Source organism: Alkalihalobacillus alcalophilus ATCC 27647 = CGMCC 1.3604 (genome assembly GCF_000292245.2).
In the GTDB taxonomy this organism is placed as follows: domain Bacteria; phylum Bacillota; class Bacilli; order Bacillales; family Bacillaceae_D; genus Alkalihalobacillus; species Alkalihalobacillus alcalophilus.
In genome coordinates this window covers 1-48,840 of record NZ_ALPT02000033.1, presented here as the reverse complement: position 1 = coordinate 48,840, position 48,840 = coordinate 1, and the positions used below count along the sequence as shown (strand labels likewise).

The 48,840-nt window shown below is 36.8% G+C and carries 51 protein-coding genes, 3 pseudogenes and 1 riboswitch; of the genes and pseudogenes, 42 read left to right on the top strand and 12 right to left on the bottom strand.

The annotated features are described in order from the left end of the window. Window positions 1-96: 96 nt before the first annotated feature. Window positions 97-726, bottom strand: a complete 630-nt coding sequence (lexA, locus tag BALCAV_RS10635; protein WP_040323880.1) for a transcriptional repressor LexA — start codon at window positions 724-726, stop codon at window positions 97-99. A 164-nt stretch (window positions 727-890) separates the two neighbouring features. Between lexA and BALCAV_RS10630 the strand changes: the two genes are divergently transcribed. From BALCAV_RS10630 to BALCAV_RS10595, 8 genes are all read left to right on the top strand, one after another. After that, window positions 891-1,139 carry a hypothetical protein gene (locus BALCAV_RS10630; RefSeq protein WP_003324724.1) on the top strand — a complete coding sequence of 83 codons (249 nt, stop codon included), beginning with the start codon at window positions 891-893 and terminating at the stop codon, window positions 1,137-1,139. Next, entirely contained in the window at window positions 1,126-1,791 is a 666-nt protein-coding gene (locus tag BALCAV_RS10625; protein ID WP_003324723.1) for a YneB family resolvase-like protein, read from the top strand. The genes BALCAV_RS10630 and BALCAV_RS10625 overlap by 14 nt, the downstream gene beginning before the upstream one ends. Window positions 1,792-1,923: 132 nt before the next feature. Next, entirely contained in the window at window positions 1,924-2,163 is a 240-nt protein-coding gene (locus BALCAV_RS10620; protein ID WP_003324722.1) for a DUF896 domain-containing protein, read from the top strand. Window positions 2,164-2,363: 200 nt separating this feature from the next. Beyond that, window positions 2,364-3,497, top strand: a complete 1,134-nt coding sequence (gene tnpB, locus BALCAV_RS10615; protein ID WP_040323879.1) for an IS200/IS605 family element RNA-guided endonuclease TnpB — start codon at window positions 2,364-2,366, stop codon at window positions 3,495-3,497. 350 nt (window positions 3,498-3,847) lie between these two features. Next, window positions 3,848-5,842, top strand: coding sequence for a transketolase (gene tkt / locus BALCAV_RS10610; RefSeq protein WP_003324499.1), 1,995 nt, complete (start codon window positions 3,848-3,850; stop codon window positions 5,840-5,842). A gap of 388 nt (window positions 5,843-6,230) precedes the next feature. Further along, window positions 6,231-6,689, top strand: coding sequence for a sporulation inhibitor of replication protein SirA (sirA, locus tag BALCAV_RS10605; RefSeq protein ID WP_003324500.1), 459 nt, complete (start codon window positions 6,231-6,233; stop codon window positions 6,687-6,689). Window positions 6,690-6,883: 194 nt separating this feature from the next. Next, window positions 6,884-7,099, top strand: coding sequence for a YneF family protein (locus BALCAV_RS10600; RefSeq protein WP_003324501.1), 216 nt, complete (start codon window positions 6,884-6,886; stop codon window positions 7,097-7,099). Window positions 7,100-7,362: 263 nt separating this feature from the next. Further along, window positions 7,363-7,869, top strand: coding sequence for a CcdC family protein (locus BALCAV_RS10595; RefSeq protein ID WP_003324502.1), 507 nt, complete (start codon window positions 7,363-7,365; stop codon window positions 7,867-7,869). Between the two features lie 142 nt (window positions 7,870-8,011). Here the strand turns inward: BALCAV_RS10595 and BALCAV_RS10590 are convergent, their stop codons facing one another. Further along, window positions 8,012-8,446, bottom strand: coding sequence for a DUF2621 domain-containing protein (locus BALCAV_RS10590; RefSeq protein WP_003324503.1), 435 nt, complete (start codon window positions 8,444-8,446; stop codon window positions 8,012-8,014). A gap of 356 nt (window positions 8,447-8,802) precedes the next feature. Here BALCAV_RS10590 and BALCAV_RS10585 point away from each other — a divergent pair, with 356 nt between their 5' ends. Further along, window positions 8,803-9,228, top strand: coding sequence for a hypothetical protein (locus tag BALCAV_RS10585; protein WP_003324504.1), 426 nt, complete (start codon window positions 8,803-8,805; stop codon window positions 9,226-9,228). 43 nt (window positions 9,229-9,271) lie between these two features. Then, window positions 9,272-9,466, top strand: coding sequence for a hypothetical protein (locus BALCAV_RS10580; protein ID WP_003324505.1), 195 nt, complete (start codon window positions 9,272-9,274; stop codon window positions 9,464-9,466). A gap of 84 nt (window positions 9,467-9,550) precedes the next feature. Here BALCAV_RS10580 and BALCAV_RS23255 read toward each other — a convergent pair whose 3' ends face one another. Continuing rightward, window positions 9,551-10,486: a peptidoglycan-binding protein gene (locus BALCAV_RS23255; RefSeq protein ID WP_040323872.1), complete on the bottom strand. Its 936-nt coding sequence runs from the start codon at window positions 10,484-10,486 to the stop codon at window positions 9,551-9,553. 363 nt (window positions 10,487-10,849) lie between these two features. Beyond that, window positions 10,850-10,951, top strand: a riboswitch (SAM riboswitch). Between the two features lie 130 nt (window positions 10,952-11,081). Between BALCAV_RS23255 and BALCAV_RS10570 the strand changes: the two genes are divergently transcribed. From BALCAV_RS10570 to BALCAV_RS10560, 3 genes are all read left to right on the top strand, one after another. Then, entirely contained in the window at window positions 11,082-12,185 is a 1,104-nt protein-coding gene (locus BALCAV_RS10570; protein WP_003324051.1) for a 5-methyltetrahydropteroyltriglutamate--homocysteine S-methyltransferase, read from the top strand. A 198-nt stretch (window positions 12,186-12,383) separates the two neighbouring features. Beyond that, entirely contained in the window at window positions 12,384-13,382 is a 999-nt protein-coding gene (locus BALCAV_RS10565; RefSeq protein WP_003324050.1) for a daunorubicin resistance protein DrrA family ABC transporter ATP-binding protein, read from the top strand. Continuing rightward, entirely contained in the window at window positions 13,379-14,230 is an 852-nt protein-coding gene (locus BALCAV_RS10560; RefSeq protein ID WP_040323871.1) for an ABC transporter permease, read from the top strand. The genes BALCAV_RS10565 and BALCAV_RS10560 overlap by 4 nt, the downstream gene beginning before the upstream one ends. 328 nt (window positions 14,231-14,558) lie before the next feature. Here the strand turns inward: BALCAV_RS10560 and BALCAV_RS23090 are convergent, their stop codons facing one another. Then, window positions 14,559-14,684: a hypothetical protein gene (locus BALCAV_RS23090; protein WP_268746803.1), complete on the bottom strand. Its 126-nt coding sequence runs from the start codon at window positions 14,682-14,684 to the stop codon at window positions 14,559-14,561. 24 nt (window positions 14,685-14,708) lie between these two features. After that, complete coding sequence (locus BALCAV_RS10555) at window positions 14,709-15,041, bottom strand: hypothetical protein (RefSeq protein WP_040323870.1); 333 nt, start codon at window positions 15,039-15,041, stop codon at window positions 14,709-14,711. A 208-nt stretch (window positions 15,042-15,249) separates the two neighbouring features. On the opposite strand from BALCAV_RS10555, the gene BALCAV_RS10550 reads away from it, so the two are divergent. Beyond that, window positions 15,250-15,750: an acyl-CoA thioesterase gene (locus tag BALCAV_RS10550; protein ID WP_003324047.1), complete on the top strand. Its 501-nt coding sequence runs from the start codon at window positions 15,250-15,252 to the stop codon at window positions 15,748-15,750. A gap of 68 nt (window positions 15,751-15,818) precedes the next feature. Here the strand turns inward: BALCAV_RS10550 and BALCAV_RS10545 are convergent, their stop codons facing one another. Then, a complete protein-coding gene (locus BALCAV_RS10545) occupies window positions 15,819-15,959 on the bottom strand; it encodes a small acid-soluble spore protein P (protein ID WP_003324046.1) in 141 nt (46 codons plus the stop codon). Window positions 15,960-15,979: 20 nt separating this feature from the next. Continuing rightward, complete coding sequence (gene sspO / locus BALCAV_RS10540) at window positions 15,980-16,195, bottom strand: small acid-soluble spore protein O (RefSeq protein ID WP_235213105.1); 216 nt, start codon at window positions 16,193-16,195, stop codon at window positions 15,980-15,982. 286 nt (window positions 16,196-16,481) lie between these two features. Between sspO and acnA the strand changes: the two genes are divergently transcribed. From acnA to BALCAV_RS10475, 14 genes are all read left to right on the top strand, one after another. Further along, window positions 16,482-19,196, top strand: a complete 2,715-nt coding sequence (acnA, locus tag BALCAV_RS10535) for an aconitate hydratase AcnA (protein WP_003324044.1) — start codon at window positions 16,482-16,484, stop codon at window positions 19,194-19,196. A 789-nt stretch (window positions 19,197-19,985) separates the two neighbouring features. Next, window positions 19,986-20,438: a MarR family winged helix-turn-helix transcriptional regulator gene (locus BALCAV_RS10525; protein ID WP_003324041.1), complete on the top strand. Its 453-nt coding sequence runs from the start codon at window positions 19,986-19,988 to the stop codon at window positions 20,436-20,438. Between the two features lie 203 nt (window positions 20,439-20,641). Then, the gene (locus BALCAV_RS10520; protein ID WP_003324040.1) at window positions 20,642-23,956 is read left to right on the top strand and encodes an efflux RND transporter permease subunit; all 3,315 of its coding nucleotides are present in this window, start codon (window positions 20,642-20,644) and stop codon (window positions 23,954-23,956) included. A gap of 165 nt (window positions 23,957-24,121) precedes the next feature. Next, window positions 24,122-24,283 carry a hypothetical protein gene (locus BALCAV_RS22305; RefSeq protein WP_160173407.1) on the top strand — a complete coding sequence of 54 codons (162 nt, stop codon included), beginning with the start codon at window positions 24,122-24,124 and terminating at the stop codon, window positions 24,281-24,283. Window positions 24,284-24,331: 48 nt separating this feature from the next. Next, a complete protein-coding gene (locus BALCAV_RS10515) occupies window positions 24,332-25,045 on the top strand; it encodes a DUF421 domain-containing protein (protein ID WP_003324039.1) in 714 nt (237 codons plus the stop codon). A 59-nt stretch (window positions 25,046-25,104) separates the two neighbouring features. Next, window positions 25,105-25,236, top strand: a complete 132-nt coding sequence (locus BALCAV_RS21625) for an FbpB family small basic protein (protein WP_003324038.1) — start codon at window positions 25,105-25,107, stop codon at window positions 25,234-25,236. Between the two features lie 50 nt (window positions 25,237-25,286). Then, window positions 25,287-25,427, top strand: coding sequence for an acid-soluble spore protein N (locus BALCAV_RS10510; RefSeq protein WP_003324037.1), 141 nt, complete (start codon window positions 25,287-25,289; stop codon window positions 25,425-25,427). A 197-nt stretch (window positions 25,428-25,624) separates the two neighbouring features. Further along, entirely contained in the window at window positions 25,625-26,089 is a 465-nt protein-coding gene (locus BALCAV_RS10505; RefSeq protein ID WP_004427353.1) for a VanZ family protein, read from the top strand. Window positions 26,090-26,281: 192 nt separating this feature from the next. Then, window positions 26,282-28,648, top strand: a complete 2,367-nt coding sequence (locus tag BALCAV_RS10500; RefSeq protein ID WP_004427355.1) for an AAA family ATPase — start codon at window positions 26,282-26,284, stop codon at window positions 28,646-28,648. 2 nt (window positions 28,649-28,650) lie between these two features. Continuing rightward, entirely contained in the window at window positions 28,651-29,070 is a 420-nt protein-coding gene (locus BALCAV_RS10495) for an acyl-CoA thioesterase (protein WP_004427356.1), read from the top strand. A 234-nt stretch (window positions 29,071-29,304) separates the two neighbouring features. Beyond that, window positions 29,305-29,616, top strand: a complete 312-nt coding sequence (locus BALCAV_RS10490) for a hypothetical protein (RefSeq protein WP_004427358.1) — start codon at window positions 29,305-29,307, stop codon at window positions 29,614-29,616. 25 nt (window positions 29,617-29,641) lie between these two features. Further along, entirely contained in the window at window positions 29,642-30,472 is an 831-nt protein-coding gene (gene nadE / locus BALCAV_RS10485; RefSeq protein ID WP_004427360.1) for an ammonia-dependent NAD(+) synthetase, read from the top strand. Between the two features lie 98 nt (window positions 30,473-30,570). Beyond that, window positions 30,571-31,056 (top strand): DUF4352 domain-containing protein, encoded by a 486-nt coding sequence (locus BALCAV_RS10480; protein ID WP_004427361.1) that lies wholly within the window; start codon window positions 30,571-30,573, stop codon window positions 31,054-31,056. A gap of 33 nt (window positions 31,057-31,089) precedes the next feature. Further along, window positions 31,090-31,950, top strand: a complete 861-nt coding sequence (locus BALCAV_RS10475; protein WP_004427363.1) for a PHP domain-containing protein — start codon at window positions 31,090-31,092, stop codon at window positions 31,948-31,950. A gap of 323 nt (window positions 31,951-32,273) precedes the next feature. On the opposite strand, the gene BALCAV_RS10470 is transcribed toward BALCAV_RS10475, so the two are convergent. After that, on the bottom strand, window positions 32,274-32,942 hold the full coding sequence (locus BALCAV_RS10470; RefSeq protein ID WP_003324791.1) for a reverse transcriptase-like protein: 669 nt from the start codon (window positions 32,940-32,942) through the stop codon (window positions 32,274-32,276). A gap of 206 nt (window positions 32,943-33,148) precedes the next feature. On the opposite strand from BALCAV_RS10470, the gene tnpB (BALCAV_RS10465) reads away from it, so the two are divergent. The 5 genes from tnpB (BALCAV_RS10465) to BALCAV_RS10445 all read left to right on the top strand — a co-directional run bounded on the left by tnpB (BALCAV_RS10465) (window position 33,149) and on the right by BALCAV_RS10445 (window position 39,054). After that, entirely contained in the window at window positions 33,149-34,282 is a 1,134-nt protein-coding gene (gene tnpB / locus BALCAV_RS10465) for an IS200/IS605 family element RNA-guided endonuclease TnpB (protein WP_040323869.1), read from the top strand. Window positions 34,283-34,537: 255 nt separating this feature from the next. Further along, window positions 34,538-35,449 (top strand): homoserine O-acetyltransferase MetA, encoded by a 912-nt coding sequence (gene metA / locus BALCAV_RS10460; RefSeq protein ID WP_003324399.1) that lies wholly within the window; start codon window positions 34,538-34,540, stop codon window positions 35,447-35,449. A gap of 162 nt (window positions 35,450-35,611) precedes the next feature. Next, a complete protein-coding gene (locus BALCAV_RS10455; protein WP_003324400.1) occupies window positions 35,612-36,460 on the top strand; it encodes an alpha/beta fold hydrolase in 849 nt (282 codons plus the stop codon). A gap of 110 nt (window positions 36,461-36,570) precedes the next feature. Further along, a complete protein-coding gene (locus tag BALCAV_RS10450) occupies window positions 36,571-37,788 on the top strand; it encodes an EAL domain-containing protein (protein ID WP_003324401.1) in 1,218 nt (405 codons plus the stop codon). A gap of 75 nt (window positions 37,789-37,863) precedes the next feature. Further along, on the top strand, window positions 37,864-39,054 hold the full coding sequence (locus BALCAV_RS10445; protein WP_003324402.1) for an MFS transporter: 1,191 nt from the start codon (window positions 37,864-37,866) through the stop codon (window positions 39,052-39,054). Window positions 39,055-39,078: 24 nt separating this feature from the next. Here the strand turns inward: BALCAV_RS10445 and BALCAV_RS10440 are convergent, their stop codons facing one another. Together BALCAV_RS10440 and BALCAV_RS10435 are read right to left on the bottom strand one after the other, a co-directional pair. Further along, window positions 39,079-39,558 carry a hypothetical protein gene (locus BALCAV_RS10440; protein ID WP_003324403.1) on the bottom strand — a complete coding sequence of 160 codons (480 nt, stop codon included), beginning with the start codon at window positions 39,556-39,558 and terminating at the stop codon, window positions 39,079-39,081. A gap of 14 nt (window positions 39,559-39,572) precedes the next feature. Beyond that, window positions 39,573-40,004, bottom strand: a complete 432-nt coding sequence (locus BALCAV_RS10435; RefSeq protein ID WP_003324404.1) for an Hsp20/alpha crystallin family protein — start codon at window positions 40,002-40,004, stop codon at window positions 39,573-39,575. Window positions 40,005-40,102: 98 nt separating this feature from the next. On the opposite strand from BALCAV_RS10435, the gene BALCAV_RS10430 reads away from it, so the two are divergent. From BALCAV_RS10430 to BALCAV_RS10390, 9 genes and pseudogenes are all read left to right on the top strand, one after another. Further along, the gene (locus BALCAV_RS10430) at window positions 40,103-41,038 is read left to right on the top strand and encodes a dipeptidase (protein ID WP_040323874.1); all 936 of its coding nucleotides are present in this window, start codon (window positions 40,103-40,105) and stop codon (window positions 41,036-41,038) included. Between the two features lie 203 nt (window positions 41,039-41,241). Next, window positions 41,242-41,967 (top strand): SurA N-terminal domain-containing protein, encoded by a 726-nt coding sequence (locus BALCAV_RS10425; protein ID WP_003324406.1) that lies wholly within the window; start codon window positions 41,242-41,244, stop codon window positions 41,965-41,967. 199 nt (window positions 41,968-42,166) lie between these two features. Next, window positions 42,167-43,083, top strand: a pseudogene (locus BALCAV_RS10420) (chemotaxis protein). Window positions 43,084-43,163: 80 nt separating this feature from the next. After that, window positions 43,164-43,502: a hypothetical protein gene (locus tag BALCAV_RS10415; RefSeq protein ID WP_040323867.1), complete on the top strand. Its 339-nt coding sequence runs from the start codon at window positions 43,164-43,166 to the stop codon at window positions 43,500-43,502. A gap of 122 nt (window positions 43,503-43,624) precedes the next feature. Then, entirely contained in the window at window positions 43,625-43,831 is a 207-nt protein-coding gene (locus BALCAV_RS10410) for a hypothetical protein (RefSeq protein ID WP_003324453.1), read from the top strand. Window positions 43,832-44,187: 356 nt separating this feature from the next. Beyond that, on the top strand, window positions 44,188-44,499 hold the full coding sequence (locus BALCAV_RS10405) for a HesB/YadR/YfhF family protein (RefSeq protein ID WP_003324452.1): 312 nt from the start codon (window positions 44,188-44,190) through the stop codon (window positions 44,497-44,499). Window positions 44,500-44,580: 81 nt separating this feature from the next. After that, a complete protein-coding gene (gene uvsE, locus BALCAV_RS10400) occupies window positions 44,581-45,462 on the top strand; it encodes a UV DNA damage repair endonuclease UvsE (RefSeq protein WP_003324451.1) in 882 nt (293 codons plus the stop codon). 63 nt (window positions 45,463-45,525) lie between these two features. After that, window positions 45,526-46,066 (top strand): annotated as a pseudogene (gene msrA / locus BALCAV_RS10395) (peptide-methionine (S)-S-oxide reductase MsrA). Window positions 46,067-46,354: 288 nt separating this feature from the next. Continuing rightward, entirely contained in the window at window positions 46,355-47,518 is a 1,164-nt protein-coding gene (locus tag BALCAV_RS10390) for an alpha/beta hydrolase (protein WP_235213104.1), read from the top strand. A 194-nt stretch (window positions 47,519-47,712) separates the two neighbouring features. On the opposite strand, the gene BALCAV_RS10385 is transcribed toward BALCAV_RS10390, so the two are convergent. Continuing rightward, window positions 47,713-47,952, bottom strand: coding sequence for a hypothetical protein (locus tag BALCAV_RS10385; protein ID WP_003323540.1), 240 nt, complete (start codon window positions 47,950-47,952; stop codon window positions 47,713-47,715). A 490-nt stretch (window positions 47,953-48,442) separates the two neighbouring features. After that, window positions 48,443-48,840, bottom strand: a pseudogene (locus BALCAV_RS10380) (RNA-guided endonuclease InsQ/TnpB family protein); the annotation flags it as partial.

The following is a 48,840-nucleotide window of genomic DNA, read 5'->3' as shown; positions in this document are numbered from 1 at the left end:
GATGAACGTTATTGAGTGAGGCATTAATATACAGGAAAATGAGTAACTACTTTCTTTATTATAAAAAAAGCCGCCGAATAGGCAGCTCCTAAAAAATTAATGGATGGTCCGAAAGACTCCAATTACTTTCCCTAAAATGGTCACTTCTTTTAACAAAATTGGATCCATTGTTGAATTCTCAGGCTGTAAACGAATATAATCCTTTTCTTTAAAGAAACGTTTAACCGTCGCTTCTTCATCCTCTGTCATGGCGACAATAATATCACCATTATTAGCTGTTTGCTGTTGTTTAACAATGACCATATCACCGTTAAAAATTCCAGCTTCTATCATACTGTCTCCTTCAATAACGAGAACATATGTCTGTTCATTGGCTGCAAGATGTTCAGGTAAAGGCAGATAACCTTCGACGTTTTCAATCGCGGTAATAGGAACGCCGGCTGTTACTTTCCCGATAATCGGAATGTAGTTAGCTTTTCTTTCTAACTGTTCGGCTTCAACCATATTATCCTCTAAATTTAAAATTTCAATCGCTCTTGGTTTAGTTGGATCTCTTCGAATATAGCCCTTTTTCTCCAGCCTTGATAGATGACCGTGGACGGTTGAGCTTGAAGCAAGTCCAACTGCTTCCCCAATTTCTCTAACGGAAGGTGGATAGCCTTTTTTTCTTACTTCTACTTTAATATAATCTAAGATTTCTTGCTGTCTTTTTGATAGTTTTGTAATCGTCAACGCTCGTCACCTCGCTTTATATTTCCTATATGACTAAATTGTACCATGCGAACATATGTAATGCAAACATAAGTTCTAAAAAACTATTGACACAAACGAATGTTCTCATTTATAGTGGAGGGGAACGTACATTCTATATCGATAAGGTGGAGATATACATGATTAAAAAACTAACAGGGCAAGAGAAATTTATTCTTTTATGTGGTGTTTTAACTTTTGCATTTATGTCATTTACGTTATTATTACCTAATGATAAAGATAGTTTGGATCCAATTGTTTACGAAGAGGATACTAATGAGATCGAACTTGTTATATCAAAGACAGAATTTGAAGAGAGAATGGATCAAGATAATCAGCTAACTTTTAATAATGAAAAGGTGGAAGCGAGCGAGAATGTTAACAGATGAAGTGATTATTTATTGTCGAGTTAGTACAAAAAAAGATACCCAGCAAACTTCTCTTGAAAGACAGAAAAGAGAATTAGTGGAAATGGCTAAAGCTCAAAATTGGTCTATTTTTGCTATTTATGAGGAAGTAGAGAGTGGTTATTCCATCGAACGTGATGAACTTTTGCAAATGCTTGAGGACTGCAAAAGTCAAACGATTACCAAAGTGCTTGTACAGGATGATACGAGATTAGGTCGGGGTCATGCCAAAATGGCGATTTTACATGAGTTAAGGAAACATCAAACAGCAGTGTACACATTACAGCAACAAGGGGAGTTACTGCTTTCAGAGGCAGATAGTATGGTACTCGAAATCGTATCTATTGTGGAAGAATATCAACGGAAACTTCATAATTTAAAAATAAGTAGAGGGATGAAATCAGCTGTCAAAAAAGGATATCAACCTGAACGTAACCTCTCAAACCATCATGCAGGCGGCCGAAATAAACTAGATGTTCCAATTGAAGAAATTGTTCGTTTAAGAAGTCGGAAATTAACGTTTCATGATATTGCGGCAACGTTACGTGGTTTTGGTTATGATGTTTCAAAAGCGACTGTACATAGAAGATATCAACAATATATCACTCAATTAGAGGGAAATGAAGAAAGTTAACCGTTTTCTTTTTTGATAACCTATTATGAATCAAGCCAAAAGCTTGCATCTAGAAAAATAAGCATGCTACACTCTTATAGAAATAAAAGTAAAATGGAATCATCTTTGCTTTTGAGAAAGTGAGTGGATAATATGTTATCGAAGGATAAAATTGAACGCATAAATGAACTGTCAAAGCGTGCGAAAACGGTTGGATTAACGAAGGAAGAAGAAAAAGAACAACAAAAGCTTCGTAAAGAGTATTTACAAACATTTCGAGGTGCTTTTAAGAACCAATTACACAGCGTCAAAGTGGTTGATGAAAAAGGCGATGACGTTACACCAACAGCTTTAAAGGAAAGTAAAAAAAATTACAAAGGCTTTTCACATTAAAATCTAAAACTACTATCATTTGAACAGACGAATAATTGATAGTAGTTTTTTTATCATTTCCCGACAGAAGACTCCCTCTACAATCGTGTGAAGGGAGAAGCCCAACGATATGGGGGAGATGAATGGCGGTTGGCGGTAGCCAAAGAGATTCTTGTTAGGGTATAATAAGAACATACATTCCTATTGGGGGGGTGAAAACACTGCTCATCAACAAAGCGTACAAATTTCGTCTCTATCCAAGCAAAGAACAGGAAATCTTCATTGCTAAAACCATCGGCTGTTCTCGTTTTGTCTTTAATCGCTTTTTAGGGCAATGGAACGATACCTACCAAGAAACAGGCAAAGGATTAACTTACAATGCTTGTTCGGCTGAATTAACCCAACTAAAAAAGGAATTCGTATGGCTAAAAGAAGTGGACAGCATTGCCCTTCAATCCTCCCTGAAAAACCTTGCTGATTCCTTTACTCGATTCTTCAAGAAACAAAATAAAGCGCCACGCTTCAAATCAAAAAAAAATCAGGTACAATCCTACACCACGAAAGAAACCAATAGCAACATGGCCATAGTAGACAACAAAATCAAATTGCCGAAACTAGGGTATGTTCGCTTGGCCAAAAGTCGTGAGGTTGAAGGACGTATTCTGAGCGCTACAGTCAGACGAAATCCAAGCGGAAAGTTCTTTGTATCCATTGTAGTCGAAACAGACGTACAGCCCTTGAAGAAAACGGAATCATCTATCGGTATAGATTTAGGCATCACGGACTTTGCAGTTCTTTCTGATGGTCGCAAGATTGACAATAATAAATTCACATCAAAAATGGAAAAGAAACTAAAACGTGAACAGCGAAAACTTTCAAGACGTGCGTTACATGCTAAAAATAAGGGTATTCATCTATTTGATGCCAAAAACTATCAGAAACAAAAACGTAGAGTTGCTAGATTACACGAAAGAGTAATGAACCAACGTGACGATTTCCTTCACAAGTTAAGTACAGACATCATCAAAAACCACGATGTGATCTGTATCGAAGATTTGAACACCAAAGGAATGTTGCGTAATCATAAGTTAGCCAAATCGATCTCGGATGTATCCTGGTCTGCCTTTGTATCGAAATTAGAATACAAAGCAAAATGGTACGGGAAAACCATCGTGAAAATAAGCAGGTGGTATCCATCTAGTCAAATCTGTTCCGAATGTGGACATCAAGACGGCAAGAAATCTCTTGAAATAAGGGATTGGACGTGTCCTATTTTCGATAAACATCACGATCGAGATATCAATGCCAGCCAAAATATTCTAGCTGAAGGGTTAAGAACCTTCCACACGGCTTAAAACAACATCCAGAACCGTAGGAATCGACGGGGATAGCTTGGTCCATAAGAGAAACCTCTGTCGGCAAAGAAATGCACTGGCAAGTACGCTCTGTTCCCAAGAATCTCCCACTTCAAGCGTTAGCTAAGTGGCGAGTAGTTCAAATTATAAAAATTATCGACATATATTGTTTGAAAATTCAGGTTATGGAGGTGGTTTTAAAAGCCAGGAAACCTAAATAACCATAGGGACGCTAATAATTGAAAGAATATTCTTATAAAAGTTTCGTGCTCTTATGCTTGTGATTTAGAGCAATAAAGGATATGATTAAAACGTAAAAATGCACTTTGAGGAAAGGATGAAAATGATTTATGACAACTAATATCGAACAAGTTGCAATCAATACGATTCGAACGCTTTCTATTGACTCAGTTGAAAAAGCTAATTCTGGTCATCCGGGTATGCCAATGGGGGCAGCGCCAATGGCGTTTAGTTTATGGACAAAGTTTATGAACCATAATCCTGAAAATCCTAATTGGCAAAATCGTGATCGCTTTGTATTATCAGCTGGTCATGGTTCAATGCTCTTATATAGTTTATTACATTTAACAGGCTATGATCTTTCATTGGATGATTTAAAGGAATTTAGACAATGGGGAAGTAAAACACCAGGGCATCCTGAGTTCGGTCATACACCGGGGGTTGAGGCAACAACAGGGCCTTTAGGGCAAGGGGTTGCGATGGCAGTTGGAATGGCGATGGCGGAAAGACATTTAGCTGCGACTTATAATAAAGAAGACTATGCGATAGTCGATCATTATACATATAGTATTTGTGGTGATGGGGACTTAATGGAAGGCGTTTCGGCTGAAGCAGCTTCATTAGCAGGTCACTTGAAATTAGGGCGTTTAATCGTCTTATATGATTCAAATGATATTTCATTAGATGGCGATCTTCATATTTCATTTTCTGAAAGTGTAGAGGATCGTTATAAAGCATATGGCTGGCAAGTTATCCGTGTGGAAGATGGAACAGACTTAGATGAAATTGGACAAGCTATTCAAGCTGCTCAGGCAGATGACCGTCCAACTTTAATCGAAGTAAAGACAGTGATTGGGTTTGGTTCACCTAATAAATCAGGTAAATCAGCATCTCATGGTGCTCCACTTGGGCCGGATGAAATCAAATTAACGAAAGAATCTTACCAATGGGTGCATGAAGAAGAGTTTCATGTCCCAGAAGAAGTCGCTCAATTTTTTGCTGAGAATAAAGAATTAGGAAAGAAAAAAGAGCAAGAATGGAATGAATTATTTGCTTCTTATAAAGAGGCTTATCCTGAATTAGCGGCTCAATATGAACGAGCTGTAAAAGGTGAGTTACCGCAGGGGTGGGATGCAGAAGCTCCGGTTTATGAAGCTGGTTCTAGCATTGCTACACGTTCATCTTCAGGTGAAACATTAAATGTATTTGCAAAAACAATTCCACAAATCTTTGGTGGTTCAGCTGACTTAGCTGGCTCAAATAAAACATACATGAAAGATCTAGGTGATTTTTCTCGTGATCATTACGAAGGACAAAACATTTGGTTTGGTGTTCGTGAATTTGCGATGGGAGCAGCTATAAATGGAATGGCCTTACATGGCGGTCTTAAAGTGTTTGGAGCTACTTTCTTTGTTTTTTCTGACTATTTACGTCCAGCTATTCGTTTAGCAGCTTTAATGAAGTTACCTGTCATTTATGTCTTTACACATGACAGTATTGCAGTAGGGGAGGACGGCCCAACCCATGAACCGGTTGAGCAATTAGCTGCCTTAAGAGCAATGCCAGGGCTTTCTGTTATTCGCCCAGGAGATAGTAATGAAACGGTTGCTGCTTGGAAACTTGCTTTAGAAAGCGAAGATACTCCGACAGCTCTTGTCTTAACTCGTCAAAACTTAACGACGCTTGAAAACACAGCAGAATTGGCCTATGAAGGGGTTAAAAAAGGTGCTTATGTTGTTTCAAAAGCAAGTGGAGAAGCTAATGTATTACTCCTTGCTTCTGGTTCAGAAGTGCCATTAGCTGTTGAAGCTCAAAAAGCACTTGAAAAAGAAGGCATTTATGCAAATGTTATTAGTATGCCAAGTTGGGATCGTTTTGAAAAGCAGCCTCAAAGCTACAAAGATGAAGTATTACCACCAGACGTTACAGCTCGTCTAGGAATTGAGATGGGCTCATCATTAGGTTGGGGTAAATATGTTGGCTTTAAAGGAGATGTCCTTGCTATCGATACATTTGGTGCCTCTGCACCTGCTGACAAAATTTTAGCTGAGTATGGCTTTACGACAGACAATGTTGTCGCAAAAGCAAAAGCATTGATTCAATAAATGAATGAGGTTGTTTCAAAAGCCCTTAAAGTGAAAAAGATTCGAGAAGTTTTAGCTTCTCGAATCTTTTTTAGGTGAATCTAACTATAAATTTGTTTTCGAGCGAGGGGAGATAAGTCTGAGTGCAACGGAAAGGGAGCGAATGAAATCCAGGATTTCTCTTTCTTCATTAGATAGAAAAAGGAGTTGAACATTAAAGGAGCTATTTTTAAGACCCCTTTTGGAGCGCAACCTTTCTTATAATATGAGATTCGTATGGAGATGTAAGATAAATAAAGGCATTTGATCTTTTTCGACAAAAATAGTGATTTTCTTCTCCAGCTTCAGACAGTAATTTTATACAAGCTTCTTTATAATAAGAGCAAATCTTGTCTGAGGAGAGATGGTGATGAGACATTATCAAATCTATTTATTACAGGAAAAAGTAGCCAGTCATTTTTTTGGACAGGAAACTAAGTTGTTTCAATTATTTTCTGACCGCGAAAATGCTCCGATTGCTGACCGGTGTATTTTTGATAAACAAATTGAATTCATCTCTAAGCCGTTACCAACTTTACTTTTACAGAAAAAGATAAAGTTATCGTTAAAAGGGTACCCTAGTTATTCTGAAATAGACTTAAAACACCGAATAAAGATTCAAAAGCCGAATAGTTGTGCAGAACTACTAATAAAAGGTCAGTATTTGTCATTAACTTCTGAAGGCGGCCCTGAGGCAGAAACGATTTTTTTTGAGATTTTACGAAAGGTGGATCCGTGTTTTTTTGCCGTAGATGTTACACATAACCATTACGGTTGGTTAAATCCAATTCGTCAAGTTAAATATTTTTCAAGCAGTTATTGGAATTAACAAGATTGAAGAGTAAAGCACCTTATTCCTCCTTTTATTCAGAATCTTAATGTCCTATGTTTATTCTTCCAAAAATGATAGGAGAAGAGACTTTTAAAACAGAGGTTGTTAAGATATAATAAAAAAGGTTGATTCAAGCAAATGCAAAAAGAGTGCTTGAACTTTTTAAAAGGCTGAAGGAGGAAGTTGGACTTATGTGGATTCATATCCTAGGGTATACTATAGCCGTTCTAGCAGGAGCTGCTATCGGATTTTTTATCGCGAGAAAAACAATGATGTCTTACTTAAAGAAAAATCCACCAATTAACGAGCAAATGTTAAGAGTAATGATGATGCAAATGGGGCAAAAACCATCGCAAAAGAAAATCAATCAAATGATGCAAGCGATGCAAAAGCAACAAGGGAAGTAAGCGTCGATTCGATTTTGATTTAGGACAGGCTAAATGAACTTTATTCAATTGAACCTTCCTTATTAAGAACGTATTCCTATACAGACGATAAATCACTTTTTCCGTTAAAGAAGCGGAGGGAGTGGTTTTTAATTTATTCATCAAAACAATGACTGAGACTGTTTTAACCAAAAGATCTTCGCGAAGAATTGTAACTTTTTCTGAATTCCTGTATCTTAAATATATACATATTGTTTTTGTGAACAATGGAAGGGTTGAATACATTGGAGAGTTTTTATTTAATCATAACGTCGGTTGGTGCTGTTTGTATGGCGATCTTGGCGATCTTTGTTCGATTGAAATCTCAAAAAAAACCAGCGTCGATTAAAAAAATTGTTTTACCACCTCTATTTATGTCTAGTGGATTTTTGATGTTTTTATATGAACCAACATACCTTTCGATACTTCAAGTGTTAGAGGCTGTTGCGGTTGGACTGCTTTTTTCGATTTTATTAATCAAGTCATCTAAATTTGAAATTAAACAGAATGAAATCTATATGAAACGCTCGAAGTTATTTGCTTTTATTTTAGTTGGGCTTTTAGCCTTTCGAATTGTTTTACGAATCGTTTTAGGGCAGTCGATTGAGATGGAGCAAATTGCGGGTATGTTTTTTATATTGGCATATTCGATGATTATCCCTTGGCGTGTCTCTATGTATTTTTCGTTTCGGAAAATCGAGAAAGAGCGTGATGAGGCAATAGATGAATTGAATATTCCTGTCCAATCTTAACATTCGCTTTTGAATAAGTCGGTTTAGTCGACCATTGGCATAAAAATGGCTTACGGGAATCCTTGTTTGTTGCACGCGAATTTTTAATCAAGAAAAAGGCTAAACCTAGATCAAGTTTAGCCTTTCTCATCGAGAGCCTCCATTAACTCGTTTGTTCAAATAAGTTTTCATAAGGTTGCACGTCAATTTTTAGCTCGTCCAATTTTTTACGTAAAAATTTATGATCACGTTTTGGTGTGGCGATAATGTAACCGCGAATAATATAATCAAGCGTTATTTTATCAGCTTTTTCTTCATAAACAAGTTCGCTAATTTTACCAGCAATTTTGCCTTTTGCTACATCTCTAAAAAGTTCAGGTACTGGTTCGACTAATTCATTTAACAATTTTTTATTGGCGTCATCCCATAAATGGAGTGTTTTTTCAATATAAAACTCCTGCCAGTCTAAAATTGACTTACCATCATCTTTTGGTAAACGTTTAAGAAATTTACGGAACATAAAGTAGCCACCAATAAACATGACTGTGATTAAAAAGATCGTCCAAAAAACGATAAACCACATAAACCAATCATTCATATCTGTCACCTCATTTTGTATCGTCTTAATCCTACCACATTTTAATAAAAAAAGTGAAATAAGAATTACTAAAAGATGGACTTATTAAGGCGTTTTAAAGGTTGCTGAAAAAGTCTTATTCTCGCCTTTAACGAGGACGAATCTGAAAGCATTAGGTTATTCATTGGAGAATGAATAATGGCTTTAGCTTTTTTCTTTAATCAAATTGGAGCCAGCGGAGTAATCCAAATCATCCACACTGATTTTAACTAACAGAATTTTTTCACTGACCTTAGCATTTTGGAGGGTGTGGTTATAAACTTTTCTTTTGATCTTTTATTCTGTTTTGCTATGATGGATGAGGGGTGAATCAGATCATGGCTTATATTATTAGTTACGGTATTCATGTATTAATTTCGGTTATCTTTTTTATTTTAATCCCTCTGCCTATTCTTTTAAAAGGAATTCGTTTAACAGAGGTACATAAACTGCAAATCGTTTTAAGAATTTATCAAAGCATTATTAAAGTAGCTCATGGTGCGATTGTGGTTTCAGTTGTGACAGGGGTTATAATGATTTCGAATTGGTTATCTTTATGGACTTGGGCGGTTTTGATATTATGGCTCATTATTGGTGCGTTGTTAGGAATAACGGCGAAGAAAATAAGAGAAATGTTCGGTTATTTACGCGAGGAGCGAGAGTTGCATGATGAAATAGCCTCTTTGTTTTTATCGACATTATGGCTTACATTGGCTGTAATTGCTATGTTTGCTTTAAAAATATTACCGTATTTTTATACTTAATTAGGGAATGACCTCTTACTTGAGAGCGAAAGGGGGGGAAATAATGACAAATGAAGAAGCAGCCTCTTTAATCCAAAAATTACGTGAGCGGGAATTGGAAAGTTACCGAGTTTCTAAAGATGATTTTTTACTCTTTCGTGCTGTTTTGACAAAGCAAGAGGATTTTTTAAGCTTTAGAGGTAATGCCCAACATCGTGGGGATGTGATTTATACATATGAACCTGGATGGACAAAATGATGGATAGGTTTCAATAATGGTTGTCAGTTTTAAAAAGAACGGTTCTAAAGGGACTTCCCTCTAGAACCGTTCTTTTCTCTATCATTAATCTAAAATCGTTACATTCACTTGCTGGCGTCCGAATTGGATCGCTTCTTCTTTAGTTGGAACATGTAAATCAATTTTATTTCCTTGAATGGCTCCACCTGTATCTCCAGCAATCGCTTCTCCGTAACCTTCTACGTAAACGCGGCTACCTAATGGAATGACTTCTGGATCAACAGCGATTACTTTTTTATCGCGGTCATTTCTTAAATCAATTCCTGTTGCCGTAATACCTGAACAGCCGTTACATTCAGCTGTATAAGCTGTTGCTTCTACAGATAAAGTTTGACCTTGTTCTTCAGCTGGTTCTTGCTCTGCTGCTGGCGTTGTGTTTGTTTCACTTGCTGTTTCTTCTGTATCTGCAATTTCGTTTGAAGTTTGAATGACTTCTTTTTCAGAGTCTTGCTCTTCTTGGTTCGGGTAAATAGAATTGTATAAAGCACTAAATGTTTGTGGTCCAGCAATTCCATCAACGGAAATTTCAAAATCTTTCTGAGCCTTAAGGACAGCTTTTTCTGTTTCCTCTGTGAACTCCCCGTTTATTTCACCCTCATAATAATCTAGTTGCGTTAATATTTCTTGTAAGGCTTCTACTAGAAAGCCCTTATCTTCTATTCTAAGTACGGCAATCGCCCCTAATGTTTGAGGACCGGCGACGCCATCAACAAATAGGTTATGTTCTTTTTGAAACTTTTTGATTGCTTCTTTTGTATTTTGACCGAAGACACCCTTTTCGGAAACCGTGTCAATGAATCCGCGTTCTTCTAGTTTTTCTTGTAATTCTTCTACTTGGGAGCCTTCCATTCCTTTTGACAGCAAGCTTTCTTTTTCTCCAGCCGCCTCTGAATGACTTGGGGCGAATAGAATAAACATTCCTGCTGCTGCAAGCGGTAAACCAAACCGTTGCATGACTCTTGATGTTGATTTTGTTTTCATCAAAAGAAACCCTCCTTATAATTTTCAAGCTGTGAGCGTAAAATAGATGTACGCTTTTGCTCTCATTTATTCAATATGAATGAATGGAATCTTCTCATATTGAATATTTGTTGTCCGATAAGACTCGGTCCAACGATTGCAATGCTAACAGCTGAAAAGAAAAGAGGCAAGCGAATCTCCCTCTATTTAATTGAAATGAAATCTGTTTGTAACCTTTCCTTGAGGAACGTTTCAATCGTCATCATTTTGTTATCATTCATCCATTTATTTCTAGTTGATAAAATAATGAACTAGAATAATTAAGGTTGACAAGTTGCTTACTTAAGTTTATAGTTAGTTTCATAATTATATATTTTCAAAATTTTCTTATCAAGAGAGGTGGAGGGACTGGCCCTTTGAAACCTCGGCAGCGGACTTTTTTAAGTACTGTGCCAATTCCAGTAGCATCGTGCTACAAGATAAGAAGGGTAGGACATTTGTTTGTGTAAATCAACCCTCTCTTCTTATTTGATAGAAGAGGGGGGTTTTATTTTTAAAATGATGAAGGAGAATGCTTTACTTAAAAACAATTAAATTAAAGAGAGGATTTTATAATATGACAAAAACATTAGTTAAAGCACCATTTAGAGCCGATCATGTAGGAAGTTTATTACGACCAGAAAGAATTCATCAAGCGAGAAAACAGTTTCAAGCTGGGGATATTACTGCCGAGGAACTACATAAAATTGAAACAGAAGAAATTACAAATATTGTGGATAAACAAATCGAAGTTGGGCTTCAAGCTGTGACAGATGGAGAATTTCGTCGCAGGTTTTGGCATACTGATTTCTTAGAACATTTAAATGGGGTTGAGGGTTATGTTCCAGAACACGGGTTTAAATTCAAAGGGGAAGAGACAGAGAGATACGATATTCGTGTAAATGGGAAAATCTCATTTAATCCAGAGCATCCTCATATTAAAGATTTTATTGAATTTAAAGAAATTGTTGGAGACCGTGCAGTTGCTAAACAAACGATTCCAAGTCCAAATCAATTATTTAACGCAGGCATCCGTAATCTTGAAATCTATCCTGACATTGAAGAATATACGGCAGATGTAATCCAAACGTATCGTGAGGCACTTAAAGCGTTTTATAATGCTGGATGCCGTTACATACAATTAGATGATGTATATATTGCAGGTCTTAATGCTCCGGAGATCCCATTTAATGATAGTGGTTATTCACGTGAAGAATTGATTGATTTAGCTCTACGGGTCATTAATGGTGTCTTAGAAGATAAACCAGAAGATTTAATCGTAACGACTCACCTTTGCCGTGGCAACTATCGTTCAAAATGGGCTTTTGAAGGTAGTTATGCTAAAATCGCCCCAACGTTATTTGCCAAAGAAAAAGTAAATGGATTTTTCTTAGAGTATGATGATGACCGTTCTGGAGACTTTAACCCATTGGAACATATTCCAAATGAAGGCCCGCAAGTCGTTTTAGGTTTATTTACTTCAAAGCACGGTGAGTTAGAGGATAAAGAAAACATTAAAGCTCGTGTAAAAGAAGCGACTCGATATGTCCCATTAGAACAATTGTGCATTAGTCCACAATGTGGTTTTGCTTCGACACATCATGGAAATATATTAACAGAAGAACAGCAATGGGCTAAGTTAAAATACATTGTAGATATTTCAAAAGAGATTTGGGGATAAGATAACAACAAAGTGTCAAGTGCGGTGGTCCAAAAGGATTGCCGCTCTTTTTTGGGAAATAATATAAAGGAATGGAGATAGATTAAATGTTTCCCTTTATTGAGATTCAAGCAAATAATTAATGAATGTATGGAACAAACCAACAGTAATAATAAAATAGCTTTTATAAAATTAAAACTTACTTTAGGAGGAAATGGCTTGAAAATAAGTGTAAAAAAGAAGCGACAATTGGATCTGGCTGTTGAAACGAAAGGGTTGGTTAAAGTTTTTGGTGATCATACGGCCGTAGATGGTGTTGATTTAAAAATCGAAAAGGGAACCGTTTATGGTTTTTTAGGTCCTAATGGTGCTGGAAAAACGACAACTATTCGAATGCTGGCGACTTTACTTAAACCTGATGCTGGTTATGCACGAATCTTTGGACATGATTTGGAAACTGAAACGAAGGAAGTTAGAAAAAGGATCAGTCTTACTGGCCAATATGCGTCAATTGATGAAGATTTAACAGGACTAGAAAACCTTATTATGATTGCCAAACTTAGTGGCTTTAAGAGCAAAGAAGCGAAAGCACGAGCACTAGAACTTTTGAGTGCCTTTCAATTAGAGGAAGCGACAAAGAAACAAGTCAAAAAATATTCTGGAGGAATGAGAAGGCGTATTGATATTGCGGCAAGTATTGTGGTTACACCAGATTTACTTTTTCTTGATGAACCGACAACAGGGTTAGATCCTAGAAGTCGAAATCAAGTGTGGGACATCGTCCGTGCCTTAACGAGTGTCGGTACGACAGTGTTATTAACCACTCAATATTTAGAAGAAGCTGACAAATTAGCCGACCGAATTGCCGTTATTGATAAAGGGAAAATTATTGCTGAGGGAACAAGTCAAGAATTAAAGGCTTCGGTAGGGAAAGGGACTTTGAGCGTGACTATTTCTAATCCTGAAGATAGTGAGAGTGTCTTAAATATTTTAACAAGATATTTAGATTCTCAAATAAAGATCTCTGAAGAAAGAACTGTTTTGATAGCTCAAGTAAATGACCCATCTAGAGTTGCTGAAGCTATGGGAGAATTAGTTCGTTCAAATATAGAACTTCTTGATTTTTCACTCGGGCAACCGAGTTTGGATGAGGTGTTTCTGACGTTAACAAATGAATCGGCAGGACGATACAAACAAAAAGAAGGAGCTACGACATGAACGATCATTCTGAAAATCAACAAGGACCGAATGAACAATTACTGCAGGCGATTGTTTCTGGAAAGCGACCGGAGCGACCAAGTGCTTTCTCTTCTACTCTAACATTTTCACAACGAGCTTTACTGAGAATAAAACATGTGCCTGAACAACTTTTTGATGTAACTGTATTTCCTGTAATTTTTTTACTTATGTTTACGTTTTTATTTGGTGGGGCGATCGCTGGTTCAACGGGTGAATACTTACAATTTCTATTACCAGGAATTCTTGTCATGACGGTTGTGCAGATTACGATGTATACAGGACTTGATTTAAATAAGGATATTCAAAATGGAATTTTTGACCGCTTTAGAACGATGCCACTCTGGTTACCGTCGGCTCTTGTTGGAGGACTTCTAATTGATGTCTTTCGTTATACGATTGCATCTGTGATTATGATTATCCTTGGTTACATATTAGGGTTTCGTCCTGAAGGCGGCTTATCTGGAGTGAGCATGTCGATTTTACTGATCTTGTTATTCTGTTTTAGTGTATCGTGGATATGGACAACGCTTGGGTTAATTATGCGTTCAGAAAAATCACTTATGTTAGTGAGTATGATGGTTCTTTTCCCTCTTACTTTTATAAGCAATGTGTTCGTCGCGCCCGAAACACTCCCTAATTGGCTTCAAGCTTTTGTTGATGTAAATCCTATTTCCCTCCTTGTAAATGCGGTACGTGGATTTATGCATGGAACGATAACAACGGAAGCCATCATGTGGGTCTTCTTAACTTCCGGTATTATCTTTATCATTTTTGCTCCAATTACAATGTATTTATATCGTAATAAAAATAAAAAATATTGTTTTTAGGTATAGGTGTTGTTCAATCTGTTAAGTGAATAACAAAAAGCCAGTAACTTAGCGTTAAGTTGCTGGTTTTTTTATTGGTAATGAAAAATCAGCAGAGCCAGGATTAAGGTGCGAATTAATCGAAATAGGGAATGAAAACTAAGCAGATCTGGGATTAGGGTGCGTATCATCAGTAATAAGGAATAAAAAATCCGCAAAGCCAAGATTAAGGGGCGTATCATCAGTAATAGATAGTAAAACTACGCAAAGCCGAATTTTTCGTTTATTAGCACATAAAAATAGGACTCCCGCTATTGTCACTATGACGTTAGCAGAAGCCCTTTGTTTATTAATGACTTTTTGTTGTCTTGATAATTTCTAAAAAAGCTTTAACTCCTTCGATTCCTTGGAAAGTAAAGAGGCTTAAAGCAGTTAGTGAGAAAAAAACGACCATAATTAAACGAAACATCATCATTGGCGGTTCCTCCTTTTTGACTTTTTATTTGTCAGAAAAAGCAAGGAATCCCTTTAAATAATTCGATTGATAAAGTTTCGGGTAAAGCAACAATTTGTTATTATGGATCAAATGAAACTGACCAAATAGAAACAAAATCATACTAATCATGACCATACTGAGGTAATAAATATTCGTTTCTTGGTCATCACCACCGTTAAACAGATTGTGATGAGTGGGATCCTCAGCAAATACTGACAGATTGGGTGAAGACCAGTCATAGCCATGTTCATTCCCACTATTAAAATTAAAGAGATAAAAAGCTAGTAATAAGAGATAGATTGATAGAATAAACGGAAAGTTGAGTCTTTTTATCAATGCTATCACCCCTTTAATTAAAAAATGATTAACCTTTATTATATACGCTCTGACCTTTTTGGAGAAGGGGAAATTCTGTCGAGACCGTTTCAAAACTTTTTAGGCTCTTTCACATCTCTAAAACGAAGAAACGTGCATTGTCTTATTTTCCAAAGTATAATGAAATGATGATAAAAGGATTTAAGAGAAAAAAGGGGTTAATTCAAACATGAATAGCAAAGTAGCAAGTGAATCAAAAACGGTTTTAACCGATCTTGTTTTACCTCCAGATACCAATTTTCATGGCACTATGTTTGGTGGGAATGTGATGGCGAATGCCGATAAAGTAGCAAGTATTGCCGCAATGAGACATGCCCGGGCAACGGTCGTAACGGCTTCAAGTGACAGTATGGATTTTATTGCACCTATTCACACAGGGGAAGCGATTTGTATTGAGGCGTATGTAACGTATGCAAGAAGAACCTCCATGGAAGTGTATGTGAAGGTCGAAGCGGAAAATTTAATTACCGGCGAGAAACGGTTGACAGCAACAGCTTATATGACTTTTGTTGCCTTAGATAACATGGGGAAACCAACGGCCGTCCCAAAACTCATTCCTGAAACTGAAGAAGAGAAATGGCAATATGAAGGAGCTGAACAACGTTTTAGCATTCGAAAACGCCGAACAGACGAACGAAAAAAAAGACAGGCACAAAAGGAGAAGCAATAGCCTGTCTCTTTGTCAAACACCGTAAGGAAAAGGTCTAAATAGAGTGGTGAAATCAATAGCTTCCGCTCTTACGCTTCTCCATTTGTTTGACTTACATGGTTTTTGTTTTTTGTTTTTTTAGAACCGCTTAATGGTGCGGGTTGTCCGGCATTGCGACGTGGATCCTTTGCTGAATGTCGTTCTTTTTTTGTCATTCGATGATGGTCCATTTTGAATGTTGTCCTCCTTTTCAATTGCAAGAATGAACGCTTTTAAATGAGTGACGTATTAGGGTAACGTTAGAGTTGTCATTGGCGTTTTTTCGTTTTTTATTGTTTTGTTTTTCTAATTCACTCAAAGGTTCTTGGGCGGTTTCTTCGGCGTATATAGAATTATAACCAGCCCCATTTCCTTGTGATTTAGCGTGATTCATATTTGGAATGATATGATTGGACTTTTTCTTCATTTTAATGACACCTCCATTTATAGTTTGCCCGAAAGGAAGCGTCTCATTTTAGCAATTAATTCCTCGCCTTAAAACAGTTTATTCTTATATTTTCTGCTCAAAAGATTTAGTTAAATTTGAAAAATTATATTTATTCTTTTAATAAGTTTTGCTATTCTATAGAAGGGGTACCGTACGAAAATCAATTAAAGCGTTTTCTTTCGTGTTGTATAGATTTTTATATAAGTTCGAAATTTAGACAAATTTAATTGTATACGGTATTATTGATTTGGAGGAGGGAATACATATGTCAAAGAATTTAGATGTTTATCAGTCACAGAAAACATTTAGTGTTGGTGACAAGTCGTACAAGTATTATTCCTTAGACGCTTTAGAGCAAGCGGGGATTGGTGAAGTTTCAAAATTGCCTTATTCAATTAAGGTCCTTTTGGAATCGGTGCTTCGTCAATATGATGATTATTTTATTAAAAAAGAGCATGTTGAAAACTTAGCGAAATGGGGAACAGACGGTCAAAACGAAGATATTTCCGTTCCGTTTAAACCATCTCGTGTTATTCTACAAGACTTTACAGGTGTGCCAACAGTCGTGGACTTAGCAGCACTTCGTAAAGCAATGGCTGATTTAGGTGGAGATGCAAGCCAAATCAATCCAGAAATTCCGGTTGATTTAGTCATCGACCACTCTGTACAAGTTGATAAAGCAGGTACAAGTGATTCTTTAATTTATAATATGAATTTAGAATTTAAACGTAATGCAGAGCGTTATGAGTTCCTTAGCTGGGCGAAAAAAGCATTTGATAACTACCGTGCTGTACCGCCAGCAACTGGTATCGTTCACCAAGTTAACTTAGAGTATTTAGCAAATGTTGTGCACGCTGTTGAAAAAGACGGTGACACGATCACATTCCCAGATACATTAGTTGGTACGGATTCACATACAACGATGATTAATGGTATCGGTGTTCTTGGATGGGGTGTTGGAGGAATTGAAGCAGAAGCAGGAATGCTAGGACAACCTTCATATTTCCCAGTTCCTGAAGTAATCGGGGTTAAATTTACTGGAGAACTTCCAAGTGGTACAACAGCGACAGACGTAGCCCTTAAAGTAACACAAGTCCTACGTGAGAAAAAAGTAGTTGGTAAATTTGTTGAATTCTTCGGTCCTGGACTTGAGTTTATGCCACTTGCCGATCGTGCAACGATCTCAAACATGGCACCTGAGTATGGAGCTACCTGTGGATTTTTCCCAGTAGATGCGGAGTCTCTTAACTACCTACGTTTAACGGGCCGTTCTGAAGCACAAATTGCCTTAGTTGAACAGTATAGCAAAGAGAACGGTTTATTCTATGTACCTGGTGAAACTCCTGACCCAACTTATACAGATGTTGTGGAAATTGAGTTATCAGAAATTGAAGCGAATCTTTCAGGTCCTAAACGTCCGCAAGATTTAGTTCCACTTTCTGATATGCAATCTTCATTCCGTAATGCCGTTGTTGCTCCACAAGGAACACAAGGTTTAGGATTAACAGAAGATGAATTTAATAAAGAAGTTGAAGTGAAGTTTAACGACGGTCGCGAAACAACAATGAAAACAGGTTCAATTGCAATCGCAGCGATTACGAGCTGTACAAACACGTCTAATCCGTATGTTTTAATCGGTGCTGGTTTAGTCGCGAAAAAAGCGGTTGAATTTGGTCTAGAAGTGCCTGAGTATGTGAAAACCTCTTTAGCACCTGGCTCAAAAGTTGTTACGGGTTATTTAACGGATTCTGGTTTACTTCCTTATATGGAGAAGTTAGGCTATAACATCGTTGGTTATGGCTGTACGACATGTATTGGGAACTCTGGTCCATTAGAAGATGAAATTGAAGCAGCGATCGCTGACAGTGACTTAACCGTTACATCTGTTCTTTCTGGTAATCGTAACTTTGAAGGTCGTATTCATCCACTAGTGAAAGCCAATTACTTAGCTTCACCACCATTAGTTGTGGCTTATTCTTTAGCTGGAACAGTGGATATTGATTTGAAAAACGATCCGATTGGTACTAGTAAAGATGGAAAAGCTGTCTACTTTAGTGACATCTGGCCAACGGCTGAAGAAATTAGAAAAGTTGTCAAAGAAACGGTTACACCTGAATTATTCCGTCGTGAATATGAAGATGTATTCTCAAGCAACGAACGTTGGAACGAGATTGATACAACAGATGATTCTCTTTACAAGTGGGATGATGATTCTACTTATATTGCCAACCCACCGTTCTTTGAAGGTCTTTCTAAAGAGCCTGAAGAAATCAAACCATTAACTGGTTTACGTGTTATCGGTAAATTTGGTGATACGGTTACAACGGATCATATTTCTCCAGCTGGTGCGATCGGAAAAGATACACCTGCAGGAAAATATCTACTATCTAAAGGTGTCGAGCAAGCGGACTTTAACTCGTACGGTTCTCGTCGTGGACACCATGAAGTGATGATGCGTGGTACGTTTGCAAACATCCGTATCCGAAATCAAATTGCTCCAGGCACAGAAGGTGGATACACAACTTTCTGGCCAACAGGTGAAGTAATGTCTATCTATGATGCAGCGATGAAATACAAAGAGTCTGATACAGGCTTAACGATTCTTGCTGGAAAAGATTATGGAATGGGAAGTTCGCGTGACTGGGCTGCTAAAGGAACAAACCTTCTAGGAATTAAAACGGTAATCGCGGAAAGCTATGAGCGTATTCACCGTAGTAACCTCGTATTAATGGGCGTTCTTCCTCTTCAATTCAAAGATGGAGAAAGTGCTGAAAGCTTAGGTTTAACTGGTAAAGAGACAATCGAAGTTCAATTACCAGCAGATGTAAAACCTCGTCAACACGTTACAGTTGTGGCAGTTGATGAAGCTGGAAACAAAACAGAATTTGAAGCATTAGTACGATTTGATAGTGAAGTCGATGTAGATTACTACAAACACGGCGGAATCCTTCAAATGGTATTACGTCAAAAGCTAGCTTAATAAAGTAAAAATAATTAAAATTGGGCCAAGTAAAAAAGCCCTTTTAAAGTAAAAAGTCATGAGAAGAGCTAATCTTCCATGGCTTTTTTCATTTTGAATGTTTTTTCCATTTATTGTGGAAAAAGCAGTTGGAAGATGTATCCGCACATAAACTTTATAAAACAAGTGATCCATGAAAAAAGAGAGTCCACAAAATGTTTAGGTCTGAATTGAATGAATATACGTTCTTAATTAAAAGCCAAGCAAAAAAGAAATCACCAAACGGAGGAGTGTAATATCTGAAGACAAGGCCTACTTTGGCTGTCGTTCTAGAAATGACCCGGGATATACGGTTACATCAACTTAACTTATTATTGTTGTTAATGTCAGAGCGTATTTTTGCTTCACCATGTTGGTTATGTAGAGACCACTGAAAAGTCTTAAGATCATCTTTATCTTAGAAAAACCTTAAGGTATTAGATTTCCAAGTAAATGTTTGTTCATGGCTTCAAACTGTTTTTCATGAACTAAAACGGAGCGAGCGGAATGCGTAGGGCATGCAGCTCGCGGAGTACTCTAACTAATGTAACCCTATTTTAGACGAGTAGACCTTTTTTCAGTGGTCTTGTGACTAGTCGCGAGGAGGATTCTAGATTCACCGCGATTGCTGCGGGCCATCAGCAATCGGAGTAGAGCAGATGGGGCATAACCAAAATAACATATAGTTTGCTATTTTTTTCGTTGTTTGATTAACTGAATAAAAGTGTTTCGTTTCATAAGGAGTAATTTTTAGGGAGTGGGGTAACGAACATGATGGAAGAATATCGCGAAATATTATTGAAAATCGAAACAGCCATACATAGTATTGGAAAATATGTTTTACCGCAAATTAGTCATTTAAGTCAAGTCCAACTTACTAAAAAACAAGAAGCTATCTTATTTTTATATTTAAGAAATCCAAAGATTACTTTAAAAGAAATGGCCGACTATTTAGAAGTGAGTAAAAGTGCGGTCACACAATTAGTGAATAAACTTGAAGAAGATGATTTGCTCATTCGTACGATCAAAAAAGAAAATCGCCGTGAAGTGCAATTAGAACTTGGAGAAAAAGGGCAAAAGATTAAAGAGGAATTAGATAAGTTTGAAAAAAAAGTTTTAGATGAATATTTCACAAAAATTCCAATGGATGATTTAAAGCAGGTTTCCAAAACAGTAGAGATGTTTGAAAAAATAGTAAGGGAAGAAGCACGAAGAACAAAATAAAATAGGGATATATTACCAGGCGCGATTTTTTTATGAAGAATGTGACGGATTTGTTACATGATTTTGTGAAGTTAATGGAACAGTCATTTAAATCGGTATATTCATTGACATATGAGAATAACAAATTTAACATGTAATTTAATTAAGTAATTTAACTGTTAAGAAACTTAACTATGTAAATAGAGAAGGAGTAGGAGCTTAGTATGACAAATTTTTCAATAAGGCGACCGAAGTTTACGATCGTCGCGATGTTGTTCTTTTTAATATTTGGATTTGTGTCGTTAACTAATTTACCATTGCAGTTATTTCCAAATATTAATCCGCCCATTGCTGCGGTTGTAACAAATTATAATGGAGCAAGTCCTGAAGAAGTATTAGATAGGGTGACTGTCCCTCTAGAGAGCAGACTCTCCACTACTTCTGGTTTAAAAAGAATGACCTCGCAAACATCTGAAGGAACGTCCTTAATTTTGTTGGAATTCGATTGGGCAGCTTCCATTGATGATGTTGAATTAGACATTATTAATACGATTCGACAAATCCCTTTACCTGATGGTGCGAACGAACCAAGTTTTTTAAAGTTTGACCCATCTATGATGCCAACTCTCCAATTGGCGATAACCTCGCATGAACCTGTCGCAGACTTCCAAGATGTTGTGTTTGATTTACAAAGTGAAGTGACTAAAATTCCTGGTGTTGCTAGTGTTAACGAATCTGGTTCGATTATCGAAGAGGTTCAAGTGTACTTAGATCAAGATGAGCTTGTCAATTCAGGTGTGACTCAGGCAGATGTTGTGAGCCTTATCCAGTCCCATAATGTGGCGATGCCAGGTGGTACGGTTATTACCGATGAACTTAATTTAACGACTCGTGTCATTAGTGAATTAACAAGTGTAGAAGATATTGAACAATTAGTGGTTACTGTAAACCAAGAAACCGGAGAAGAAATTCAGCTTGCTGATATTGCCTCCGTTGAAATTGGTGCAGAGGATCGTCAAGTGATTACACGCGCTGATCAAGAAGAAGCGATTCAGTTTACCGTCATGAAGGAATCAGAAGCGAATACAGTCGCTGTATCTAATGCTGTCAATGACCGCTTATCTGAAATGCTCAATGAATCAAAGTACGAGGATTTAGAAGTAGTCTCTTTGTATGATGAAGGGGAATTTATCAACTTGTCGATTAACAGTGTGACAAATGCCCTAATCTTTGGTGGAATCCTAGCGATGCTCATTCTATTTTTCTTTTTAAGAAATATGAAGACACCATTAATTATTGGAATAGCGATACCATTTTCCGTTATTACCACTTTTGCGTTTATGTATTTTACCGATATCGGCCTGAACTTAATGAGTCTTGGTGGCTTAGCTTTAGGAATCGGGATGTTAATAGATAATGCGATAGTCGTAATTGAAAATATTTATCGCCATTTATCGATGCAAAAGGATCCAAAACAAGCAGCACTTGATGGAACAAAAGAGGTTGCCTCAGCGATTACCGCTTCTACATTAACGACAATATCGGTTTTCTTACCAATCGTTTTTATAAGTGGACTAATTGGGAATTTATTCGCTGAATTTGCTTTAACGGTATCCTTTAGTTTAATTGCTTCCTTAATTGTAGCTGTTACTGTTATTCCAATGATTGCAAGTAGATGGTTAAAAACCCCTACTGAAAATTTAGAAGAAAAGCGAATTCAGTCTAAATCGATGCAAATGTTGAAATCGGCAGCGGAGTGGGTGCTTAACCATCGTATAACAGTCTTGATGATTACGGCTATCTCTCTTGTTGTCGGTGGTCTTGGTTTAACAACTGTTGGAGTCGAATTTTTACCAGACAGTGACCAAGGTTCCTTTACGATTGATATTGAAATGGAAAATGGAACTTCTTTAGCTCGTACTCAAGAAGCCGTTGAAGCCGTTGAAGAGATTTTGAACGACCATAATGAAGTGGCTAATTACGTCAGTACAACAGGAGCAACAGCAGAAAGTATGGGTGGAGGAAGCAGTCACCAAGCACAAATTCAAGTATCGATGGTTGCTCTTGACCAACGTTCTGTAAGTACAAGTGAATTTATAGAATCCATAGAGAGGGATTTAGCTCGTGCTGATAGTGACGCTGATATTTCTGCTTCAACCTTAACGGCACTTGGTGCGGACGCTAATACAATTACATTTACGATTAGTGATGCAAATCCAGACCGTCTTTATGACCACGCTGAGGAGTTACAACTGGAGTTAGAAGATTTAAACATCGTTCGTACGGTGGAAATGAGTATTGAGGAACTTGTTCCAGAAATTGCGATTGAGGTTGATCCGGAAGCGGCTCGTGCAAACGGTCTTGCTCCAGCTCAAATTGCTAATGAAGTCAATAGACTCACGACAGGACAAACAGCTTCTAGTATACAAACAGAAGAACATGATATTTATGACATTGTTGTTTCACTACATCCAGATTTTATTGAGGATATTGACGCATTAGAAAATATCCAAATTAGAAATTCAGCGAATGAGTTTATTGCCTTAAGTGACGTCGCTGAAATTGTTGAAGGAGAAAGTACAGCAACCATTAATCGCCTTGAACAAGAAGAAGCGGTTGAATTTACGGTTTACTATACAACAGATACGACATTAAATAAGATTACGAATGAAATTAACACGATTGTTGATGATTTAGACTTTGGTGATACAACAAGTTTATTTTATGGTGGAGAACGTGAATTATTGGATGATTCAATTGGCAGTATGATACTGGCTCTTGTGCTTGGGATTATTTTCATTTACCTAGTGATGGCTGCACAATTTGAATCCTTTAAAGCACCATTTATTATTATGTTTACAGTGCCACTTGTTGTCATTGGAGTTGCTTTTATTTTAACGATTACGCAAACACCAATTGGCATTACAGTCTTTATAGGGGGCATGGTCTTAATAGGAATTGTCGTGAATAACGCGATCGTATTAGTTGATTATGTGAACCAGTTAAAAGCACGAGGGATGGCTTCCTATGATGCGTTAGTACAAGGCGTTCAAGATCGTACTCGACCAATCGTCTTAACTTCTTTAACGGCGATTTTAGGAATGGTTCCTCTTGCCCTTGGTATTGGAGAAGGGGCAGAAATGCAACAACCGATGGCACTTGTTGTTATTGGAGGTTTGATCAGTAGTACATTCCTATCCTTATTTGTAATACCAGTTGTTTACAGTTTATTAGATAGTGAAATGCGTAAAAAGAAAAAACGTTATGTGACAGTGGAAGGTGAATATGTGGAAGTGGAGGAACTTAAAGAACTTCCTCGTGAAACGAGACAACATTCCATCGTATTACCAACTGAAACAAAAGAGACTACGACAACAGCAAGTGAAGAAGAAGTAAAGAAAGACAAAAAGGATGATGAGAAGGAAAAAGAAGATAACTCAAAATCCGACAACGAAAGTGAAAAGAAAACAGATATTTCCAAAGAGGAAATTCTAGAATTATTAGAACGGATTGTGGACTCTTCGAAAAAGAAAGATTAAAACGGTCCAAATCATGATGATATAAAAGGTTAAAAAGAAGTAGATGGAAGGCGTAATGCCCTTCATCTGCTTTTTTTATTTTCGCTTTTTGCAGTGGAGGTTTTCATAAAAAAGGGCGGAACGGTTAAACTAACGAGCGATATCAATTAAAGGAGCTGGTTCATTATGGTCGCTCAAAAAAGAGCAAAAAAAGACAGACATACAAATCAATCGAAAATAAATTCGAAAGCCACTTTTCCAAAAGAAGACTTTCATTCTGGTTCATTTGCTGAGATTGAAGTCGCAAAAATGAGCGAGAAAAATTTTAAAGAAGATAAAAGCGAGTAAATCGTACAGAATGATAAACGAAATCGTTTAGAAAGAGGGTGGGACGAAATGTTTGAGTTTTGGACAGGCGGTGAAACCCTACCTATATACGGATTTTTCATTCGAGGTGTGATCGTTTATCTTTACATTTTTTTATTAGTAAAGGTATTAGGGCAGCGTTCAATGAGTTCAATTGATCCTCTGGACTTTATTTTTGGAGTTGTGATTGGGGATATTCTTGGAGCACCTTTAACAGATGGCGAATTACCATTAAAGGGTCCGATGACAGCGGCAGCCGTAATTGCGTTTATTCATTTTTCGTTATCCTTAATTGCCCTTAAAACTCCTAAATTTAGAAGGGTCATTGAGGATGAACCGATTATTATTATTCGTCATGGCGTCATTTTAAATGAACAATTAAAAAAGACACGACTTACATTAGAACAGTTGATGATGGATTTACGTTTAAAAAATGCCAGTAATTTAGCAGAAGTTGATTATGCTGTGCTTGAAATGAATGGTCAAATTAGTGTGATCAAAAAGGATAAATATAATCCAATCACTTTAAATGACAAAAATAAGTCGCCTAAATCATCTGGTTATTCAACAATACTCATTCAAGATGGGGAATTAATTGAGAAAAATGTTAATAAGGTTGGGGGAATAAATAAAGTAAGAAAGCTTATCCAGAAAAAAGGGTATGCAAATGTGAGAGATATTTTTGTGATGAGTATGAATGAAAAAGGGGATGTGTATATAAGTCCTAAACAAAAAAAGAAATAATCGAAGTATAGAACTCCTTAAATATAGGTAAACTATCATATAAAGAAAGGGGTTTTATTATGAGAAAAGTCAGAAAATTATCATTTGAAGAATTAGTTCGAGAAAATAAAGAAGAGATTTTAAATGATGAACAACGTATGGAACAATTAGAGGAACGGTGGGAAAAGCGCCATTTATCAACAAAGTCCTGAAGGCATAAATCATTCAAAAAAATCCATCCTATAAAGTAGGAGGGGATGAAATGGCTAAATCACAACATGCCTTTGACAAATTTCGACCGAATCATTTAGGGACACAACCACGTAAAAGTGATTCAAATAAAGGCAAAAAAATGAACAATAAAGGAAATGAGCAACCAGATTATATTCCACCTAAAGGGTAATAAGTAAAAAGGGGCTGTCCCAAAGTCATGAAAATGACCTTTGAGGGTTCAGCCCTTTTTGAATGTATATAAAAATGAGAGGTAAGACACCGCTCCCGGACTGGGGACCACAAAGTTCTGTTCGTTAGAAATAAATAGACAACCCTTTGAATACTGTTAACTAACAACGAATTTTTTTATTTGGAGGGTTAACTAGTATGAGGTCAATTTCCGGAATGAGGCTATTATTTTATATATATATCATCGCTTTGATTTATTTAACGTTATTTGCTTGGAATTATGGAGCTTCTTTAGGAGAAGCAGGTCCAGGTGGACGGAATTATAATTTAATTCCTTTTCGTAGCATTTATCGAATAAGTGTCTTCAGTCATTCCGTCATAGATCCGTTCAAAATTTTAATCGGAAATATTATTTTATTTATACCATTTGGATATTTACTACCATATTTACTTAAATCAAAGAAGGGGTTTATTCTCATAACTTTATATGGGTTTTTAACTTCTATGACGATTGAATTACTTCAATTCACGTTTTTGTATCGCGTTGCAGATGTCGATGATTTGATTTTAAACACATTAGGGGCATGTATTGGCTTTGGGATGTATCAATGTCACCGCTGGATGAAAAGGAGAATTATTTTTTTAAAAGTGAAGAAGCACTAATTTGTAAGGTGTGGTCCAAAATATGCTGCCAATTCATGATTGCCTTCTTCTTACGGTCTTACAGGTTGTAAAACACTTGATATAATCTGCTGAGCAGAGCCTAACATTTTCATACCAACAGTTGAGCTTTTTAAAAGTGCGTTTGTTTTTAAAGTTTGATAAAATTGGTCTGTAAAATAGAAAGTGGTGAGCATGTTGATTGAACACAAATGGTCGTTAGAAGAAATAGATGAATGGTTAAAAGAAATAAAAGAATCCTCTCAGCCCTTTTCTGAAGCGAAGGCTTTATCCTTATTAAAGCAATTAGAGCGAATGGAAGCCGAAGAGGACAAAACATTAGAAAATGGACAATCCAAAAAGGAGAAATTAAAATCTCATCTTTATACATTATTAATTGAAAAAAGATATGAGCGAATCGCCCGATATGACGGGTTGATGTATAAATGGCTTGAACAAGCATTATCGTTTGATCCGACCAATTCCGAGGCAAAAAAATGGCAAGTGGAATTTGTCTTACAGTCTTTTGTTGAGATTGACATTCCAACTGTTTTTCCGACGATAAGAGAAACCGATCATCACTCGGCTAAAAAGGAAAGAGCTGAGCAGTATTACCAGTTTGCTGAAGTGTATTTTGAAAACCTTGAAAGAATGGAAAAAGCGTGCCAAGGTTTAGAGCAAAGTTCAATTGATTTAGAAGACGTTCCTCGTTATTCATTGATCTTACAATTACGCTCTTTATATAAACAAATGGAAGAGCCTTTTTTATTGATTTTAAAAGCAACGAAGGAATATGCGAAATCAATTTCGGGTATTTATTACTCAGCCGAACAATTGAGGCAAATTAAAGAGGCGACAGAGAATATTCAAAAGGTGGCCGAGCAATGGAAAAAGCAAATGGAGCAACTTACATCTACCGATCATGAAGTTTCTGCCTTAAGCCAGCTCGATAAAATGATCGGTCTTGACCCGATAAAAGCAAGAATTGAGAAGCTATATCAATATTTACAATATCAAAAAAGAAGAACTGAATCGGGATTTGTCACAAAAGATGAACTTAGTTTACATATGATTTTTACAGGAAACCCTGGTACAGGAAAAACGACACTTGCACGGTTAATGGCCAAAATCTATTATGAACTAGGGTTGCTTGAACATTCCGAAGTACATGAAGTGGACCGTTCTCAATTGGTAGGAGCTTATGTTGGTCAAACCGAGGAGCAAACTTTACAAGCGATAGAGAAAGCAAGTGGTGGTGTACTCTTTATTGATGAGGCGTATAGTTTAAAACGTTCAGGTACCTCAAGTAATGATTATGGCCAAACGATGATTGATACTCTTGTCTCAGCTATGACAAATGAAAAAAAAGCTGGAACGTTTGCCGTTGTTTTAGCCGGTTATCCTGATGAAATGAATGTATTTTTGCGCTCTAATCCAGGGTTGAGAAGTCGATTTCCTGAGCAAAATCACTTCCATGTCGAGGATTATTCAAGTGAAGAGCTTTTACAAATTGGCGAAAAGGTCGCATCTGATAATGATTTTCTTTTATCAGATCCAGCTAAAAAAGCCTTGTTGGAACGAATAGAACGAGCACAGGTGGATGAGTCTTTTGGCAACGCAAGAACGGTTAAAAATATTATTTTAGATGCGATCTTTGAAAAAGGAGCCAAAAGTACTGGTGAAGAAGCTGTGACTGCTGACTATGTCTTATTAGAAGAAAAGAACTTTCTTCCGGAAGAAGAAAAGGCCAAAGAAAAAAATGCTCAATTAGAATTGAAGTCATTAATTGGTTTAGAGCAAGTGAAAAGGGAATTGGACAAGCTGACTTCCTTTATTAAAGTTCAACAGCTGAGAAGAAAAGAAAATTTGCCAACGAATGCGATTCAACTGAATACGATTTTTTCTGGTGCTTCTGGTACAGGGAAAACGACGGTTGCCCAAATTTATGCTCAAGTTTTAAAAGAACTTGGGGTGTTAAAAAGAGGTCACTTAGTTATCGCTAGTCGCTCTGAGTTAGTTGCTGGTTATATCGGTCAAACAGCCGCAAAAACGAAGGAAAAAATCCGTGATGCCTTAGGTGGCGTTCTGTTTATTGATGAAGCGTATTCCTTATTTTCTGATGGACGCGGTGATTTTGGCAAAGAGGCAGTCGCCACATTGTTACAGGAAATGAGTACTCACCAAGAAAATCTAGTTGTTATATTAGCCGGTTATGAAAACGAGATGGAAGCTTTAATTAATAGCAACCCAGGAATCCGTTCGAGATTTCCTAAAAATATCGTCTTTCCTTCTTATAGCCAAGCTGAACTACAAAAAATGATGGTCCAAAAGGTGGAACAGTTAGGCTATCAGTTAACAAAAGAAGCGGAGTTGTTTTTACAAAAAATTATTCCGGATGCAGGTCATCAAGGCAACGGTAGATTTGTCGTTAATGCAGTCGAGCAGCTTATCCAGTTACAAGCAGAACGAATTGTAAATGAAGAATCCTTTGAAATGGCTGATTTAATGACATTAACTAGGAGCGACTTACAACAATTAGTACAAGATAAAGAGGAGGAATGATGATGAAAATTGTTTCTACAAAAATTGCCGTACGTTACGCAGAAACCGATCAAATGGGGGTGGTCCATCATTCGAATTATGTCGTTTGGTTTGAAGTCGGGCGAACTGAATTTATTAAAGAGCTAGGGTTTAGTTATGCGGAAATGGAGAGAGATGGCATTTTATCACCTGTCATTGATTTACAAGTTTCGTATAAGCAACCGACAACATATGGGGAAGAAGTATCGATACATACGTGGGTGGAGGAATATGATGGGATACGTGTAAAGTATGGATATGAAGTGAAAAACAAAGCAGGTCAGCTCTGTGTGACAGGGAATTCAGTCCATGTTTGTGTGAAAAAAGACAACTTCCGCCCGATCTCCATTAGGAAAACATTACCTCATTGGCACGAAGCTTATGAGAAAATTAAAAAGAAGTAATCGAAAAATAATAGGGGAACATAAAGGGAAATCGTTCATCCTTGTTTTCTGTTAAAAATGTTTTAGAAAGGGTATGGTTGTGGTATACCGTGTTACTTTACGGAGCATTAATGTCAACGTAAAATATGGTTATATGCTAAAATAATGAGGAGAGAACAGCAGAATAGAGTTGAAACAAATAGCTCTATCCACATCTATTATTTAGCTGAAATGACTTGAAGTAGGTGGATTTAGTTGGCATTTGGGATTACAAGGTATGAATTATTAGCTTGGAAAGAGCGAGTGAATAACGGCGAGATTGCCTTTATTACACATTATTGGTATGACAAGCGCTTTCCACAATTTACTACTGTGACGAAAGTGGGCTGTACCGACCTTGGGAAGCTAATCGAATGGGGGAAAAAGTATCACCTCCAAACGAGTTGGATTGATACTAGAAATGATTATCCTCATTTTGACCTTTTAGGAGAGAAGCAAATTGAAGTATTAAAAAAAGAAAATCAGTGGTCTCAATTGGAAAGATTTTTTGAAGAGACCCCAACTTAAAAGAGTTTGAATAGGAGGAAAAGCCATGACAACAACAAATCAAGAACTGATCATCGCGGCATTAAAGGCTCAACCAGAAATTAATGTAGAGGATGAAATCAGAAGAAGAGTCGAATTTTTAAAAGATTATCTTGTAAAAAGCGGTGCGAATGGCTATGTGTTAGGAATTTCAGGTGGTCAAGACTCCACTCTTTGTGGGAAGTTAGCTCAAATGGCTATCGAGGAGCTTCGAAATGAACAAAAGGAAAAGGATTATCAGTTTATTGCGATGCGCTTACCTTATGGGGCCCAATTAGATGAAGAAGATGCTCAAGATGCTTTAAAGTTTATCCAGCCAACGAAATCAATTACGGTTAACATTAAACCAGCCGTAGACGCAGCTGTACGTTCGGTTCAAGAAGCTACAGGCGAATCACTTTCTTTTTTCAATCAAGGAAATACAAAAGCAAGGGAGCGAATGAAATCTCAATATGATGTAGGGGCTCATTACGGTTGTTTAGTTATTGGGACTGATCATGCGGCAGAGGCGATTACTGGTTTCTTTACGAAGTTTGGCGATGGTGCTTGTGATATTGCTCCATTATTTGGTTTAACAAAAAGACAAGGAAAAGCCTTGTTAAAAGAGTTAGGAGCACCTGATCATCTTTATACAAAAGCACCAACCGCTGATTTGGAAGATGATAAACCAGGCATTCCGGATGAGGTTGCTCTTGGCATGACATATGACCAATTAGATGATTATCTTGAAGGGAAAGAAGTTGAAGTTGAAATAGCTGAAAGAATTGAATCAAGGTATTTCAAGACGGAACATAAAAGACAGCAGCCAGTGACGATTGCCGATAGCTGGTGGAAATAAAAGAAAAAGAATAGCATGAAGTTTGTGTATCCATCATATCTATAATTGATATCAACAAGATAAACAATGAGTAGTATGTTTCAAGGAGAGGACCAGATATGAAGGGGAAAATTGTACTTTTAGGGAGTTTATGTGTTTTACTTGCACTTGTTGTGATTTATTTGAACAGAGAAGCACCATCAACTGAAACGATTTCACCAAACAATGAACAACCGAAAGAGGAAGTAAAGTTTGGTACACAGGAAATTCATTCATTAGAAATATCGGTTAATGATGTTCGCAGTGAATCAGTTATGGAGAATGAGGATAGTCAACTTGTTGTCGTAGATATTACGATAAAAAATCAAGGGGATGACGTTCGAAACATTAGTTTATTAAATTTTACGTTGGTTGATGGAGAAGGTTATGCATATAGTCACTCCTCTAATTCAGAGTTAAAAGGAATTTTAGGTGGACAACTTCATCCTGAACGAAAAAACCGAGGAGAAATGGCCTTTGAAGTCCCTGTATCTTCAGAATATGAGCTTGTTTATACAGAGCATACGAGAACTGGACAACTCATATGGCCGCTCGAGTTAGACTGATCATAAAGGATTAAGAGGGGATAAATAATTCAGATGAGCAATCAACAGACAGATTTACATATGCATTCAACCGCATCAGATGGGGGCTATACTCCAGCTGAACTCATGAGAAAATGTAAGGATGTTGGTTTACAGTATGTTTCTTTAACTGACCATGACACGGTGAGCGGAATTAAAGAAGCGCAAGAAACAGCAATAGAACTAGGGATGACCTTTATTCCGGGGATTGAGCTTTCGACTAAGTTTAAAGGAAAAGGAGTTCATATACTCGGTTATGGCATTGATGTTGATGATGTTGATTTTTTATCGATGCTGACTCAGCAACAAATGCAAAGGGAGAAACGGCTTGAAGTGATTTTGACGAAACTAAAAGCTTGTGACATTGATTTAGAGAAAAAAGATGTCTTGCAATTTGTTGACGGTGGGAGTATTGGTCGTCCCCATATTGCCAAAGCATTAGTAAAACGAGGATTTGTTTCTGATGTTGCCGAAGCTTTTGACCTTTATTTAGCAGAAGGGAAGCCTGCTTATGTAGGTAAAGAAAAGGAAATGACGGTAAAAGAAGCAATTGATTGGATTCACCGAACGGGTGGAGTCGCCATTGTCGCTCATCCTGGTCACTATGGATTAGATGAGTCGATTATTGATTGGGTCAAAAATGATTCATTAGACGGAATTGAAATCTATCATCGTGATCATTTAGAAAAGGAACAACAAAAATACCGTGTCATCCAAAAAGACATCGAACAAGCGTTAAACAAATCTTTAGTAATTACAGGTGGTTCAGACTTTCACCATGAAGATTATGGACGGACGATTGAACCTTTAGGCCAAACGCGGATTGATAATGCCTATGCTATTCAATTAATCAAATGGTTAGAGAAGAAGCGATAAACTCGCTTTTTCTCTTTTTTGGTGGATGAAGTCGAAAAGGGGTGGTTGCGGGGTGTCAAAGGGAATCAAAGAGAGGCAATGAAGCCAAAAGCGATTGAATAAAAGCCGCAAAGGGAATCAAAGGCCACCAATGAAGTCCAAATTCATCAAATAAAAGCCATCAAAGGAATCAAAGTCCCCCACTAAAATACTTAATTAAAGACAGACAATCACTATTGAATTATTATCTTCATACGCAATTGATGATTGATATTAATAATGACCATTTTTCGCTTCCTAATCGAGAACGTTTTATTAGTTGGGTTTTGACTTAAATTCCTCTATTAATCCCGTCGTGGATTTTCAATGTGGCTTTCAATAGAAATATCTTGTAAGGCTTGAGTGGCTAATTGATCGGCTTCTTTATTTTGCTCCCGTTTGATTTGGGTAAAATGAATCGTTAACCCTAATGCCGCTTCCTTCTTTTTAATCCGTTCATACCAAGGAAGATAATGTTCTTCATAACATGGCCATTCATCTGTTAGCTGGTTAATGACAACAAGGGAGTCTGAGTTAATTTGTACAGATTGAAAATGAACACCGAGCTGTTCTAAACGTTCCAATAAAAAATAAAGGGCGGCATATTCGGCTTCATTATTGTCTACTAATAATTCGTTTTGTTGATTGGCTTTAAGCCGCCATTTCTTCTTGTTTTGTTCATAATAAATGACAACACCGAGTCCGCTACTTTTACTGTTTACATCATAGCCACCATCAAAGTAGGCGACAATGTTTTGCGGCTCTGTTTCTGTTTCTTTATTTAATTTGACTAATTGTTTAGTTGTCCAATAAGTTCCAGCTTGATCGTACCATTCTAATGTTTTGACTCTGCCTGTTTTTTCGAGGTCGGCCGCTAAAATGAGAGCCTCCTGTAATGTCATTTCAGCACTTGTCATTTCGAATATTTGATTGGATTTAGCGATTTTATAAGACCAAATGGCGTGGACCTTCATTCTTGTTCCTCCTTTGTGAATATGAATCGATCTAAATGTTGACAAGTTAGTTCTTTATCGTTTTCCGACAGAAGACTCCTTCCTCCATCGTGAGAAGGGCAAAGCCCAACGATAGGTGGGAGATGAATGTCGGTTGGTGGTAGCCAAAACGCTCCTTTCTATGATAAAATAAGAACAAAAGTTCGTTTTTTTAAGGGGGGAGAGCCGTGCTAGTCAAGAAAGCCTATAAGTTCTGTATCTATCCAAGCAAAGAACAAGAAACCCTGATTGCCAAAACCATCGGCTGTTCTCGTTTTGTATTTAATCGCTTTTTAGGGCAATGGAACGATACCTACAAAGAAACAGGCAAAGGGTTAACGTATTCTTCTTGTTCGGCTGAATTAACCCAACTAAAAAAGGAATTCGTATGGCTAAAAGAAGTGGATAGCATTGCCCTTCAATCCTCCCTGAAAAACCTTGCTGATTCCTATACTCGATTCTTCAAGAAACAAAATAAAGCGCCACGCTTCAAATCTAAAAAGAATCAAGTACAATCCTACACCACGAAAGAAACAAATAGCAACATGGCCATAGTAGACAACAAAATCAAATTGCCGAAACTGGGTCTTGTTCGCTTGGCCAAAAGTCGTGAGGTTGAAGGGCGTATTCTGAACGCTACAGTCAGACGAAATCCAAGCGGAAAGTTCTTTGTATCCATTCTAGTCGAAACAGATGTACAGCCCTTGAAGAAAACGGAATCATCTATCGGTATAGATTTAGGCATCACGGACTTTGCGGTTTTTTCGGATGGTCACAAGATGGACAATCATACGTTCACAGCCAAAATGGAAAAGAAATTAAAACGTGAACAGCGAAAACTTTCAAGACGTGCGTTACAGGCCAAAAATAAGGGGATTCATCTATTTGATGCCCAAAACTATCAGAAGCAAAAACGTAAAGTGGCTAGATTGCACGAAAGAGTCAGGAATCAACGTGACGATTTCCTTCACAAACTAAGTACAGACATCATCAAAAACCACGATGTGATCTGTATCGAAGATTTGAACACCAAAGGAATGTTGCGTAATCATAAATTAGCCAAATCCATCTCGGATGTATCCTGGTCTGCCTTTGTATCAAAATTAGAATACAAAGCAAAATGGTACGGGAAAACCATCGTGAAAATAAGCAGGTGGTTTCCGTCTAGTCAAATCTGTTCCGAATGTGGACATCAAGAGGGCAAGAAATCTCTTGAAATAAGGGATTGGACGTGTCCTATTTGCCATAAACATCACGATCGAGATATCAATGCCAGCCAAAATATTCTAGCCGAAGGGGTAAGAACCCTCGACTTGGCTTAAATAACATATAGAACCGTAGGAATCGACGGGGATAGCTTGGTCCATAAGAGAAACCTCTGTTGGCAAAGAAATCCGCTGGCAAGTACGCTCTGTTCCCAAGAATCTCCCACTTTAAGCGTTAGCTAAGTGGCGAGTAGTTCAAAGTATTTCGATTTGTGTTATGCTACATATTAAAGAGAGTGTCAACAGCTAGGGACTTTCCTGCTCGAATGTACAATAAAGAGAAAAACTAGAGAGTAAAAGGAGTATGACGGTATGCCAATTAAAATTCCAGATCATTTACCAGCAAAAGAAGTTTTGAATCAAGAAAATATATTCGTTATGGGTGAGAGCCGTGCGTACATGCAAGATATACGGCCATTAAAAATTCTGATATTAAACTTAATGCCTTTAAAAGAACAAACGGAAACCCAGCTTTTAAGGCTACTTGGGAACACACCGCTTCAAGTCGATATTTCTTTTATTCATCCTGACACCCATCAGTCTAAAAACACATCATCTGAACATCTACAAGCTTTTTATAAAACGATCGATGAGGTGAAGATGCAAAAGTTTGATGGCATGATTATTACAGGTGCACCGATCGAAAAACTGCAATTCGAAGAGGTTGATTATTGGCCTGAATTGCAAATGATCATGGACTGGAGTGTAGATAATGTGACATCAACTTTACATATTTGTTGGGGGGCTCAGGCTGGCTTATATCACCATTATGGGATTGAAAAAGTGATGGTTCCTAAAAAAGTATTTGGTGTATTTAACCATCAAGTATTAGAGCCAACGGTGAAGTTGTTAAGAGGCTTTGATGATGAATTTCTAGCCCCTCATTCTAGACATACCGATGTCAATTTATTAGATATACAAAATCACCCGGACTTACAAATTTTAAGTATCTCTGAAGAAGCAGGGTTATATTTATGTGCTTCAAAAAATGGCAAACAAATATTTGTCACTGGTCATTCTGAGTATGATACCGATACGTTACAGCAAGAGTTTGAGCGCGATAAGGCAAGAGGTCTGAATATCCAATTGCCACGCAACTATTTTCCAGATGATAATCAGCTCGCCCTCCCGAAATTAAAATGGAGAGCACACTCAAACTTATTATTCTCCAATTGGTTAAACTATTATGTTTATCAAGAGACACCATATGATTTTACAATCTAATTTTTTATCGAGGCCCGACATGTGTTTGGCCATCGTTTAAAAACAGCGAAACTCATCGCTGTTTTTTTGTCTAGATAAGAAATTTTGATGGAGTGCATCATATTTGGTTGAAACCAGGTAAAACTAGATAATAATCTTCATTTTGGAAAAGGGGTGATGACAATGCCATTGGTGACGGAAAAAAAGACGGTTTTTTTGTTAGAAGCAGACGTGTATTATGAGTATTATTATTCTGAATCACATAAAACGCGACCGGTCTTAGTTTTGATTCATGGTTTTATTTCATCCTCTTATTGTTATCGGAAAATGTTGCCATATTTAGTGAAGAAATTTGATTGTTTATTAATCGATCTACCTGGTTTTGGTAGGAGTGGAAAAAGCAAAGGGTTTCGATATTCCTTTGATAATTATGCTAATTTAGTGTTAGCACTAACGAAGTTGTTAAAGATACGTGAAGCGATTTTAATAGGACATTCAATGGGGGGACAAGTTTCTCTTTATACAGCCTTAAAAGATAAAAAATTAGTGAAAGCCATCGTCTTATTAAATAGCTCAGGTTATTTAAAAAAGGTAAAACGTTCTTACTATTATGCGAGTTATCTTCCATTTGCTGATCGCTTTGTTAAATGGTGGATTGAAAAAAAGGATTATGAAATGGCGATTCGGCAAGTTGTTTATAATCAGCATATCGTTAATCATGATGTTGTCTTAGAATATAGTCGTCCATTACAAGAAAAACAATTTTTCCGTTCCATGCTTTATTTGATTCGTGACAGGGAAGGGGATTTAGCGAAAGAACAGCTGCAGCAAATTACACAGCCGTGTTTAATTTTATGGGGGGATGAGGACCGTATTATTCCGTTAAAAATAGGGCGACAATTAGCACGTGATATTCCAAATAATACGTTTTATTGTCTGAAGAAAACGGGGCACTTAACACCTGAAGAAAGGCCAAAGCAAGTCATTAAGCACATTTTTCAATTTTTAAAACAACATAAAGTAGTCCTCTAAAAACCAATTCACTGTTATATTTAGAATTGGTTTATTTTAGTTGTCATGAGAATCTTAACTCCTTCAATATGCTATAATGGGATGTAATGGTTTTTGAGGGAGGAAAAGTGATGGACCCGTTAGATGTCATGATGAATAAAGATAAAATCATTCCATACTATCAACCAATTATTAGTGCAGATAAACAATTAGTGATCGGCTATGAAGTGTTAGCTCATATTCTAACGGAAGAGGGAAATAAAAGCTTAGGCTGGTTTTTCCGAGATCGTACAATCCCAGATGAATACCGACTAGAGTTAGAGGACTATGTGCAAGAAACCGCGATTGAACATTTTCAACAAGTCGGGCAAAAAGTATACTTATTTTTTAATTACGATGCAAATTTACTTTTACAAGACAATGGTGAAACCTTAATCAAGCGAATTGAGTCGGTTCAAGGTGACGAAGATTTAAAAAAACACATTGTCCTTCAGTTAGATGAGCAGCTCATATCCAATCAAGCTGATGAGTTTAAGCACTTATTAGCGTATATTCAAAGTACGGGTATTCAAATCGCTGTTAATAATATTGGTTTTAAGTCGTCTAATTTAGATAACTTGGCTTTGTTAAAACCTAATATTGTCAAAGTGAATGTCGCTTTTTTAGAAGAAGATTCTTTGCCACATTTGTATCGAGAAGTTCACCATTCGATTTCGATGCTCTCACGAAAAATAGGGGCAACTTTATTATTTGAAGGGATTACTGGTTTTAATCAATTAAATTATGCTTGGCGTAACGGTGGCCGTTATTACCAAGGGGATTACCTAATCCAAGCCACTCGTCAATTTATTTCTTTAGATTATTGCAAAGAGAAAATACAAAAGGAATTCCAGCATTTTATTACTTTTGAACGTCGAAAAGTGGAAGCTCAAATTCAATTATTAAATTTAATAAGTCAAAAAATGAAACATTCGGTCAAGGAAATTCAAGACATGGAGCATTTGGATCAGTTTATTTTAAAAGTGGCCGCTGATTGTCATGATTTTGTCTTCCGGGTGTATATTTGTAATCAGGATGGTTTTCAACAAACTGCTAATGCCGAAAAAAATGAGCTGGGAAAATGGGAGCTCCATCTAGAGGGGCGTAACAAAAACTGGAGCTGGCGCCCTTATTTTTTAGAAAACATCGTTCGGATGAACATTGAGAAAAAAGGGTTATTATCTGATTTATATACAGATATTGATCGAGATGAGCGGATACGTACGTACTCATATCCAATTTCAGACTCATTATATTTATTTTTAGATATTCCGTATGATTATTTGTTTGAACAAGATGGTTTATTGTAAAAAAACGAGAGCCTCAACTCATGAAGAGTTTGAGGTCCGTTCTATTTATTTGTTGGATTGGAAGGGGACTTTTGAGTGGTTTTACAAGAAAAAGATCGGAATCAAAAGGCGGTTTCTCGATTAATCGCTTATTTATTTTTTGCTTATTCAGCAAATACGGTCATTATTAGTTACTTATCCGTTTTTTATCGTGAAGAAGGGCTATCGGGCAGCGAGGTTGGTATGTTAATGGCTATTGGTCCGTTCGCAATGCTGTTAGCTCAACCGGTTTGGGGTTTTTTAAGTGATAAGTATAAAACGATACATAAAATATTAATGATTGCTTTAATTGGCTTAATTGTCACGGCAACGATGTATTATGTTGCGAGCGGATTTACTCAATATTTGTTTGTTATGTTTATTCTTTTTATCTTTTTAGCACCTGTTACAGCGTTAGGGGATAGCTTAGCTCAAAAAACGGCTAATTATCGCAGCTTAAATTTTGGTCAAATCCGAATGTGGGGTTCGATTGGTTTTGCCTTTACCTCTCTTGTAACGGGTTATTTATTAACCGCTATTGGAGTGGAACATTTTGTATTACCACTTGTCTTTATGGCTTCTCTTGCTTTTATATGCGCTTGTTTCGTTTCAGATGTTCCTGGTTCAACTAAAGCGGTAACAATCGTTCATGCGATTCAAAGTGGTTTAAATGTACGGCTTGGTTTGTTTTTAGCATGTATTTTATTTATCTCAATTCCACACCGGGCTAATGATAGCTATTTAGGCATTTATATCGTCGAACTTGGGGGCCCAGAGTCGATGATCGGCTGGGCTTGGTTTATCGGTGTTGTCGCCGAGGCATTTGTATTTGCTTTAAGTATGAAATGGTTTAAAGACATTGAACCGCTGAAATTAATCATTGTTGCTGCATTTATTTTTGTGATTCGTTGGCTCTTAATGAGTTTCTTTACAAATCCATGGTTTGTTATGCCGTTACAAGTTTTGCATGGTTTTTCATTTGGGATTGTTTATATTACGTCCATTCAGTATGTAAGTAAAATGTTTCCTGATCACCTTCAGGCAACAGGGCATGTATTATTTATTACAACTTTTTTTGCTTTATCAGGGATTATTGGATCGTTAATTGGAGGAGCCATTATCGATTTAATTGGTGTTTCTGCCATGTACTTTGTAATGGGAATTAGTGCTTTTATTGGGATGGTTCTCTTTACGGTCTATTATTCTGTTGATAAAAAGAAAGCAGCTGCTCTTAAGCAAATGTCCTAACAATAAGAGCAGCTAACTCTGCATTTATTTTTTGTTAAACAAGGAGCTTACTTGTTGGACGATCGGGGACATTTCACTCACTGCTTTTGTGACTTGTTCAACCGTTTGGATCGTTTGACCTAAATCAAATTTTCCGTCATGACTCGTAAAAGCCTGCCTTAGAAAAGAAGGGGATTTAACTTGTAAATTTCCTTCTTTTTGTTGTTGATTTCTTTTCGGTAATCCGAGTTTGAACCCTTTAGGCTGCTTTGGTTTTGGCTGACCGTATGGATTAGGTGTTTGTAAGTTCGGATTACTTTGACCACCTATCATTGGTAGCGGACCTATTCCTTGTGGATTTCTATCCAGAGGGAATGGTTGGTTCGGCGGATAAGGATAGGGAGCTGTTTGGGGTCTATGCTGATAATGAGGCATCATTTGATTAGGTTGACTAGGATGTGGAAATGGGGTGGCTTGCTGTGGATAAGGATGCCTTATATGCTGATTTGGATTCATATAATACATACATGTTTTCTCCTTTATTCCAAATTGATCGTTTTCTGTTTTTCCTGTAGTTTAACTTCTAATAATCCATTATGAAAACTTGCCTCAACCTTGTTATAATCAATAAGAAAAGGGACGCGAATCGTTCGCTCAAGCCTTTCATGTTTTGAACGAATCAATTGTTCCTTGTTTGTTTTGTCTATAATCTCCGTTTCTTCGTTATCATGAATAATAATTTGCACAGCCTGATGATATACATTTAATTCGATTTGTTTTTTACTAACGCCTGCTAATTGAGCTGTTATATAAAATCCGTCCGTTAGCTCGGCTACTCGAATTGGAATCGGAGAGACAAATAAAGGTTGATTTGGGAAGGAATCTAGTGAACGTGAAAAGAATTCATCAATTGACTGCATCATATGTTGGAACCCATGTCTTGCTTTTTTAGGTTGTTTTTGATCAGTCATTGTTTTAACCTCCATTTAATATTTTCTTTTTGTTATTCATATGTTAGAAAGCGAGATAAAGTGATTAATTCGCGGATAAGGAGTGTGGGCCATTGAGTATAAATTTAATTGATTCTCATTGTGACGTTTTGTTAAAGCTCATTAAGGATAAAAAAAGGACTTTTTATGATGATAAAAACATTCAAGCAAACTATCTGAATTTAAAAAAAGGCGAAGTGAAGGTCCAATTTTTTGCCATTTTTGTTGAACCGGAAATTGAACAAAATCAAAAGTTTCAAAATGTGTTAGAGCAGGTTGAAGCTTTTTATGAAAGAGTCTTAAAACCTAATCCAAACATGAAACATATTAAAAATTGGCATCAAGTAGAACAATTACGAGAAGGTGAAATTGGGGCGGTTTTAGCTCTTGAAGGGCTCGATGCAATTGGAAATGACCAAACGAAGCTCTCACTTTTATATCAGCTGGGTGTTCTTTCAATCGGAATAACTTGGAATGGAGCGAATTTATGTGGTGACGGTGTCGGGGAACCGCGGGGGGCTGGTTTGACCGAATTAGGGAAGGCGATCGTTACTAGAAATAATCAATACTCTGTTTTAACGGATGTGTCGCATTTAAGTGAAGCTGGTTTTTGGGATGTGCTTGAACTTTCAACGTTTCCAATTGCTAGCCATTCCAATGCCAAAAGCATTTGTCAGCACCCGAGAAATTTAACGGATAGTCAAATTAAAGCAATTGTTCAAAAAGGAGGCTATATCGGCCTTGTACTTTATCCAGTATTTTTAAATGGGACAAAAAAGGCAACGGTTTCAGATTTAGTTCGACATATTGAACATTTTTGCCTGTTAGGGGCAGGAGGTCATATTGGCATTGGTTCCGACTTTGATGGAATTGACTCCGTTATTGATGGAGTAGAACACTCTGGACAATACCCTTCTTTATTTTCAGAGCTTTCCAATTATTTTTCTGATGATTTTTTAAATGGGTTAGCCGCAAAAAACTTTAAAGCTTTTTTAGCCAGGAAATTAGCTAATTAGATTTACACTATTTTTTAGAATTCACGTTATTTTGGCAGTTTAGAAGCTTGAAGCTAGATTTTACCTTTATACATTATGAAATCTTTTTTTACAATAGAATAAATAATCACGATTTGTTTTCCTTCCTAGTAAACGATTGAATGACGATCGTTGATTTATGATACAATAGGGACAGCGTTACTATTGAAAGGGGTCTTTATTGAATGTTTAAAAAATGGAAGATCGGATTATTTTCACTTCTAACTTTACTTTTACTTGTTGCTTGTAATAGTGGCAATGAGGAGGAAGCTAATGATTCTACTGGGGAAGAACAGGGGCAAATGCCACAAGTAGAATTGGATATAGAAGATTATCCAGAAATCATCGCAACCGTAAACGGTGAAGATATTCTAAGAGAAGAATATGTACCATTCCTTGAAAATCAAGCTGGTATGATTGTGGCGTTTATGGGAGTTGATATAGAGACGGAAGAAGGTCAAGAAGAATTACGTAATCTTGAAGGAATTGTTGTAGAGCTTTTTGTGAACGATAAGCTCATCGAACAAGAAATTGCAGCAGAAAACTTTGAGGTTAGCGAAGAAGAAGTTGACCAAAGAATGGAGTCCGTTATTTTACAACACGGTTCTGAAGAAGAGCTTGAAAAAACTTTAGAGGAATACGGTTTTACGATGGATGAATTACGTGCCGATCTTGAGACTGATTTAAAAACCGAACAATTTGTAGCAGAACAAATTAACATCGAAGACGCAACAGAAGAAGAGTTGCAACAATTATATGATTCAAAAATTGAGAGTGGCGAAGAAATCGGAGAATTTGCGGAAGTTCGAGATAATCTAGAAGCTGAAATTCTGAATTCTAGAGAGACCGAAGCCATTCAAAATTATCTAGATACTTTAAAGGAAAAAAGCGAAATTGAGATTCACTTATAGAATATGAACTGCCTAATAAAGCTTCTCTTTATTAGGCAGTTTTTTTTGATTATCTAAGTCTTTTTGCCCTTTTATTAAGAACCTCTTGCTAAATCAATCTTTTATCCTATAAACTAACAATAGATAATAAGAAATAGGACTTATGGACTTCAGCTAGCTTATGAATACATTTCCTTTTTTGTAGGCAGCCGTAATATAGATGGAGGGGAATATATTGAGTCAAGATATTTTATTAGAAAGTGGTACAAATGAATTAGAAATAGTCATGTTTGAAGTGGCATCAAGTACGTTTGGAATTAATGTTTTAAAGGTAAGGGAAATCATTAATCCACTTCCGATTACAGCAACACCAAATAGTCATCAGCATGTGGAAGGGGTTATTCGTTTACGTCAAGAAGTGATTCCTGTCGTGGACTTGGCAAAGGTATTAGCTCTTCCAGCTTCTAATAAACCTGAAAATGACAAGCTAATCATTGCAGAATTAAATCAAATAAAAGTTGCGTTTCATGTACATACTGTCTCACGCATTCACCGCATTTCATGGCAACAAATTGAAAAACCAAGTGAATTATCAACAGGTTTTGAAAATCATACAAGCGGTATTGTTAAGATGGAGGAACACTTAGCATTACTGCTTGATTTTGAAAAAATAATTGTCGATATTAATCCAAAGGCAGGCTTAAACCTTGAAGAAGTGAAGGCATTAGGTGAAAGAGAGCGTTCTAATAAACAAATTATCATTGCTGAGGATTCGGCAACTTTGAGAAAATTATTAGAGGACACTTTAACGACAGCTGGCTACGGGCAATTACGCTTTTTTGAAAATGGTCAGCTTTTATGGGATTACTTAGAGCAACAACAAGAACTGCAAACCGATCCTATTGATTTAATCATTACTGATATTGAAATGCCTCAAATGGATGGACATCACTTAACGAAAAAATTAAGGAACATTCATTGTGGGGGAATACTCCAGTTGTTATCTTTTCTTCACTTATTTCTGAAGATTTATATCATAAAGGCGAAGTGGTTGGAGCAAATGCTCAAATTTCAAAACCACAAATTACAAAGCTAATTCAGACATTAGATGATTTATTTATTAAACAAACAAATTAATCTTCTCTCTAGGACTATCTCAAAAAGGCATTTGGCCTTTTGAGAGGTCCTTTTTTGTTGAGGGGATTTTTTTAGATTAATTGTTAATTCGTAATGGAAATCGAGGGAAGCTAGGATTAAGGTACGAAAAAAGTGTGATAGGTAATAAAAATCGAGGAGCACAGAAAATAGGGAGCGAAAAAAGCATAATAGGTAATGAAAATCGAGAATCGCAGAAATTAGGGAGCGAAAAAAGCGTGATAGGTAATGAGAATCGAGGAACGCAGAAATTAGAGAGCGAAAAAAGCATAATAAGTAATAAAAATCGAGAATCGCAGAAATTAGGGAGCGAAAAAAGCGTGATAGGTAATGAGAATCGAGGAGCGCAGAAATTAGAGAGCGAAAAAAGTGTAATAGGTAATGAAAATGGAGGATCATAGAAATTAGGGTACGAATAATCGAGAGCTACTTAGTAAAGTTTTTAAAATTAAATAACATTAGTCAACACTTCTTACAATACTCGGCATACAATGGAACATCACCGAGGAAAGAAGGGTATGTTGTGGCTAAGGCGAAAAAGAAAGTTCAACCGAAAATAACCGCGCAAGAGAAATATCAATTTACGATGAAAAAGGTTACATCAGAGACGTGTATTGCTTGTAAACAGCAATGCAGTCGTGGTTTAGAATATATGGAAAAGATGAGCAAACCCGGGGCGATCGGGAAAGGGGTTCCTTGTCATTTAACGAAAGGCAGAGGGACAAAATAACAGTCGAATCTCATTATGATTCGACTTTATTTTTTAATAGAACTAGACAAGCTTATCCTAGATTATTATTTTCTTTTTGATGGTTTTGATTTATATAAATCATTTAAGTTTTCTACTTCAGATTGAGATAAAAGGCCAAGTTTTTTTAAAATATAAGAATAGGCAATGATTTTCTTATTTGACATTGTTGTACCTCCTTTTTGTATTGTATTCAATTAGTATCTAAAAGTTTCCTTAAGTCAACTTTTTTGTATCGAACTTAAAAATGGACATCGGAAAAGGTGATTGATATGATAAGAAAGAGGGAATTCATTTATAGAGTTCGTAGTTTGCATTTAGGGATAGGAGTGTTGATAGTGGATATACATGTATCAAAACCAGCAATTCAATGGTTTAAAAAAGAATTTAATTTAGAGGGTAACGGAGAATATGTCCGCTTTTTTGCAAGATATGGTGGATGTGGTGCTGTGCAATCAGGTTTTTCACTTGGAGTTAGTTTAGATAAACCTTCAACAATTGGAGCAAAAGAAGAAGTTGACGGTCTCATCTTTTATGTTGAAGATGCAGATCTTTGGTATTTTGATAACCATGATCTTCGTGTTAAATACAGTCGTAAATTTGAAGAAATTGAATATGAATATGAGAAATCAACCCAAGAAAAGCAATGAATTCATTGCTTTTTTTTGTTGATTTAACCCTTTTTGGATACACTGAAGGTGAAGAGAAGGAATATAAGGGGCTGATTTGTGATGTTAGGTTATGCTTGTCTTAATTTAACTCTGCCTAGTTCTTTTCGAACATGCCGTTTGCAAACGTTAGAAACAAAGGGGATGGGTTATATAAAAGAACTAGCGTTACATAATGTGAATCAATTGAAGGAAATTCTCCTTTGGAATATCGAAAATCGTATTTTCTTTTTTCGGATGACAAGTGAGTTGATTCCTTTTGCTACACATGAAAAAATGACTTGGAATTGGATAAAGGATGAAGAAATGCTAAAGGCCTTTAAGGAAATCAGCCAATTACAAAAGGATTATCAGCTAAGGTTAACGGTTCATCCTGGTCAATATACACTTATAAACTCACCACGTGAAGAAGTTTTACATAATGCAGTGAAGGATTTAAATTATCATGCCGAATTATTACAATTGGTCGGTGGAAGCGATATGATCATCCATACAGGTGGGGTTTATGGAGATAAGGAAGCTTCTAAGCAACGTTTTATTTCTTATTACGAACAATTACCGCAAAAAGTTAAGTCGTATTTAAGGCTAGAAAATGATGATAAGAACTATTCTACTCATGATGTATTGGACATTTATAAAAAATGTGGCGTTCCGATTTGTTTTGATCTTCATCATGAACGTTGTTTTGAAACGGAGGAAAGAGAGCTTCCTCTATTATTTAATAAGGTTGTTCAAACATGGGATGGTATACAAGCTGTACCAAAAGTTCATTTAAGTACAGGAAGGCAATCTGTTACTGATCGCTCTCATGCTTCGCTCATTTCGATTAATGACTATTTGCTATTAGAACAAATAACGGCTGGACAAAAGGTAGACGTCATGTTGGAGGCAAAAGCAAAGGATCAAGCATTGTTACGATTAAGAACAGACTTGCGGGCAACTTGATCGTCTTTTTTGAGTGACCATGCTATACTATTTTTTATATAAATGAATTTAGGTGGAATGTTTATGTCAAATGCAATCGAAAAAGCGACATTTGCTGGGGGCTGTTTTTGGTGTATGGTACAGCCATTTGATGAATTACCAGGCATTATTAAAGTGGAATCAGGTTATATGGGCGGGCACAGTCAGAATCCGACCTATCAAGAGGTCAAAACGGGTGAAACTGGTCATTATGAGGTTGTTCAAATTACATATGATCGCGAAATCTTTCCATATGAACGTCTTTTGCAACTTTATTGGCCTCAAATCGACCCAACAGACCCAGATGGTCAATTCCATGATCGAGGGTCACAATATCGCACAGCGGTTTTTTATCATACCTCGTTGCAAAAAGAGGAAGCGGAAAAAATCCAAAAAACAACTGGAGCAAAAAAATATTTTCAAAAAACCGATTGTTACGCAAATTTTACCTGCATCAGAATTCTATCTTGCCGAGGAAGAACACCAAGATTTTTATAAAAAAGAACCTAATCATTATAAAGCGGATCGTCAAAAATCAGGGCGTGATCATTTTATTGAGTCGCATTGGGAAAAAAATAGGGGATAGTCATTTTTAAGATAAGGTAAAGTTATTTCGTAAGAATTGCTAGGGTCTAAGACTTGTGTGATTAAATAAATGTTTATAATTGGGAAGGCCGAGCCGATTAAATTGGTTGGGTCTTTTTGTTTTAGGCAAAAGAGGAAAGGGACTTATTTAAAAAAAATATGTCGATTTCTGAAAAATATGACTATATAATTATGTGAAATCCTAAAAAAATATGATACAATATTAGTATAATAATATAATTCTAAAAAAGTAACAAACTATAGATGACATCAGGAAAGGGTGGCAAATATGAAACTAGGTAGAAGGATTAAACGAATGTTTTTAGCTTTAGGCTTAATGGTCATTGGATTTGTCGCCACTATTGTCATCGTTGTTAATGTCATGTCCTATACAGAAGCAGGAAGAGTCCCGATTAAAACCGGTGTACTTCTACATGCGATTAATCATAATTTAGTTGCATCTGATATGAAGGTGCCTCGTATTTTTGCAGGTAAAGGAACAGCCACATTTACGAGTGATCTTCTAGAGATGCCAACAAGTGATGGGGACAGTATTCACCTTAGGGTTTATCAACCACTAAAAGAAGGTCCACACCCAATTATCCTTTATTATCATGGTGGAGCGTTTATAGAAGGTTACGGGAACATTGATACACATGATAATATCGTGCGCTCTTTAGCAGCACGTACAAATAGTGTAGTTATTGCGGTAGGGTATCGAGTCGCACCAAAACACCCATTTCCAACGGCGATTGAGGATAGTTATGAAGCATTGGTTTGGGCAAAGGAGAATGCCGATTTATTTAATGGAGACCCAAATAAAATCGCTGTTGTAGGCGATAGTGCGGGGGGGAATTTAGCGACGGTTGTTTCTTTAATGGCTCGTGATCGTTCTGGACCAGAAATAACAGCACAAGCTTTATTGTATCCGCTGACGACATTTTCAGATGTTGAGTTTCATTCACGTGAACAATATGATAGTGGTTATTATTTATTATCTCGGAATGTGATGTTAAAAGCACGTGAATTATACACACCTGATCAGACAACTTGGACATCCCCATATACATCGCCTTTAGATGCGGAAGATTTAACAAATTTGCCACCAGCTCTCGTCATCACGGCAGAATTTGATCCATTAAGGGACGAGGGAGAAGCATATGCCCAAGCTCTATCGGAAAATGGGAATTCGGTTGAAGCAATTCGTTATAATGGGGTCATGCACGGTTTTGTCTCTTTTTATCAAGTTTTATATCATGGCAATCATGGTTTAGCTCAAACTTCAAACTTTCTAAATACTGCTTTACAAGGTGAATTTCATCACGAATTAAAACCTTTTGAAGTAACGGTCGTTAGCGAGATTGACCAAGATAAAAAGTGGCGAGAAGAAATAGAAGCTTACGCGATTGGAACGTTCCTGATCGGCAAGCAAATTATGCAAAGATTTGAATAAACCTTGGGGACTCACCTAATCCTTCTTAAGTATAGAAGAAGGGGACGAAACGAAAGGGTTTAACCGATAATGTGAACCATCTATACCCTCACTGGAGGAAAGATATGTAGACACCAGTGGGAGCAAAGGCAGACCACTTAAATGAAAGAACAGAGAACTCGTCTCAAACGGATTAACCCATTTGAGACGAGTTTTTACATTTTGGCCTGTTTAACGAACCGCTCTTCATTTTCGATTAAACCACAAGCACCACATTGTACTTTGATAGTTGGACCCTGGTAAGGGAGATGGAATGGCTCTAATTGATTAGTTTCATAAGTTTCGACGACATCGCCATTATTAGGATCTAGTTTTACCGCTTTGGGAACTTGTTCAATAATATGAAAACGACTTCGATTCGTTTTGCAGCTAGGACAAGTATATGGTGAACTCAAATCGAACACCTCCTTTTTGTCTAGCTTGCCCTTTTTTAACTATAATCACTCTTGTCAGGAGGCGATTATCCGATTTTGGTCAAGAAATTCTGTGGAGATGTTTTTGGGAGTGCAGCTTTTATAAAAAGTACGTACTGGCTAGAGGAAATGTGATAAGCTGTTTCGAAGCTTAAAAGAAGTACAAATAACAGCATCAAAAGAGAAGAGTTCAAACCCAAAATATAATTTCATGTACCATAATAAGTTAAAATAGAACCAAGCTTGTGATTAAAAAACATTCAAATCAAAAAGCTATCTTCAGAGGGGAAGCACCCTCCAAAAGATAGCTTTTTTGTTCGTTATACAATGTCTTTAAATGAAGTGAACTACTCCCACCACTTACCACCCCTTACGGGTTGCTTGAAGTGGGGGCTTCTTGGGTAATCACCACTTTTGGTAGCTGACGAAATGGACCAAGCTAACCCTCTTGTTCCAAGAGTTTATTGTATCATTAGGCACTTTCTAAAAAGCGCATGCCTTCTTTTTTGATATTGAGTGCTGAATTGTAGTCTCTATCAAGGTTTAGTCCACAAGTACATTGATACGTACGTTCTGATAATTTGATTTCTTTTACTGAGCCACATCTCGAACAAGTTTTTGTCGATGGGAACCATTTATCAATTTTCACAAGCTGTTTCCCTTGTTCTTTTAGTTTGTACTGTAAGAAAGAAGTGAACATTCCCCATCCATTATCAGTGACACTTTTACCAAACTTTAGAGCCTTTGACATCCCTTCATATCTAAATCTTCTATCACAACCGCATCATAGTTAGTTACTAATTTTTTTGATTGATGGTGAAGAAAGTTTTTGCGTTGATTTGCGACTTTCTCTTGCATTTTAGCTACACT

What these genes read in the sequence shown, in the direction of transcription:
- BALCAV_RS10630 (WP_003324724.1), top strand. Translation starts at nt 891, where the DNA reads ATGATTAAAAAACTAACAGGGCAAGAGAAATTTATTCTTTTATGTGGT.
- BALCAV_RS10625 (WP_003324723.1), top strand. Translation starts at nt 1,126, where the DNA reads ATGTTAACAGATGAAGTGATTATTTATTGTCGAGTTAGTACAAAAAAA.
- BALCAV_RS10620 (WP_003324722.1), top strand. Translation starts at nt 1,924, where the DNA reads ATGTTATCGAAGGATAAAATTGAACGCATAAATGAACTGTCAAAGCGT.
- tkt (WP_003324499.1), top strand. Translation starts at nt 3,848, where the DNA reads ATGACAACTAATATCGAACAAGTTGCAATCAATACGATTCGAACGCTT.
- sirA (WP_003324500.1), top strand. Translation starts at nt 6,231, where the DNA reads ATGAGACATTATCAAATCTATTTATTACAGGAAAAAGTAGCCAGTCAT.
- BALCAV_RS10600 (WP_003324501.1), top strand. Translation starts at nt 6,884, where the DNA reads ATGTGGATTCATATCCTAGGGTATACTATAGCCGTTCTAGCAGGAGCT.
- BALCAV_RS10590 (WP_003324503.1), bottom strand. Translation starts at nt 8,446, where the DNA reads ATGAATGATTGGTTTATGTGGTTTATCGTTTTTTGGACGATCTTTTTA.
- BALCAV_RS10585 (WP_003324504.1), top strand. Translation starts at nt 8,803, where the DNA reads ATGGCTTATATTATTAGTTACGGTATTCATGTATTAATTTCGGTTATC.
- BALCAV_RS10580 (WP_003324505.1), top strand. Translation starts at nt 9,272, where the DNA reads ATGACAAATGAAGAAGCAGCCTCTTTAATCCAAAAATTACGTGAGCGG.
- BALCAV_RS23255 (WP_040323872.1), bottom strand. Translation starts at nt 10,486, where the DNA reads ATGAAAACAAAATCAACATCAAGAGTCATGCAACGGTTTGGTTTACCG.
- BALCAV_RS10570 (WP_003324051.1), top strand. Translation starts at nt 11,082, where the DNA reads ATGACAAAAACATTAGTTAAAGCACCATTTAGAGCCGATCATGTAGGA.
- BALCAV_RS10560 (WP_040323871.1), top strand. Translation starts at nt 13,379, where the DNA reads ATGAACGATCATTCTGAAAATCAACAAGGACCGAATGAACAATTACTG.
- BALCAV_RS23090 (WP_268746803.1), bottom strand. Translation starts at nt 14,684, where the DNA reads ATGATGATGTTTCGTTTAATTATGGTCGTTTTTTTCTCACTAACTGCT.
- BALCAV_RS10550 (WP_003324047.1), top strand. Translation starts at nt 15,250, where the DNA reads ATGAATAGCAAAGTAGCAAGTGAATCAAAAACGGTTTTAACCGATCTT.
- BALCAV_RS10545 (WP_003324046.1), bottom strand. Translation starts at nt 15,959, where the DNA reads ATGGACCATCATCGAATGACAAAAAAAGAACGACATTCAGCAAAGGAT.
- sspO (WP_235213105.1), bottom strand. Translation starts at nt 16,195, where the DNA reads ATGAAGAAAAAGTCCAATCATATCATTCCAAATATGAATCACGCTAAA.
- acnA (WP_003324044.1), top strand. Translation starts at nt 16,482, where the DNA reads ATGTCAAAGAATTTAGATGTTTATCAGTCACAGAAAACATTTAGTGTT.
- BALCAV_RS10525 (WP_003324041.1), top strand. Translation starts at nt 19,986, where the DNA reads ATGATGGAAGAATATCGCGAAATATTATTGAAAATCGAAACAGCCATA.
- BALCAV_RS10520 (WP_003324040.1), top strand. Translation starts at nt 20,642, where the DNA reads ATGACAAATTTTTCAATAAGGCGACCGAAGTTTACGATCGTCGCGATG.
- BALCAV_RS22305 (WP_160173407.1), top strand. Translation starts at nt 24,122, where the DNA reads ATGGTCGCTCAAAAAAGAGCAAAAAAAGACAGACATACAAATCAATCG.
- BALCAV_RS10515 (WP_003324039.1), top strand. Translation starts at nt 24,332, where the DNA reads ATGTTTGAGTTTTGGACAGGCGGTGAAACCCTACCTATATACGGATTT.
- BALCAV_RS21625 (WP_003324038.1), top strand. Translation starts at nt 25,105, where the DNA reads ATGAGAAAAGTCAGAAAATTATCATTTGAAGAATTAGTTCGAGAAAAT.
- BALCAV_RS10510 (WP_003324037.1), top strand. Translation starts at nt 25,287, where the DNA reads ATGGCTAAATCACAACATGCCTTTGACAAATTTCGACCGAATCATTTA.
- BALCAV_RS10505 (WP_004427353.1), top strand. Translation starts at nt 25,625, where the DNA reads ATGAGGTCAATTTCCGGAATGAGGCTATTATTTTATATATATATCATC.
- BALCAV_RS10500 (WP_004427355.1), top strand. Translation starts at nt 26,282, where the DNA reads ATGTTGATTGAACACAAATGGTCGTTAGAAGAAATAGATGAATGGTTA.
- BALCAV_RS10495 (WP_004427356.1), top strand. Translation starts at nt 28,651, where the DNA reads ATGAAAATTGTTTCTACAAAAATTGCCGTACGTTACGCAGAAACCGAT.
- nadE (WP_004427360.1), top strand. Translation starts at nt 29,642, where the DNA reads ATGACAACAACAAATCAAGAACTGATCATCGCGGCATTAAAGGCTCAA.
- BALCAV_RS10480 (WP_004427361.1), top strand. Translation starts at nt 30,571, where the DNA reads ATGAAGGGGAAAATTGTACTTTTAGGGAGTTTATGTGTTTTACTTGCA.
- BALCAV_RS10475 (WP_004427363.1), top strand. Translation starts at nt 31,090, where the DNA reads ATGAGCAATCAACAGACAGATTTACATATGCATTCAACCGCATCAGAT.
- BALCAV_RS10470 (WP_003324791.1), bottom strand. Translation starts at nt 32,942, where the DNA reads ATGAAGGTCCACGCCATTTGGTCTTATAAAATCGCTAAATCCAATCAA.
- metA (WP_003324399.1), top strand. Translation starts at nt 34,538, where the DNA reads ATGCCAATTAAAATTCCAGATCATTTACCAGCAAAAGAAGTTTTGAAT.
- BALCAV_RS10455 (WP_003324400.1), top strand. Translation starts at nt 35,612, where the DNA reads ATGCCATTGGTGACGGAAAAAAAGACGGTTTTTTTGTTAGAAGCAGAC.
- BALCAV_RS10450 (WP_003324401.1), top strand. Translation starts at nt 36,571, where the DNA reads ATGGACCCGTTAGATGTCATGATGAATAAAGATAAAATCATTCCATAC.
- BALCAV_RS10440 (WP_003324403.1), bottom strand. Translation starts at nt 39,558, where the DNA reads ATGTATTATATGAATCCAAATCAGCATATAAGGCATCCTTATCCACAG.
- BALCAV_RS10435 (WP_003324404.1), bottom strand. Translation starts at nt 40,004, where the DNA reads ATGACTGATCAAAAACAACCTAAAAAAGCAAGACATGGGTTCCAACAT.
- BALCAV_RS10425 (WP_003324406.1), top strand. Translation starts at nt 41,242, where the DNA reads ATGTTTAAAAAATGGAAGATCGGATTATTTTCACTTCTAACTTTACTT.
- uvsE (WP_003324451.1), top strand. Translation starts at nt 44,581, where the DNA reads ATGTTAGGTTATGCTTGTCTTAATTTAACTCTGCCTAGTTCTTTTCGA.
- BALCAV_RS10390 (WP_235213104.1), top strand. Translation starts at nt 46,355, where the DNA reads ATGAAACTAGGTAGAAGGATTAAACGAATGTTTTTAGCTTTAGGCTTA.